The organism is Acinetobacter tandoii DSM 14970 = CIP 107469, from assembly GCF_000400735.1.
Taxonomy (GTDB): domain Bacteria; phylum Pseudomonadota; class Gammaproteobacteria; order Pseudomonadales; family Moraxellaceae; genus Acinetobacter; species Acinetobacter tandoii.
Genome location: NZ_KE007360.1, coordinates 1 through 57671, shown reverse-complemented (window position 1 = coordinate 57671; position 57671 = coordinate 1). Strand labels below are relative to the sequence as shown.

General features: G+C 37.9%; 45 protein-coding genes, 1 tRNA gene and 2 pseudogenes (1 of these 48 running past the window's edge). 23 read left to right on the top strand and 25 right to left on the bottom strand.

From position 1 onward, the window contains the following. The 5 genes from adeJ to I593_RS01180 all read left to right on the top strand — a co-directional run. Positions 1–198: the end of a multidrug efflux RND transporter permease subunit AdeJ gene (gene adeJ, locus I593_RS01200; protein WP_016165765.1), read on the top strand. The gene continues 2979 nt to the left of window position 1, outside the view; the window shows 198 of its 3177 coding nt (coding positions 2980–3177); its start codon lies off the left edge, out of view; it ends in the stop codon at positions 196–198. After that, positions 198–1655: a multidrug efflux RND transporter AdeIJK outer membrane channel subunit AdeK gene (gene adeK / locus I593_RS01195; RefSeq protein ID WP_016165764.1), complete on the top strand. Its 1458-nt coding sequence runs from the start codon at positions 198–200 to the stop codon at positions 1653–1655. Before adeJ ends, adeK begins: the two co-directional genes overlap by 1 nt. 103 nt (positions 1656–1758) lie before the next feature. Next, entirely contained in the window at positions 1759–2115 is a 357-nt protein-coding gene (locus tag I593_RS01190; RefSeq protein WP_016165763.1) for a YbjQ family protein, read from the top strand. Positions 2116–2118: 3 nt separating this feature from the next. Beyond that, positions 2119–2556: a YbjQ family protein gene (locus I593_RS01185; RefSeq protein WP_016165762.1), complete on the top strand. Its 438-nt coding sequence runs from the start codon at positions 2119–2121 to the stop codon at positions 2554–2556. Positions 2557–2730: 174 nt separating this feature from the next. Continuing rightward, a complete protein-coding gene (locus tag I593_RS01180) occupies positions 2731–3765 on the top strand; it encodes an agmatine deiminase family protein (protein ID WP_016165761.1) in 1035 nt (344 codons plus the stop codon). A gap of 69 nt (positions 3766–3834) precedes the next feature. Here I593_RS01180 and I593_RS01175 read toward each other — a convergent pair whose 3' ends face one another. Together I593_RS01175 and I593_RS01170 are read right to left on the bottom strand one after the other, a co-directional pair. Continuing rightward, on the bottom strand, positions 3835–4641 hold the full coding sequence (locus I593_RS01175; RefSeq protein WP_016165760.1) for an SDR family NAD(P)-dependent oxidoreductase: 807 nt from the start codon (positions 4639–4641) through the stop codon (positions 3835–3837). 33 nt (positions 4642–4674) lie between these two features. Next, positions 4675–5337, bottom strand: coding sequence for a hypothetical protein (locus I593_RS01170; RefSeq protein ID WP_016165759.1), 663 nt, complete (start codon positions 5335–5337; stop codon positions 4675–4677). A 182-nt stretch (positions 5338–5519) separates the two neighbouring features. On the opposite strand from I593_RS01170, the gene I593_RS01165 reads away from it, so the two are divergent. Further along, on the top strand, positions 5520–8414 hold the full coding sequence (locus I593_RS01165; RefSeq protein ID WP_016165758.1) for a valine--tRNA ligase: 2895 nt from the start codon (positions 5520–5522) through the stop codon (positions 8412–8414). 129 nt (positions 8415–8543) lie between these two features. Next, positions 8544–9350 (top strand): hypothetical protein, encoded by an 807-nt coding sequence (locus I593_RS01160; protein ID WP_026441316.1) that lies wholly within the window; start codon positions 8544–8546, stop codon positions 9348–9350. A 122-nt stretch (positions 9351–9472) separates the two neighbouring features. Here I593_RS01160 and I593_RS01155 read toward each other — a convergent pair whose 3' ends face one another. From I593_RS01155 to I593_RS01145, 3 genes are all read right to left on the bottom strand, one after another. Beyond that, on the bottom strand, positions 9473–9937 hold the full coding sequence (locus I593_RS01155; RefSeq protein WP_016165756.1) for a hypothetical protein: 465 nt from the start codon (positions 9935–9937) through the stop codon (positions 9473–9475). A gap of 26 nt (positions 9938–9963) precedes the next feature. Then, positions 9964–10332: an endonuclease domain-containing protein gene (locus I593_RS01150; protein ID WP_016165755.1), complete on the bottom strand. Its 369-nt coding sequence runs from the start codon at positions 10330–10332 to the stop codon at positions 9964–9966. Positions 10333–10458: 126 nt separating this feature from the next. Next, a complete protein-coding gene (locus tag I593_RS01145) occupies positions 10459–11481 on the bottom strand; it encodes a coiled-coil domain-containing protein (protein ID WP_016165754.1) in 1023 nt (340 codons plus the stop codon). 639 nt (positions 11482–12120) lie between these two features. Between I593_RS01145 and I593_RS01140 the strand changes: the two genes are divergently transcribed. The 5 genes from I593_RS01140 to I593_RS01120 all read left to right on the top strand — a co-directional run bounded on the left by I593_RS01140 (position 12121) and on the right by I593_RS01120 (position 16900). Continuing rightward, positions 12121–13062, top strand: a complete 942-nt coding sequence (locus tag I593_RS01140) for a transporter substrate-binding domain-containing protein (protein ID WP_016165753.1) — start codon at positions 12121–12123, stop codon at positions 13060–13062. A gap of 72 nt (positions 13063–13134) precedes the next feature. Next, on the top strand, positions 13135–13878 hold the full coding sequence (locus I593_RS01135; RefSeq protein ID WP_016165752.1) for an amino acid ABC transporter permease: 744 nt from the start codon (positions 13135–13137) through the stop codon (positions 13876–13878). Next, positions 13878–14561 carry an ABC transporter permease subunit gene (locus I593_RS01130; RefSeq protein ID WP_016165751.1) on the top strand — a complete coding sequence of 228 codons (684 nt, stop codon included), beginning with the start codon at positions 13878–13880 and terminating at the stop codon, positions 14559–14561. The genes I593_RS01135 and I593_RS01130 overlap by 1 nt, the downstream gene beginning before the upstream one ends. A 14-nt stretch (positions 14562–14575) precedes the next feature. After that, positions 14576–15301, top strand: a complete 726-nt coding sequence (locus I593_RS01125; RefSeq protein ID WP_171069566.1) for an amino acid ABC transporter ATP-binding protein — start codon at positions 14576–14578, stop codon at positions 15299–15301. A gap of 411 nt (positions 15302–15712) precedes the next feature. Then, positions 15713–16900 carry an ammonium transporter gene (locus I593_RS01120; protein WP_016165749.1) on the top strand — a complete coding sequence of 396 codons (1188 nt, stop codon included), beginning with the start codon at positions 15713–15715 and terminating at the stop codon, positions 16898–16900. 71 nt (positions 16901–16971) lie between these two features. On the opposite strand, the gene I593_RS01115 is transcribed toward I593_RS01120, so the two are convergent. After that, positions 16972–17661 (bottom strand): HAD family hydrolase, encoded by a 690-nt coding sequence (locus I593_RS01115; protein ID WP_016165748.1) that lies wholly within the window; start codon positions 17659–17661, stop codon positions 16972–16974. A 190-nt stretch (positions 17662–17851) separates the two neighbouring features. Here I593_RS01115 and I593_RS01110 point away from each other — a divergent pair, with 190 nt between their 5' ends. Continuing rightward, a complete protein-coding gene (locus I593_RS01110) occupies positions 17852–18595 on the top strand; it encodes a phosphatase PAP2 family protein (protein WP_016165747.1) in 744 nt (247 codons plus the stop codon). Positions 18596–18816: 221 nt separating this feature from the next. Here I593_RS01110 and I593_RS01105 read toward each other — a convergent pair whose 3' ends face one another. The 5 genes from I593_RS01105 to I593_RS01085 all read right to left on the bottom strand — a co-directional run bounded on the left by I593_RS01105 (position 18817) and on the right by I593_RS01085 (position 25166). Then, entirely contained in the window at positions 18817–20148 is a 1332-nt protein-coding gene (locus I593_RS01105) for a sensor histidine kinase (RefSeq protein ID WP_026441317.1), read from the bottom strand. 24 nt (positions 20149–20172) lie between these two features. Then, entirely contained in the window at positions 20173–20850 is a 678-nt protein-coding gene (locus I593_RS01100) for a response regulator transcription factor (protein WP_016165745.1), read from the bottom strand. Positions 20851–20865: 15 nt separating this feature from the next. Continuing rightward, positions 20866–22542, bottom strand: a complete 1677-nt coding sequence (locus I593_RS01095) for a phosphoethanolamine transferase (protein WP_016165744.1) — start codon at positions 22540–22542, stop codon at positions 20866–20868. Positions 22543–22661: 119 nt separating this feature from the next. Next, a complete protein-coding gene (locus tag I593_RS01090) occupies positions 22662–23783 on the bottom strand; it encodes a porin (RefSeq protein ID WP_016165743.1) in 1122 nt (373 codons plus the stop codon). 135 nt (positions 23784–23918) lie between these two features. Beyond that, on the bottom strand, positions 23919–25166 hold the full coding sequence (locus I593_RS01085; protein WP_016165742.1) for an MFS transporter: 1248 nt from the start codon (positions 25164–25166) through the stop codon (positions 23919–23921). A gap of 142 nt (positions 25167–25308) precedes the next feature. Between I593_RS01085 and I593_RS01080 the strand changes: the two genes are divergently transcribed. The 5 genes from I593_RS01080 (at position 25309) to putP (ending at position 30058) form a co-directional block, all read left to right on the top strand. Then, positions 25309–25935, top strand: coding sequence for a 1-acyl-sn-glycerol-3-phosphate acyltransferase (locus tag I593_RS01080; RefSeq protein WP_016165741.1), 627 nt, complete (start codon positions 25309–25311; stop codon positions 25933–25935). A gap of 60 nt (positions 25936–25995) precedes the next feature. Then, positions 25996–26922, top strand: coding sequence for a patatin-like phospholipase family protein (locus I593_RS01075; protein ID WP_016165740.1), 927 nt, complete (start codon positions 25996–25998; stop codon positions 26920–26922). 99 nt (positions 26923–27021) lie between these two features. Continuing rightward, positions 27022–27495: an NfeD family protein gene (locus tag I593_RS01070; RefSeq protein ID WP_016165739.1), complete on the top strand. Its 474-nt coding sequence runs from the start codon at positions 27022–27024 to the stop codon at positions 27493–27495. A 14-nt stretch (positions 27496–27509) separates the two neighbouring features. Beyond that, positions 27510–28364 (top strand): SPFH domain-containing protein, encoded by an 855-nt coding sequence (locus I593_RS01065; protein ID WP_016165738.1) that lies wholly within the window; start codon positions 27510–27512, stop codon positions 28362–28364. A 203-nt stretch (positions 28365–28567) separates the two neighbouring features. Then, entirely contained in the window at positions 28568–30058 is a 1491-nt protein-coding gene (gene putP / locus I593_RS01060) for a sodium/proline symporter PutP (RefSeq protein ID WP_016165737.1), read from the top strand. A gap of 109 nt (positions 30059–30167) precedes the next feature. Here the strand turns inward: putP and I593_RS01055 are convergent, their stop codons facing one another. From I593_RS01055 to prpF, 3 genes are all read right to left on the bottom strand, one after another. After that, entirely contained in the window at positions 30168–31076 is a 909-nt protein-coding gene (locus I593_RS01055; protein WP_016165736.1) for a polyprenyl synthetase family protein, read from the bottom strand. 252 nt (positions 31077–31328) lie between these two features. After that, positions 31329–32300: a GGDEF domain-containing protein gene (locus I593_RS19695; protein ID WP_016165735.1), complete on the bottom strand. Its 972-nt coding sequence runs from the start codon at positions 32298–32300 to the stop codon at positions 31329–31331. A gap of 198 nt (positions 32301–32498) precedes the next feature. Beyond that, positions 32499–33689, bottom strand: a complete 1191-nt coding sequence (prpF, locus tag I593_RS01045) for a 2-methylaconitate cis-trans isomerase PrpF (RefSeq protein ID WP_016165734.1) — start codon at positions 33687–33689, stop codon at positions 32499–32501. A gap of 317 nt (positions 33690–34006) precedes the next feature. On the opposite strand from prpF, the gene I593_RS01040 reads away from it, so the two are divergent. The 4 genes and pseudogenes from I593_RS01040 to I593_RS19860 form a co-directional block, all read left to right on the top strand. Next, entirely contained in the window at positions 34007–35362 is a 1356-nt protein-coding gene (locus I593_RS01040) for an amino acid permease (RefSeq protein WP_042069151.1), read from the top strand. 83 nt (positions 35363–35445) lie between these two features. Then, positions 35446–35521: transfer RNA gene (locus I593_RS01035), tRNA-Arg, on the top strand. 175 nt (positions 35522–35696) lie between these two features. After that, positions 35697–36914 carry a tyrosine-type recombinase/integrase gene (locus I593_RS01030; RefSeq protein WP_016165732.1) on the top strand — a complete coding sequence of 406 codons (1218 nt, stop codon included), beginning with the start codon at positions 35697–35699 and terminating at the stop codon, positions 36912–36914. A gap of 69 nt (positions 36915–36983) precedes the next feature. Continuing rightward, positions 36984–37091: pseudogene (locus tag I593_RS19860) on the top strand (transposase domain-containing protein); the annotation flags it as partial. 83 nt (positions 37092–37174) lie between these two features. Here I593_RS19860 and I593_RS01025 read toward each other — a convergent pair. The 3 genes and pseudogenes from I593_RS01025 to I593_RS01015 form a co-directional block, all read right to left on the bottom strand. Continuing rightward, positions 37175–39130 carry an AAA family ATPase gene (locus I593_RS01025; protein WP_016165731.1) on the bottom strand — a complete coding sequence of 652 codons (1956 nt, stop codon included), beginning with the start codon at positions 39128–39130 and terminating at the stop codon, positions 37175–37177. Between the two features lie 17 nt (positions 39131–39147). After that, positions 39148–43545, bottom strand: a pseudogene (locus tag I593_RS21020) (DEAD/DEAH box helicase); the annotation flags it as partial. Between the two features lie 228 nt (positions 43546–43773). Then, positions 43774–44007, bottom strand: a complete 234-nt coding sequence (locus I593_RS01015; protein ID WP_016165290.1) for a helix-turn-helix domain-containing protein — start codon at positions 44005–44007, stop codon at positions 43774–43776. 80 nt (positions 44008–44087) lie between these two features. Here I593_RS01015 and I593_RS01010 point away from each other — a divergent pair, with 80 nt between their 5' ends. Continuing rightward, a complete protein-coding gene (locus tag I593_RS01010) occupies positions 44088–44570 on the top strand; it encodes a hypothetical protein (protein ID WP_016165291.1) in 483 nt (160 codons plus the stop codon). 22 nt (positions 44571–44592) lie between these two features. On the opposite strand, the gene I593_RS01005 is transcribed toward I593_RS01010, so the two are convergent. The 8 genes from I593_RS01005 to I593_RS00970 all read right to left on the bottom strand — a co-directional run bounded on the left by I593_RS01005 (position 44593) and on the right by I593_RS00970 (position 57590). Continuing rightward, positions 44593–46182 (bottom strand): SIR2 family protein, encoded by a 1590-nt coding sequence (locus I593_RS01005; RefSeq protein ID WP_016165292.1) that lies wholly within the window; start codon positions 46180–46182, stop codon positions 44593–44595. Positions 46183–46207: 25 nt separating this feature from the next. Continuing rightward, a complete protein-coding gene (locus I593_RS01000; RefSeq protein ID WP_016165293.1) occupies positions 46208–49357 on the bottom strand; it encodes a type I restriction endonuclease subunit R in 3150 nt (1049 codons plus the stop codon). 8 nt (positions 49358–49365) lie between these two features. Beyond that, positions 49366–50526, bottom strand: coding sequence for a restriction endonuclease subunit S (locus tag I593_RS00995; protein ID WP_016165294.1), 1161 nt, complete (start codon positions 50524–50526; stop codon positions 49366–49368). Beyond that, positions 50510–52093, bottom strand: a complete 1584-nt coding sequence (locus I593_RS00990) for a type I restriction-modification system subunit M (RefSeq protein ID WP_016165295.1) — start codon at positions 52091–52093, stop codon at positions 50510–50512. Before I593_RS00990 ends, I593_RS00995 begins: the two co-directional genes overlap by 17 nt. A 284-nt stretch (positions 52094–52377) precedes the next feature. Continuing rightward, a complete protein-coding gene (locus I593_RS00985) occupies positions 52378–52770 on the bottom strand; it encodes a hypothetical protein (RefSeq protein ID WP_016165296.1) in 393 nt (130 codons plus the stop codon). Beyond that, on the bottom strand, positions 52748–54706 hold the full coding sequence (locus I593_RS00980; RefSeq protein ID WP_154661473.1) for a site-specific integrase: 1959 nt from the start codon (positions 54704–54706) through the stop codon (positions 52748–52750). Before I593_RS00980 ends, I593_RS00985 begins: the two co-directional genes overlap by 23 nt. Further along, a complete protein-coding gene (locus I593_RS00975) occupies positions 54667–56346 on the bottom strand; it encodes a hypothetical protein (RefSeq protein WP_016165298.1) in 1680 nt (559 codons plus the stop codon). Before I593_RS00975 ends, I593_RS00980 begins: the two co-directional genes overlap by 40 nt. A 2-nt stretch (positions 56347–56348) precedes the next feature. Then, the gene (locus I593_RS00970; protein ID WP_016165299.1) at positions 56349–57590 is read right to left on the bottom strand and encodes a tyrosine-type recombinase/integrase; all 1242 of its coding nucleotides are present in this window, start codon (positions 57588–57590) and stop codon (positions 56349–56351) included. Positions 57591–57671 lie beyond the last annotated feature (81 nt).

The window sequence follows — 57671 nt, the reverse complement described above, 5'->3', positions numbered from 1 at the left end:
GGTTTTGGTGTACTTCCGCTTGCACTTTCTACAGGTGCGGGTGCAGGAAGTCAGCATTCAGTAGGTTTTGGTGTACTTGGTGGTGTGATTAGTTCTACACTTTTGGGTATTTTCTTTATTCCAGTATTCTTCGTTTGGATTCGTAGTATCTTTAAATACAAACCTAAGAAACAAAATAATCAGGAGCAAACATCGTGATGCAAAAAGTATGGTCTATTTCAGGTCGTAGCATTGCGGTATCTGCACTTGCGCTTGCTTTGACTGCATGTCAGAGCATGCGTGGTCCAGAACCCGTCGCTCAAGCGGATATCCCAACAGGATATATTGGTTCAACAACAGGTCCTTCTGTTGCTGAACAAGGCTATAAAGACTTTTTTGCTGATCCACGATTGGTACAAGTCATTGAAATGGCTTTAGCGAATAACCGTGATTTACGTACTGCAACCTTGAATATTCAACGTGCGCAGCAAGCGTATCAAATTAGCGAAAATAACCAACTACCAACCATTGGTGCAAGTGGTAGTGTGCTTCGTCAAGATACCCTGAGCAGCAACAAACCAATGACAACTTATAATGTTGGTCTCGGTGTGACCGCTTATGAGTTAGATTTTTGGGGGCGTGTTCGTAGCCTAAAAGACAACGCTTTAGATAGCTATTTGGCGACTCAAAGTGCTCGTGATGCAACGCAAATTTCATTGATTGGTCAAGTTGCACAAGCATGGCTAAGCTATTCGTTTGCCAATGCCAACTTAAAACTGGCAGACCAAACGCTTAAAGCTCAGCTTGAGTCTTACAATCTGAACAAGAAGCGTTTTGATGTCGGTATCGATAGCGAAGTCCCTGTACGTCAAGCGCAAATTTCGGTAGAAACTGCACGTAACGATGTCGCAAACTACAAGACTCAAGTTGCACAAGCACAGAACCTGTTGAACCTTTTAGTGGGTCAACCTGTTCCAGCAAACTTATTGGCATCACAACCTGTTAAACGTATTACACAAACAACAGCTTTAAGTGCGGGCTTGCCAAGTGATTTGTTAAATAACCGTCCAGATGTCCGTGCTGCGGAATACCAATTGTCTGCTGCGGGCGCCAATATTGGCGCGGCAAAAGCAAAGTTGTATCCAACCATTAGCTTAACGGGCTCAGCAGGTTATGCATCAACAGATTTAAGCGACTTATTTAAATCTGGCGCTTTTGTCTGGTCACTCGGCCCAAGCTTGGATATTCCAATCTTTGACTGGGGTACACGTCGTGCCAATGTGAAGATTTCAGAAACTGACCAAAAAATTGCATTGTCAGACTATGAAAAGACGATCCAAACTGCATTCCGCGAAGTGAATGATGCTTTGGCAGTACGTGAAAATATTGGTGATCGTCTAGCTGCGCAGCGTCGCCTTGTAGAAGCCACCAATACCACATATAAACTGTCTACTGCCCGCTTCCGCGCTGGCATCGACAACTACTTAACAGTACTGGATGCACAACGTACATCATACTCTGCAGAACAAGGTTTGCTATTGCTTGAACAAGCAAATTTAAACAACCAAGTAGAAGTATATAAAACCCTCGGTGGCGGGGTAAAAGCCAATACTTCTGATCAAGTGGTGAAACAACCCTCTTCTTCAGATTTAAAATATAACAAAACTGCAAAATAAACCTTGCAACATGAAAAGCTCACTTCGGTGGGCTTTTTTATTGCTTTTTTACAGGCTTTTTCCTATCTTCAAAGAGAATCAAATCATTTAAAAATTGAATATTATGCTTTTAAGTAACCTTGAGTCCGTTCCAGGACATACGATTTCCCAGCAACTGGATGTGGTCTATGGCAGTACCGTTCGGAGTAAACATGTGGGGCGTGACTTTCTGGCGGGTTTAAAAAATATTGTTGGCGGTGAACTTACGGCATATACCGAGCTTTTAGAAGAATCACGTCAAGAAGCCATGAGTCGTATGATTGCAAAAGCTCAAGCTTTAGGGGCCAACGCCATCGTAGGAATTCGTTTTTCAACCTCAAATATTGCTCAAGGTGCTTCAGAATTATTTGTTTATGGTACCGCAGTCCGTGTTACCCCGTTAAATAATCATCTCCCTGATCCATTTCCTACACAGGTTTAAACAATGGAAAGTTTAATTTTCCAGTTACTCATCTTTGTGGTGCTATTCAGTGTTGGTTTTGGCTTTGGCCGTTATAACGAACGCAAACATCTGGCAGAGCTTGAACACAATGAAAGACGCCTCGCCTACATCACCGTAGGGAATTTGCGTAAAGTGAGTTTTGAGCAGTCTGGGCACATGATCAGCAGCAATGTTGTAATCTCACATGATTATTTCAAATATGTACTGGCCACCGTGCAAAACTTTTTTGGGGGTAGACTTACCAGCTATGAAAGTGTCGTGGATCGTGCGCGTCGTGAAGCGGTTGTCCGACTCAAACTTGAAGCAGAAAAATACGGTGCAACGCATATCGCCTGCATAAGACTAGCGACCACCGAAATGGGGATGCAAGGTGGCATGGTTGAGGTTTTTGCTTATGGCACAGCTATTTTAAAACCCTAATTTTTCAACTCCCCGCTAGAATGACTGACAAGTAACCCAGACCGTCTGAAAAGTCTTGTAAGCTTTTGCTGTTCTGAGACATGCTTTAGTGAAGATAGCTCACTAAAGCAGCGTCCCCTACACTGTTCACAATAAATACCCACATGGTTCACTGACTTAAAAGCATCGAGAGATATGAAATCTTTAGCATTTAAAATAAGCATAGCTGCGCTCACCATGATTTCATTTACAACTCAAGCCGAATTAATTGTCTTAGCATCTCCGCAAAGTCATGATGCCTACTATGCAAAAGTAATCGATGATATTTTTGATTTTCATATAGATTATGCGAAAAAAATTATTAAAAATGGAGACAATGTCGTTATTTTAACAGACCAATATCTTTACCCCGAGTACGTTAAAGCATTGGGCAAAAAGCATGTGGCGATCACCCCGATGCAGGATATTTGGATGCGTGACTTTACCAGCACCAATCCTGCGCAACCTGTGATGTTCCGCTATACCGCCGCGGGTCAAGGTGGAGGAAAGAAAGGGCAAGCCATTTCAGATGAAGTGCAAGACGAATTTAAATATTATAGCCAGAAGGCAGGTTTACAGTTTACTCAAAGTAAGCTGTTGAATGATGGTGGTAACTGGGTTGAAGATGGTTATGGCAATGTCGTGCTCAGCACCAAATTTTTAACTGATAATAAGCTAACTGAAAGCGAGGCTCGGAAAAAACTGATAGCCTTAACAAATGCCAAACAAATTGCATTTATTGAAGCCGATGAACAAGGCGGCTTAGAACATGCCGATGGTGTGGTCAGTTTTATCGATCAAAATACCTTGGTGATTAACTCCTACCCTGAAGATCCGGACTATGCCAAGCGACTCATGGTAGATTTAAAACGCGGTATTCCCAATGTGAAAATTCATGAAATCATTACACCATATGATGGCAGCGAAATTTACGATGAAAAATTTGGTTCAGCTTGCGGCTTGTACACCAATATGCTGGTCACCCCTGAACGGATTTATTTTCCACAGTTTGGAATTAAAGAAGATGCTATCGCCTTAAAACAAATTCGGAGTATAACTAAACGGACTGTCATTCCCGTACAGTCCTCAAAAGTCTGCCATATGGGCGGTGGCGTACGCTGTATGTCTTGGCAAGTTCGTAGCAAAAATGCAGAATTATTCTTAAATTATTTAAACAAAATCAGCCAATAGATCATTCATCAATTTATGTAGCTTTAATCAAAAAGGAAGAAAGCATGGCTTTCCCCCATACTTCCCAATTTACTTTACTTTCGCTTTACGAATCATTCGATACAGAGCACTTGGTGATAAACGTGAAACCAGTACGCCTAATTTTTCTTTACGCCCACCAATCACAATATATTCATCACCTTGCATTAATGATTTAACCGTATATTGTGCAAATTCATCTGCTTCTAGACCATTAGCTGTTGCTTCATTATCAAAGCCTTGTGCCTGACCCACTCCATTTAAAGCATTAATGGAAACGTTGGTTTTTACAAAACCTGGAAAAACTACCGAAACATCTACCCCATCTTCGGCCACTTCTGCCCTTAAACTGTTTGCCCACATATGAATGGCTGCTTTTGCCGCAGAATAGGAAGCACGATATTGCGTCCCTAATAATCCTGCAATACTCGAAACAAAAACCACTCGACCTGACTTTTGTTTTAAAAGTGTAGGTAAAACAGTTTTGGTTAAAAATACCTGCGAAAAGTAATCAACTTCCATAATGGTACGTTCAGTTTGCATGGTCGTTTCAGTAATCAGGGCACGCTGACTTAAACCTGCATTATTAATCAGCCAGTCAATACGTCCTTTGGCAGCCAAGACTTGTTCATACGCATGTAAGACTTGAGCTTCATTGGTAATATCTGCACAAATTGAAAGATGTAAATCTGGATTTAACAATCCAACACGCACCTTTTCCAATTCATCGATGCGACGGGCAGTCAGCACCACTTGTGCACCTTGTAATGCACACTCTTGTGCCAAGGCTTTACCTAAACCTGAAGATGCCCCAGTAATCCATACCACCTTATTTTCTAAACTGTCTAGCTTAGCCATTATTGTCTACCCTGATTCGATTACGGCAATTGCCTAATTGTTGGTTGAATTTTCTAAAAAAACAAGAAAATGATTGAAATAATGACTCAGGGTTTTAGCATCATATTGCATACCCAATTTATCAAAACGCTTATAGCCCATTTGAGTGGTGACATGAATGACCCCATTTAGAGTCTTATCCACCACTACATTAAATTTCAGCATTGTTTTCGGAACCCGAATTAAATGTGTCACGCCCTGATCCACAATTTGAGTAAATGCCTGTAAAGCAGGAATCACTGCAGCATTATTACCTTGTTGCATTTCTTCAGCAGAACTGAGCAACGCTTGAACACTGTCTTCATCGACTGGATAGGACAAATAAAATTCACCCTCTTTTTGATACATCAGTTCGTGCAGATAATTCACCATCGGCAGCAAACGCTCATTACCAAAAAATGACACCGACCATGGCATATATTTACGCGTGGTTTCCATAATGTGCTGGATTACTTTGGCAGATTCATTGTCTCCCGAATGCGAAACACGGGTCATCTCTCCAAAAACCTGATCAATCACCTCATAAGAAATGTCTGCCAGCACATCACCCAATGCCTTGGCTAAACTCTCGGTTTGACCTTGATTAAGTTGTTGATGAATATCCTGAAAACGTTGATGGGTTTCTGATTTCAACTTAAGTGAAATAACATAACTCATTCTATTTTTTCCTTTTTATCAAGTTCTACGATCTTATGCGCAGTCGTTATACAGACTTCATCATAAAACCTCTCACTTGCCGTGACAATTGCAGAAACAAAGCATTTGACGAACATCCCAAAGCCGTTATTTTTTTGCTACACTAGGTGCAATTTTTTATTCACTTTTTATCTGTTCTGACTATGACTGATTCTGCGCAAAATATTGCTACGACTTACGATCCGACTGAGATCGAGAAAAAATGGTACCAAACTTGGGAAGAGCGTGGCTATTTCAAACCATCTCAACAAGGTGAATCATTCTGTATCATGATTCCGCCACCAAACGTCACTGGCAGTTTGCATATGGGTCATGGTTTTAACAATGCCATTATGGATGCCTTAACGCGCTACAACCGTATGTCAGGCAAAAACACCTTGTGGCAACCAGGTACAGACCATGCGGGTATTGCCACACAAATGGTGGTTGAACGTCAGTTGGGCGCTCAAGGTGTAAGCCGTCATGACCTTGGCCGTGAAAAATTCATCGAAAAAATCTGGGAATGGAAAGAGCAATCAGGCAACACCATTACCCGTCAAATCCGTCGTTTAGGTTCATCTGTAGATTGGTCTCGTGAACGCTTCACCATGGATGAAGGTTTATCCAATGCAGTAAAAGAAGTGTTCGTGAAATTACACGAAGACGGCTTGATCTACCGTGGCAAACGTTTGGTGAACTGGGATCCTAAACTACAGACTGCGCTTTCTGACCTCGAAGTTGAGTCAGATAAAGAAGAAGCAGGTTCATTGTGGCACTTCAAATACTTCTTTGAAGATAAAAACCTACGTACCCACGATGGTAAAGACCACATCGTTGTTGCAACGACGCGTCCTGAAACATTGCTCGGTGATACAGCGGTTGCTGTTGCACTAGATGATGAACGCTATACACACCTTGTGGGTCAGAACATCATTCTGCCAATTACAGGCCGTGCAGTTCCAATCGTGAAAGATGAATATGTTGATAAAGAATTCGGTACAGGCTGTGTGAAAATCACCCCTGCGCACGACTTTAACGACTATGAAGTCGGTAAGCGTTGTGAACTCCCAATCATCAACATCTTTAATAAAAATGCAGAAGTGTTGGCTGAGTTTGAATATATCGCGAAAGCGGGCGAGCAAATTTCTAAAACCATCCCTGCTCCTGCGGACTATATTGGTTTAGAGCGTTTTGAAGCGCGTAAAAAACTGGTTGAACAAGCGGAAGCTGAAGGTTGGTTAGATCAGATCCAACCGTACACACTTAAACCACCTCGCGGTGACCGTTCAGGTGTGATCGTTGAGCCATTATTGACGGATCAATGGTATGTGAAAATTGCACCATTGGCGCAACCTGCCATTGAAGCGGTTCAAGACGGTCGCATCAAGTTTGTTCCTGAGCAGTACAGCAACATGTACATGGCGTGGATGAACAACATTCAAGACTGGTGTATCTCTCGTCAACTTTGGTGGGGTCACCGTATTCCAGCTTGGTACGATGCTGAAGGCAACATTTATGTAGGTCGTAACGAAGCTGAAGTACGTGCCAAAAACAACATCCCTGCTGATGTTGTGCTTAACCAAGATGAAGACGTACTGGATACGTGGTTCTCTTCTGCACTTTGGACGTTCTCAACCCTTGGTTGGACTGGTGATGCCAAGAAAGATGCAGAAAACTATTTCCTCAATACCTTCCACCCAACTGATGTGTTAGTGACTGGTTTTGACATCATCTTCTTCTGGGTTGCTCGTATGATTATGTTTACGATGCACTTCATGAAGAATGAAGATGGTACGCCACAAGTGCCGTTTAAAACGGTCTATGTTCACGGTTTAGTTCGTGATGGCGAAGGTCAAAAAATGTCGAAGTCGAAGGGCAACGTGCTTGATCCATTAGATTTGATTGACGGTGTAGACCTTGAGACTTTGGTACAAAAACGTACTACAGGTCTGATGAACCCGAAACAAGCAGCGAAGATTGAAAAATCAACCCGTAAAGAGTTCCCAGAAGGCATTCAAGCGTATGGTACAGACGCAGTGCGTTTCACCTTCTGTGCGCTTGCCAACACCGGTCGTGACATTAAGTTCGACATGAAACGTGTTGAAGGTTACCGTAACTTTGCTAACAAAATCTGGAACGCAACCCGTTTCGTGATGATGAACTGTGAAAATCAAGAAATTGGTAGCGAAGTTCGTCAAGACCTTTGGGAATTACCTGAACAGTGGATCGTGAGCCGTCTGCAAAAAGCAGAAGCTGCGGTACAACAAGCTTTCGCGACTTACCGTTTAGACTTGGCTGCACAAGCGATTTATGAGTTCATTTGGAATGAATACTGTGACTGGTATGTCGAACTGACAAAACCTGTTCTGAACGATGAAAACGTATCGGTTGAGCGTAAAGCTGAAGTTCGTCGTGTACTCCTTGCGGTAATGGAAGCATCTTTACGTCTTGCACATCCGCTTATGCCGTATTTGACTGAAGAAATCTGGCAGACGCTTGCACCGAAACTCGGTATTCCTGGCGAAACCATTATGTTGGCACAATACCCTGTTGCCAACCCTGAGCGTGTAAACGAACAGGCTGAAGCCGATATGCAATGGCTTCAAGGTTTGATTGGTGCGGTACGTAACATCCGTGGTGAAATGGGCTTAGGTAATGCGCGTTTATTACCTGTATTGCTTCAAAACACCACTGAAGCGGAAAAAGCACAGATCACGCGTATTGAAGCGTTGTTTAAAGCGTTGGCAAAAGTGGAAAGCATTACCTTCTTGGTGGATGCTGAGCAACCACCATTGTCTTCTTCTTCTGTGGTTGGACATGCATCTGTATTCGTTCCAATGAAGGGCTTGATTGACCCGAAAGCGGAATTAGGTCGTTTACAGAAAGACTTAGACAAAGTGCAAAAGCAGCATGACCAAATTGCGACTAAACTGGGTAATGAAGGTTTTGTGGCGAAAGCACCCGCGGCTGTGGTTGAAGGTGAAAAAGTTAAACTTGCTGAATTTGCTGATCAGTTAGCGAAGATTAAAGCGAATATGGATCAGATTGCAGCGCTTTGATGCTGTAATTTGATCTAATTCATAGTATAAAGGGCTGATTATTCAGCCCTTTATTTTTGTTAATTATTGCATTAAAAACATAATTCTTTAAAATAAATGCTTAAAATTCAATCTAAGATAAATGAGTATATGCATTCAGAATTTTTAAAAAATGTTCAAAAATTCCTTGGACTTATTAGTGCTATTAGTGCATTTATTTTAGTTGGATTATATTTTTTATTTTCATACCTCCTAAATAAAAAAGATTTCACTTGGTCAACCACTTTTTTTTCTTTAGGTAAAGATATTTCCAATGCATTAATACCCACTTTAATTATTCTAACTGTATCACTATTACTTTTAAAATCTTTAACTGATTTCTTTACAAACCAACGTGATGAAAAGTTAATTGATGATATTGCAAGAAGAACACTTGACGATATCAAACCGTACTTTAGTAATGATTGGAAAACCCAAGATTTTTTTAAAAATAAAAATTGGAGGTTATTATTTCAAAACCATAAAAAGGTCACTATCGTAACTCACTATTTCGACTCATGGCTTTCAAGCCACTCAAAAATTTTAGAGGCTTTTCTTAAAAAAGGTGGTGAATTGGAGTTCATTCTTCCCGATGAAAATAATGTTGAACACCTAAAAATTATTGCAAGTCGATTTAATCAACCTGAAAGTCATATAAAAACTAAAATCAATAACTGTAAAACAAAATTAAATGGCATTTATACTAAGGCAAATCGTAAAGGTACAATTACGATCACCAATAGCACAAAGTTTCATTGGAATTTTTTTATGTTATTTGATGAAAAGATTTTTATCATTTCTCCATATGAGGGTAGTGTTGAAGTATCAAGTGATTCCCCTGCTTTAGAATTTAATTTAGCTAAAAATGAACAAGTTAAGAATTGGATTATCAAAGAGATTCAAAGTTTACGCTCTTAAATAACCCTCACTCTCAGCCCTTTCCCATAGGGAGAGGGAGCATCATTTGATTTATGCCTTCATTAATTTCAGAATGAAATTCCCTCTCCTTTCAGGAGAGGAATCATCAAACTTCCATCTACTTATTTTATTTTTATAGGCCATTTTTCTTTAAATTCAGCAACTTGTGTTACTGATATTTGACATCCTTGCCAAGTAATAAATCCTTCTTCATCTTCCCAATATAGAGTATTAGTTTTACGATCTATTAAACTGCCTTGTTTTTTTCTATTAAGCTTTTTAATTAAATTTTTCCAATCATTGGTATTTAAAATATAAAAATCTGGTCTTTCATCAATTGATTTATTCTTAAAATCGACAAAAACTATTAAATCACATTCTTTCCAAATACCTTTTACTCGTGGCCAAGTTGCCCCTCTTTTTGTTTTGACTGAGACGCAACCAACAGCATTTTCACTTTCAATTAGTAAATCTGTTTTTTTATGATTACCCAAAGTAAGTTGGGCATAAAATCCTCTCTTACACAATTCTGCGGCAACTAGATATTCCCCAACTAATCCAACATTCTCTGTAGAAATTTCTTTCATTCTTACTCCTTTCTATTAGCTTAGATTTATAAAAAATTATTAGTTTGGTAACCGCAAATTTTGCATAAATCCTCCAACACCACATCCGTCTGATTCAAGACATCATGATTCCAATACCGCACAACGGTTAACCCCAAAGCCTCTAAAAACTTGGTTCGTTCAGCATCATATTCAATCGCCTCATCTGTACCATGCTGACTACCATCTAGCTCAATCACTAAACCCAACTCATGACAGTAAAAATCTACAATATACGGTGCAATCACATGCTGCCTACGAAATTTAAGATTCATAAATCGTTTTGCTCTAAGTAGTTGCCACATCAGGTTTTCTGCGTCTGTGACATTGCTTCTCATAGTTTTGGCAAATTCTAATAATTGTGGGTCTAGTTTCATTTTTTATTTTTACCTCTCCCTAACCCTCTCCTTAAAGGAGAGGGAACATTCATTATAAATTTTATGTAGATATAAAATCAGATGCCGCTCCCTCTCCCTTTGGGAGAGGGCTGGGGTGAGGGAAAATCAAAGCACCCCATGCCCCAACAACATCTCTACCCCACTCATCTTTTTCATATGCTTTAAACGTTCTTTTTCCCACTTCACCTGCTGCTTTAACTCGGCAATATCTTTATCTATCACCTTATACACATCACTTATTTTGAGCTGTTTAGTGTTGATATGACTGCTTAAGTGAAAAGATGCAAAGATCTCCTCTAACTGACTTTGCAAGTTCTGACTCTGCGCTTCCAAAGACAACTGATAAAACTTCACTTGCTCAGAACTTAAAGCTTTTGAGCTTAGCCCTTTATTGGTCTCTAGCTGTAACTGGAGTTTGAGTAAATAAAATAAATCCTGCTCTGCATAAGCTTCATTGACCTGCTGCAAAAGTTCAGTCTTCTCTAACTTCTTCGTTTCGTCAGGTTCACGGTCAGGGTGAATTATCGCGGTTATTTTTAAATACACGGTTTTTAGTGACTGGGCTGCCATTTTGGTTGCTTGCTCACGTTTTTCTTGTTGTTTTAACTGCTTGGCACGTTCTCGCTCTGCTTCATATTGGGCAGAATCATATTCATAATTTTCCCAGTCTACATCCACGTTTTGTTCTACCGTTTCAGCGAGATCATGATTTTGTATTGAGTTTGCTTTGGCTTTCTTCGCACGTACATGTTCTGCATGCTGCATATAGAAAGTATCAATTTTCTCTACTTGTTCTTTTTGCTCGGAAGTTAGCCTCTGTGATTTTTTTAGCATCTTGGCTAAAGCGGCTATTTTGGTGTCGATTTGTACCAAATCTGCTTTGCTAAAGGCATCGCTGACTAAGTGATTCCATAAAGTATCGAGCTGTGCAAATAAAACCGTGTGTAACTCGCTATACACAGGTAAAAGCTTGCTGCGCGTATAATTTTGAATGTCGGCTTGCGCATTTTTCCATGTCGCCAGTTCTTGTTTTTGTTGTTCAATCTGGTCAATTAAGCGATTTAATTTTTTCTGCTGTGGAGACTGCTCAGCCCTGTGCTCTAAGCTGATTTTGAGATCAAAAGACATACTCATCCATACATTGCAAAATAAAAGTACTATAACAAGATTACCCCGATGATAGAACGTCCATGCCCGATATAGCCCAATCTGAATCGTTGATTCACTTCAACAGAAATAAATGCACAATCACAGTGCCTTACAAGGTAAAACATACAAATAACGCTCTTGAAACATCACGGCGAGGTCAGTGTTTGCATATCTTCCAATCTATTTTTAACTGAACCATGAGCAATCCATATATACGCGTATAAGCAATCCTGAAATTTAAAAAATGATTTAAAATCAATTATTTATATTAAAACTAAAAGTTTACTCTCGATTTATCAATTTGGAATATTCTGACAACGAATTGTTTATTTTTATTAAACACAGTATTTTATTAAATTATGTAATGCTGTTCAGGCATAGATTCTGCTTTGTTCACTCTAAATTTTATTTATTGGCTTTAAATCTGTTTAAAACTTAAAGATTTATCGTTAACAAAGCATCAACAATCTGACCTGCGCAACTGATTAAAACTCGCGCTAAGATGAAGTTAAATCTGTTTATTAAACAAACAGACAATAATGCAAAAACAAATAAACTGATGGAAATTCAGTCAATAAATAAAGTGAAAGATGAAAACAAAACACAAGGAGTTTACCCATGTTATTAAAACGGCCCCTGACTTCCCTACTCTGTGCCAGCACGTTGGTATTCGGTTTAAGTGCCTGTAGTGGCGACAAAACACCAAGTAGTAATGATTCTGCGGGCAAAGAAAGTTCCGCATCGGGAACGCTAGAAAAAATTAAACAGTCAGGAACCATCGTGTTGGGCTATCGTGACTCTTCCATTCCATTTTCTTATATTGCCGATAATCCGAATCAACCTGTGGGCTATGCACATGATTTACAACTAAAAGTTGTAGATGCCGTGAAACAAAAACTGAATATGCCCGATTTAAAAATTCGCTATAACTTGGTCACTAGTCAAAACCGTATTCCATTGGTTTCTAATGGTACCGTCGACTTAGAATGCGGCTCAACCACCAACAACAAAGAACGCCAGCAACAAGTCGCTTTTTCCGTGGGGTATTTTGAAGTGGGTTCGCGTTTACTCACCGCGAAAGACTCTGGCGTGAAAGACTTTGCTGACTTAAAGGGCAAAAAACTGGTAACCACCGCGGGAACTACCTCGGAACGTTATATTCGCCAACATGAAAAAGAACTGGGGATTGGTGAAATTATTTCTGCCAAAGACCATGCTGAATCGTTCCTGATGCTACAAAACGGACGTGCTGCCGCATTTATGATGGATGATATTTTACTTGCAGGGGAAAAATCGAAAGCAAAAGATCCAAATCAATGGGTGATTGTAGGTACTGCACCTATCCATGAAATTTATGGCTGTATGCTCAGAAAAGGTGACCCTGAATTTAAACAAGTGGTAGATGACGCAATTAAAGCAGTCTATAGCTCAGGTGAAATCAACAATATGTATAAGAAATGGTTCGAACAACCTATTCCGCCTAAAAATATTAACCTGAACTTCCCAATGTCGGAACAATTAAAAGCCCTTATTGCGTCACCACATGACCGTGATCAGTAATCTATGCTGACCATTCTCTCAATGATTATCAGGTAGTGCTTTTGCCTACCTGATTAAGAATCTGGAGCTCCTATGAACTATAGCTGGAACTGGGGCGTACTATTTCAATCTACCGGTGTCGGTGACAGTAGTTATCTCAACTGGATTTTAATCGGCTTAGGTTGGTTACTGTTTATTGCCATCGTGGCATGGTCTATCGCATTTGTCTTGGGCAGTATGCTCGGTATTATGCGTACGCTTCCAAATAAAACTGCACGTGCGATTGGCACAGCCTATGTGACCATATTTCGCAATATCCCTTTATTAATACAACTGTTTATTTGGTTTTATGTGGTGCCCAATTTTTTACCCGCAGGGCTGAAAGATTGGTGGGTGAATGATTTAAGTGCCAATACCAGTGCCCTTATTTCTGCCAGTATTGGTTTGGGTTTATTTACTGCTGCACGGGTTTGCGAACAAGTCCGTACAGGAATTGAAGCCTTACCCAAAGGACAAATCAATGCAGGCTATGCCATGGGGTTCAGTACAGCACAATTGTACCGCTACATTATTTTGCCGCAGTCCTTCCGTACCATTTTACCTCCGCTCAGTTCAGAACTGACCAACTGCGTAAAAAACACGTCTGTTGCTTCGCTGGTTGGTGTGGCTGAAATTATTTCGCAGATGAAAACGATCAGTGAGTACACACAAAATACCATCGAGATTTATACCTACGTCACCATTATTTTTATTGTGATTAACATCTGCTTAATTCAATTTATGAGTTTTCTGGAAAAACGCTTGCGTATTCCGGGCACAATTGCAGGAGATAAATAATGGACTGGCTCACTGCATTTATTCAAGATTTACAACTCTCTGCGCCAGCCCTATGGCATGGCCTCAGCATTACCTTAAAAGTTGTTTGCATAGCGACCGTAGGCGGTATTTTTATTGGCACATTGTTGGCTTTAATGCGTCTATCTTCTATTCGGATACTGAATCTAATCGCACAAGCCTATGTCAATTTATTCCGCTCTATTCCGCTACTGTTGGTACTAATGTGGTTTTACTTTGCGGTACCATTTTTCTATACCGCAATTACAGGCAATTATTTAACTATCGATACGGCTTTGGTTTCGAGTATTGTTGCCTTCATGCTATTTGAAGCGGCCTATTTTTCTGAAATTGTCCGCGCTGGGATTCAGTCTATTCCTAAAGGGCAAAACGCCGCAGCCTATGCACTAGGCATGAGCTATGGTCAATCCATGCGTCTAATTATTCTGCCGCAAGCCTTTCGAAAAATGACGCCATTGCTACTCCAACAAACCATTATTCTGTTCCAAGATTCAACCATGGTCTATGCAATTGGCTTACTGGATTTTTTCCGTACCAACTACGTCCGTGGCGACCTGATGTCATTATTGACCCAGTACATTCTATTTGCAGGTCTGGTCTACTTTAGCATCAGTGCATTAGCAACATTTATTGTGAAAAGAATACAAAGGAGATTAAAAGTATGAGTGACCAAAAAATAATGATTGATCTCCAAAACGTCAGTAAATGGTATCAACAATTTCAAGTCCTGACCAATTGCACCACACAAATTTGCCAAGGTGAAGTGGTGGTGGTTTGTGGACCCTCAGGTTCAGGTAAATCGACGCTCATTAAAACCGTCAATGGTTTAGAACCCTTTCAAAAGGGGCAAATTTATGTGGATGGCGTCCCAATTGCAGACCCAAAAACCGATTTAAATAAATTGCGTAGCCGCGTAGGCATGGTGTTTCAACACTTTGAATTATTTCCACATTTAAGTGTGACTGAAAATTTAACTATCGCCCAAATCAAAGTTTTAGGGCGTAGTGCTGATGAGGCGAAGAAAAAAGGACTGGCTTATCTAGACCGCGTCGGATTAAGTTCGCAAGCCGATAAATTCCCTGCCCAGCTTTCTGGCGGGCAACAGCAACGTGTCGCGATTGCACGTGCATTGAGTATGGACCCGATTGCGATGTTATTTGATGAGCCTACTTCTGCACTTGACCCCGAAATGATTAATGAAGTACTCGAAGTGATGGTCGGTCTGGCGAAAGAAGGCATGACCATGATGTGTGTTACTCATGAAATGGGCTTTGCACGCCAAGTGGCAAATCGAATTATCTTTATGGATCAAGGCAAAATTGTCGAAGACTGTTCCAAAGAGGAATTTTTTACCACACCTCGTAGCGCACGGGCTCAACAATTCTTAGAGAATATTTTGCATTAATTTCGTGCATATTCATCAAGTCGGGCTTAGCCCACTTGATGAAGTTACGTTCAGATATTCGATCAATAAAAATACGTTTTCATCTGCTGATCTGGAACATTTGAGTGATATTAAAAATTCTGAACAATCATTCAATTTATATCCATGATTTTTAATTTAATTAAATAGAAACCAAAATTTTTTATGATTTTAAATTACAACCTAGAGCACTCTTTTAAGCCGATATGCACTATTTTTCATCAAATAATTCTTATTTTTATCTGAATTGGTGCATTTTTTGCTTAATTATTTGCATGAACGGAGTGTTCGGTTGCTGAACTCCAATTTTTAGATTTACTAAACTATTTTGGTGCAAATCCTCTTCCAAAATTTGTACCTAAAGTCGTATTTAGCACTTTTTTCGAGCAAACTATGCAAGATATCGATTTACTTTTTCTACTACTAGGAGCAGTGCTGGTACTGGCCATGCATGCTGGTTTCGCATTTTTAGAACTAGGCACAGTTCGACATAAAAATCAGGTGAATGCCTTAAGTAAAATTCTGACAGACTTTGCGCTTTCAGCAATCGCTTACTTTTTCGTAGGTTACTACATTGCCTATGGACATCATTTCTTCCATATGGGAGCAACTTTGGCGGCAGATCATGGCTATAACCTAATGCGCTGCTTCTTTTTGCTGACTTTCGCTGCTGCTATTCCTGCAATTATCTCGGGTGGCATTGCGGAACGTGCCAAAATGCGTTCCCAAGCATTAGCAACGCTACTCTTAGTTGCATTGGTATATCCATTTTTTGAAGGCATTGTATGGAATGGTAATTTTGGCATTCAAACATGGTTAGAGCACACATTTGGTGCACCCTTTCATGACTTTGCAGGCTCGGTGGTTGTGCATGCCATGGGAGGCTGGATTGCTTTGGCCGCTGTCATTTTACTGGGTGCACGCCATGGTCGTTATAAGAAAGATGGCCGTGTCAGTGCACACCCACCTTCATCCATTCCCTTCCTTGCCTTAGGATCTTGGATTCTCATAGTTGGTTGGTTTGGCTTTAACGTTATGAGTGCACAACGTTTAGATGCGATTTCAGGCATGGTTGCCATTAATTCATTAATGGCGATGGTAGGTGGAACCATTACGGCCAACATGATCGGTAAAAATGACCCCGGTTTCTTACATAATGGTCCGCTTGCTGGCTTGGTTGCTATCTGTGCAGGCTCTGATATTGTGCATCCTTTTGGTGCGCTTGTGATTGGTGCCATTGCTGGGATTATTTTTGTGAAGTTCTTTACCTACACCCAAAACAAACTCAAAGTGGATGATGTGCTGGGTGTATGGCCATTACACGGAATTTGCGGTGCTTTTGGTGGACTTGCAGTCGGTATTTTCGGTCAACAATGGTTAGGCGGTATTGGTGGCGTATCCATGATGTCACAAATCATTGGCACACTATTCGCGATTGTGGTTGCACTTGCGGGTGGATTCGCAGTATATGGTGGTTTAAAAGCCTGCATCGGCATTCGTTTGTCGCAAGAAGATGAGTTCCGTGGTGCTGATTTATCCATCCACAAAATTTCAGCCAATTCGGACGACAGTATGTTTTAAATTTTCTCAATTTCCGCATATTGCGAGGCGATTCTCAGGAATCGCTTTTTTTTATGTCAGCAATTTTATGCTTACTCTAAATAGGTATATAGCTCATGTAAGGTCTGAATATGCGGAACTTGTAAACGTTCATCTTCAGGGTGAAAACCTTGTAACCAGATAGCTTGCATCCCTGCTTGTTGTGCGCCCCAAACATCATTCACAGGATGATCACCAATGAACAAACATTCTGACGGGTGTACCCCTAAGTTTTCCGCAGTATGCAGAAAAATCTGCGGATGAGGCTTACTCATCCCTGCTTGTTCGGAACTCACGATCACATCAAAATAATTCTTGAAGCCAAGCCCAGTTAAAATATTCAAACGAGTCGCATGTCCACCGTTCGACACCACTGCCAATACATAATCTTGTTGTTTCAAGCTTTGTAACAACTCTAATGCTCCAGACATGGCAACAGCACACTGTCCAAAATACTGAAACCAGAAATCGGTTAAGTCTTGAAAATCTACCTTAGTTTTCCACGCCAACTCTTGTAATAAAGCAAATGCAACCGATGCCCCAATGGTCGGGTGAGTCAGTTGTTCTTGCTTAGGATATCCGCCATTATCAATTCGGCGGATAATTTGCTGTATTTTTTCCAGATCAGGTGCAAGTAAGTATGACTGAAACTGTTCTATCAAAAACTCACTATAGCGCCGAATACTTTGGTCACGATGGGTTAAAGTGTTGTCCAAATCAAATAATACTGCACGAATAGGCATAACATTCTCAGGCGACTTTTGCCTTTTAATCTAGCATTTTAAACCATGTTTGCATTACAGATTATCTGCTAAGTTCTACATCAAATCTGTTAAATACATCAGTTCCTCTATCTGCTTTTAAGATTCAATTAAGTCCGATTTAAGTTTGCTTTGCTCTAATCAAAGTCCTCCAAATCTCGTTTGTACGACCATGTCTGAATTACAACGTTTTAGCCTCAAACAAGGACTGATTTTGCTGTTCAGTTTTGTTCTACTGCAACTGCTTTTTCCTGTTGCGGGTCAACTTGACCTGATGTTGATCCAGCCTTGGACAGGCACTCATGGACAATTCCCATGGCGTTATGACTGGTTTTTAGAAACTCTCAATCATAAATATGTTAAAAACCTACTCATCCTTTGTGATATCAGTTTTGTGAGCCTTTGGCTTGTGAGTTTTAAAATCGAACGTTTGGCAGCAAAGCGCTGGCAATATGCTTATCTGTTCTGGATTTTAATTTTGAGTACCAGTGTGGTGGGGATTCTTAAATCACAATCGGGACATGCCTGCCCTTGGAATATGACCCAAGCGACAACGACTGGTTTTTTCTGGAACTTTAACCTTAGTCATGGGCATTGCTTCCCTGGCGGACATGCAGCAACCGGTTTTGCCTTAATGACAGGCTTCTTTGCTTTTAGGAAGACTGCGCCTAAACGTGCTTATTTCTATCTTGTTGCAGGCTTGATATTGGGCCTTGCTATGGGATGGGCGCAAATGATGCGTGGGGCACACTTCCTCAGCCATAACCTCTGGACTGCTTGGGTCATTTGGTGCTGTAACGTTGCACTTTATCCATTTTTCTATAAACGACTTGTTCCAGTTCAAACCTTAGACATGGAACAGCCCCCTACTTTTATTCAACAACCTACTACGGAAAACACTCAAGAAGCCGCTTAATACCTTAGATAAGCCACAGTTATAAGTAAGATAATGATGGTTGAATCTACACTGTATCTCGGTTATTCAACTCTAGCCGATATGCATTTCTTTTAGCACTTACCATACTTTGGTGAGTGCCTAATTCTAAAACAACAGCATAACATTGGACATTTGCTAAAAGACAGAATCTAGCAAAAGTGATCTAAGTTAACCTTTACTTTAATTCAGCTCATTCCAGCTTAAAGAGATGGCTGTACTGATTTCATTTGTCGAGGAAACTGTACTTGAACAAATAAGCCACCTAAAGTCTGGCTTTTTCCAAACTGGATTTTTCCACCTAAATGTTCTGTTGCTTTTTGCACAATCGAAAGACCTAGCCCACTTCCCATCTCTAAGTGATGATGAATGCGATAAAAGCGTTTCATGATCTGTTCATACAAAGCAGGATCAATTCCTGGACCACTATCCTCAACCTGAATCACCGCATCATTGCCTTGTGAAAAAATTGAGACATTGATTACGCCATTTTTAGGTGTGTATTTAATTGCATTATCAATCAAATTATAAATAATAGATCGTGCAGCAGATTCTAAACCATTCACCACGACTTCCTCTTGGCGCTCCATGCCTAAATCAATCTCTTTCTGCAAAGCCACGTGAATCAGTTGTTCCACACAATTTACTGCCACTTGATTTAAGTAAAATGGCTGTTGTTGCATGATATGCAAGCCACTTGCATCTTGCTTGGCTAAATCGAGTAACTGGCTAATTAAATGCTGAATACGAATTAAACCTTGGCTCAAATTTTCTAATGCGATGTTTTCTGGAAACTCACGCAATAGAATCTGCATCTGTAAATTCAGTGCAGTAATCGGTGTTCTGAGCTCATGCGCTGCATCTGCAATAAACTGGCGCTGTTCTTGTTGTGCCGACTCAATCCGTTCAAATAAATAATTCATTTCCTGAATTGTGGGTATTAACTCAACAGGATAACGACTCAGCTTAATGGGTGTTAATTCATCTAGACCACGGCGGGCAATTTCTTGTCTAAATTCATCCATAGGTCTTAGACTGCGTAAAATTACCCAGCCCAAACCCCATAAAATAAACGGAATCATCACCAGATAGGGCACAAACATACTGGTGGCGAGTTCCAAGGCTAAATGACTTCGCGCTGCAAACGGTTGGCTGACCTGAATTTGATACTTTTCTGTCGGTAGCACATACATTCGCCACACCCCTTGCGAGGTGGAGCGATCATAAAATCCAGCCTGATTTACACCATGTAATAACAAATCAAACTGATGCTGCGGATGTTCTTGCTTTTCCCATACATCGATAAATAAGTCTTCTTCATGATAGCGCTTATGAATATCAAAATGACTTTTGATGGGTGCAGGGTCATGAGCAGCCACACGTTCCGCAAGATTCTGCATTTGGGCGTCAAGAATTTCATCCAGTTCCCCCAATGAAATCCAGTATGCGGTTGCAATCAGCACGCCACCCAACAGTAAACTAAAACCTGAAACAAAAATCAGCAATCGTTTCTTTAACGATGTTTGTGTTGGCATTGCGTGCAGTTGCTGCATAAAAGCTTAATCCAATTTACCTAAGCGATAGCCCATACCACGAATGGTGCGGATAAAATCTTTACCCAACTTTGCACGCAAATGATGGACATAAACCTCAATAGTGTTGCTATTCACTTCACTGTCGAAATCATACAGCTTATCTTCTAAATTGGCTTTGGAAAAAATTTTATTAGGATAACTGACCAATGGCACAAGAATTGCCCATTCACGATTGGAAAGTTCCACCTCTTGTCCATGCAATAACGCGATATGTTGTTCAACATCTAATTCCAAATCGCCGTAACGCAATACTGTAGTTTCCTTCGATGGCATTTCTTGCATGCTTCGACGCAATAAAGCTTGAATACGCGCCAATAGTTCTACAAATTCATAAGGTTTGACCAGATAATCATCTGCGCCCTGATTCAAACCGTCTACCCGATTCTGCACCTGATCTCGTGCAGAAATAATCAAAACCGGTAAATTTGGAAAACTTTGACGAATTTTTGCCAACACCTGCATGCCATCCATCATCGGCAAGCCTAAATCCAACAACACGACATCAAAACTTTGCTGTTGTAGGAGCTTTAAAGCATCAAGCCCATTGTTTACCCATTCCACCTGAAAATCGTGCAATTCCAACAGGGTCTTGCTAGATTCAGCAATCATGAAATCATCTTCGATCATTAAGATTTTGGTCATTCTGCTCATCCTAACTTAAGCCTTTCCCGTTGGATTGGGTGAACATTGTTTTAACATATCATTTTTATCATCAATCACTTGGGTTTTCACATCCAATAAGGACAACAACGTTGGAAATAAATTGTCCTGACTGCGTACAGCTTGTTTTTGCTGCTGTAAACAACTGACTTGGCTTGTATTGTGCTGTTGCCATGTTGGTGAGAACCACATAATCATTGGCACATGAGTTTGCTGAGTTGGTGCAATTGCATAAGGCGCACCATGTAAATACATCCCACTTTCACCTGTCGACTCACCATGATCCGATAAATACCAAAAGCCCGTTTGATAATTTGACACATCTTTAATGGTTTGAATCACCTGATTTAAAATATGGTCTGTATAAACGATCGAGTTGTCATAACTGTTCAGCAATTCATCTCGGCTACAACCTTGAATGGCATTGGTCGCACACATTGGTTTGAAAGGTTGGAACTGCTCTGTCGAACGTTTGTAATAAGCTGGTCCGTGGCTTCCCATCTGGTGTAGCACGATCAGTTGAGGTGTTTTATCTTCAGTTGGAATGCTCGCCAAATAAGACTTCAAGCTATCCACCAAAACTTCATCCATACATTCGCCTTCAGCATCACACCATTTTTGTTTTAATGCAGCTGGAATTTCAAACTTATGCACGCGATCACAAGCACCTTTACAGCCTGAGTTATTATCAATCCATGTCACTTTATAGCCTGCGCGTTGTGCAATATCGAGTAAACCTTCTCGATGACCTGCCAACTGTTCATCATAATCTTCACGCGGCATTCCAGAGAACATACATGGCACTGATACTGCGGTCGCTGTCCCACAAGAACTCACTTGGCTAAAGTTAATGACATTCTGTTTAGATAATTCGGGATTGGTATTCTTTGCATAACCATTCAAAGAAAAACTTTCTGCGCGAGCTGTTTCACCTACCACCAAAACCATGAGTTTAGGCATTCCTTCTGCGCCGGTATTCACCACTCGGTGAGCGTCTGTACCATAGGTCACCAAAGGTAAATTTTCTTTAGGCTTCTGTTTACGGTAATAGGATAAAGTCGAAGCAATAGTATTTTGTGGTGAAATCATGCCTTTTAAATCACGATGTTCACGGAAAATCGCAGCAAAATCGACATAGAATACAAATAGCAACCCACCAATAACGGCCAATGAACCCACAACGTGCAAGCTCTTACTCAAGAGTTGTTTCGATAGAGATTTGCTTTCAATTCGAATCAGTGCAATCAACACCATTGGCAGCACTACCATAAACATGCTCCACACCACGAACTGCATGGAAAATAAATCCAATGCCTCTTTGGTGTCAGTTTGCATCATGTTTTGGACTTGCCCAGGTGAAATAACAACACCCAAACTATTCACAAAATAAGCTGTTAATCCGCCTACCAAAACTAAAAACAATGCCAAAATTTTAGCATTCCATTTCCACTGGAATAACTGCAATATCAGGTTATAGAGCGCAACCACAACCAAGACCGTTGCAGATAAAAATGCATAGGCTTTAAAACCTTGATAAGGTGTGAGTAATTGAATTTGCTTATAAAATGCAAAATTCAGAGCAACACCTAACCAAAGTGCAAGTAACAAATTAAATTGATGTAAAGCCAGCGGTGGAAAAAACTGTTTCAGACGTTCGAGGCGAGACAAATTCATTTTGAGCGATTCGATGATTAATATCCTTATTATTAATATATAAATTAAAACTTAAAGCTGACTTAAAATAAAAAAAGGACGCTACTTTTGCACCGTCCTTTTGTATGTTTTTTTTTAAATTAGAATTTGAATTCTAAACCTGTACCAACAACTGGCTGTTTAGTTTCATTATTGCCTTGCTCAAGTGTTAAGTAACCACCATAACCGTACAACTTCACTTGCTTGCTGAATGCATAGTCTACGCCAGCAATAATTTGGTCAGCATCATAATCATCTGAGTTGTCTTTAAAGCTGGTCGTGTTCGCACTGTATTGTGCTTTGATCGTCCATGCTTTTGCAGATGGAATGTTATATTCCGCACCTACTAACCAACCTTGCGAATCATCAATATTAGCAGCAGCCGCTTCATTGCCATTTGCAGCTTCTACTTCAGACGTTTGATACAATGCTTTTAAAGCCAAGCTATTGTCGAGTACATTTAAACGCCCAATCGCACGTAGAGTATTCGCAGCAGCAAATGCTGTACCAGCAACACCACTCGTCACTTCTGGTGCAGATGCATTAGCAATACCACGACCAGCAAACGTTGTTGGAACAGCTTTATCATATGCTACACCCGCCACAAAAACTGGGCTGTCATACACCAAAGATGCAGACCAAGTATCGCCTAAACCACGACCAGCCGATTTAGAAGCACCATTGCCTTTTGCAATACCACTGTCTTCGCCAGTCGCAAGCAATGCATTTAATTTGATTGCACCTGTAGGCAACGTAAGCGCTGGAGACTCATATACCACAACGTTTGCAAGACGAGTTTCACCCGTCATAATGCCTGTGATGTCCGCTTTATTGTTTACATAGTTATTGAAAGTATCTACAACACTTGAGAGTTGCTTCAGCGGTGTATCATGCGCACCCACTTTCACAGTACCTAATTTTGCATCTTTTAAACCGACATAACGGTTACGTGCAGACCAATCTGATCCTTCGCCATCAGCGTTAAATGCCCATTCAGCTAAATAAACAGCACTTAAACGGTCATTTAATTTTTCGTCACCTTTGACACCAAGGTAAGAACTATTTGAACTGACTTCTACAACATCTTTATCTGGAGTGCCTGACTTATTGTCTTCTGGTAAATAGTCCACACTCGCATCAATTTCACCATAAAACGTTGGTGCCGCAAAAGTTGAACCCGCTAACAAACTTAAAGCAATCGCTGCTGCAATTTTGGTTTTCATTAAATCATTTTCCCTGGTGTTAATTTTGTTACAAATATTACATTGCAGTCACATATTACAAAAGGATTAAATTTTTATTTATATATATGTTTTAATACTTTAGGCTAACAACAAGCAAGTAGCTGAATTGTAAAGTTATTTTTCAAATTTCATCCATCGGAAAATTGTAACAAGACAGAAAATTGCGATAAAAACGATCAAAAATAGATAATTTGTATAGCCTAAAACATCACCAATCAAACCACTCAAGCTATATAACACACCACTGACCGTTGCCATAACAGCGACCTGAAAGGTGAAATCGGTTGCTGCATATTCTAAACGGCTGTATTGCATGACTAAGGTTAACATGACCACCAACAGCATGGCGGAAACTGCATCTTCCGCAGCATTAATCACATAAATCACAACTGGAGCTATCGCCTGTTGCTGTTCATATTGATAAGCCAACCAAGTGTAAGTTGCTAAACAGATAATTTTTAAACCTGAAAATAAGCACAGGGCCTGAGAGCGGCGCATGATTTTAAGTAATGCACCAGCAAAACCCGCCCCCAATAAAGCGGCAAATGCGCCTAACATGGTGACATATACGCCTATTTGAGTAAAACTCAAACCTAAATCGACCATCAAAGGTTTAAGCAGAGGTCCTGTTAGTCCATCTGCCACTTTAAAGGTCAATAACACCCACAACCATCGCCATAGAGTTGAACTGCTACGGTAATACTTTAGATATTGAGTAATCGCTTTGCTTTTCTGTCGCCATGACGTTGAAGGCTGATGCACCACCTGTACTGGTGTAGACTCCCGATATAACAACACGGGTAATGTATTCAGCAAGACCAATCCCGCCAACAGCAAAAAAGTCGTCTGCCATTCAAACCCATCTAACATCCAGAGTATGGCACCGCCCCCGACAATAAACCCCAAGCGAGAACCTATCACTTGAAAGGTGTTGCCCCAGTGCTGCTGTTCAGATTTTAAAATGCGAACCGCCAGTCCATCTGTTGCAATGTCCTGCGTCGCACCTACAAAGTTCAAACTGAGCAAGGTCATAAAAAACAGGAGTAAATAGTGCGGTTGGTCGAGTGCATGAATAGGTAAAAAGGACAGCACGACTAATACCACAACGCTGAACAACTGCATTGGAATAATCCAGCTCCGATAATGTCCGCGCTGCGAATTACCGACTCGATCTACCCAAGGTGCCCATAAAATTTTGATTGACCATGGCAACATTAATAAGCCAAAACCACCAATATGCGCCAATGACACCCCTTCTGCTCGGAGAATGACAGGCAGCGCATGTGTCATAAACCCCACAGGTAAACCTTGCGCCCAGTACAATGAAAACAGCAATAAATAAACGTTCTGTGCGATTGGCATATCTGGCAATCCTATGATGTTGGACATGGTGCTCATTGGTGAGCATTTCTGCACATCCAAGCGCACATTTTGCCAATGAAGCACGATTTCTGAAAGCGTAATATCAAGAAAAACCAAGAATATTTGTCAGGATGACAAGGCTATGTCTATGCAGCATTTTCCTATTTTGCCGCCGCACGTGCCCGCGCGAGGTAACGCCTTTTCTAAACAGCTTTTCCGTCGATTGTTTCTGGCGCAAGGCTGGTCTTTTTCTGGTGAATTTCCCGATTTACCCAAAGCAGTTGCGATTATCTCCCCCCACACCTCTAATATTGATGCTTGGCATGGCTTTACTGCACTATTGGGTTTAGGCATTCAAATTACCGTATTCGGCAAACATACGCTGTTTAAAACACCGCTAAAGCCCTTATTGGACTGGATCGGTGTTATTCCTGTGAATCGTGCTAGCCCGCATGGACTCACACAGCAAATCATTCAGATTATTCAGGATAAAGATAAAATTTGGGTGGGTATGGCACCTGAAGGCACCCGAAAAAGTGCCAGCAGTATTAAAAGTGGATTTTACCGAATTGCAGTTGGAGCACATATTCCAATTGTCATGTTTGCCTTTGATTATGATCACAAAACCATTCGCTGTTTAGGCGTATTCCATCCCAGTGGGGATTTTGATCAGGATTTACCCAAGATCTTAGCCTGCTATGCAGGACAATTCTCCGCAAGAAATCCAGAGTGGTTGGCAAAGCCGTTACAAACTCTCGTCAAAAAGTGACTAGAAATATGTGTCAAAATTTGATCTGATATGCGCAATTTTTCTCCTATTTAGAGTGCAATGTCTCACCTACGCTTTTTTCAATATAGCCTGATTGGCTTACTCGGCTTTACCCTTGCTGGTTGTGATAAAACAGCAAGCAAACCACCTGTAACCACCCCAATCAAGGCACGTGAACCCGTTATTGCGATTGCTCTCGGTGGTGGTGGTGCCAAGGGTTTTGCACATATTGGCGTACTTAAAGTGCTCGAATCACATGGGATTAAACCTAAAATTGTCACTGGTACCAGTGCTGGAAGTTTTGTCGGCAGCATCTATGCCAGTGGCAAAAGCCCTTACCAACTGCAACAGCTCGCGCTGCAATTACAAGAGTCCGATCTACGTGACTTGACTTTAAACAGCCAAGGCATTGTGTTGGGGCAAAAACTACAGAACTATGTCAATAAAAATGTCGGCAATCAGCCCATCGAAAAATTTCCGATCCGCTTTGCTGCGGTTGCAACTCGCTTAGACAATGGCAAAAAAGCTGATTTTATTTCAGGTAATGCAGGTCAAGCTGTTCGTGCATCCTGTAGCATTCCAAATGTCTTTGTCCCTACAACTATTCGGGGGAGTAAATATGTCGATGGTGGTTTAGTCAGCCCGATTCCTGTGACTACTGCGAAAGCGATGGGTGCAGATATTGTCATTGCGGTCGACATTTCTGCCCGTCCCGTTGGCAATAAACCGCTGAATATGTGGGGTTTACTCGACCAAACCATTAATATTATGGGGCAACAAAGTATTAATACCGAGTTGAATCAAGCCAGTATAGTCATTCAACCTAAAGTTGGGCATGTCGGAACTTTAGACTTAAAAGCCAGCAATCAATCCATCCTTGAAGGTGAAAAAGCAGCACAACTCAAAATTAAAGCGATTGAAACGGCTATTAGTAACTTTAAGAAGTCTCCCGCAGCATTTAAACCTGCACTGAAGGCAAAATTCTAAATAAACACTTTTTTAATATTCATCATCTTAGACATCTGTTACAGTGAATAATGATACCTTTATAAGCACTATTCACTAACACAATACACGAGTAGATGTATGGAATTTGTTTTTGAACCGTGGCACTGGTTTGTCCTCGGTGTTTTATTAATGCTGTCCGAATTAATCATTCCCGCTTTCGCAGCGTTGTGGTTTGGGATTAGCGCCATTTTGGTGGGTATTTTATTGTGGATTTTTCCTGCCCTCGACTCAACAGTACAATTAGTACTGTGGATGATTTTGTCCATCCTTTGCACCATCGCATGGTTTAGATTCATCAAACCACTCTCCATCGATAAAACCAAAGCTGGTCTTTCACGCGAAGCAACCATTGGTCAGATCGGAATGGTCATTCAAGTCAATATGGAACATGAACAAATCCGCGTTAGGTTTCCAATGCCAGTTTTAGGCTCTGATGAATGGAACTGCCGCACTCTCTCGAGTGTGAATGTTGGTGATCGGGTACGTGTAGTCGATATTCTGGGGAATGATCTTGTGGTACAGCCACATCGTCCAAATCATGACAATCAATAAAAGCGAGTAAAACTATGTCAGCGGGATCTATTATTGTTATTGCGTTGTTGGCTTTTGTCGGCATCACGATTTTTAAGGGGGTTCGCATTGTTCCCCAAGGCTACAAATGGATTGTACAGCGTCTAGGTAAATACCATACGACATTAAGTCCTGGTCTAAACTTTGTCATTCCATATGTAGATGAAGTGGCTTATAAAGTCACCACCAAAGATATTGTTTTAGATATTCCCTCTCAAGAAGTCATTACCCGTGATAATGCTGTATTGGTCATGAACGCAGTAGCATACATTAACTTAACTACCCCTGAAAAAGCAGTCTACGGGATTGAAAACTACACATGGGCGATTCAAAACTTGGTGCAAACCTCGCTTCGCTCTATCGTAGGCGAAATGGATTTAGATGATGCACTCTCTTCACGTGACCATATTAAAGCTAAACTCAAAGCAGCCATTTCTGATGATATTTCAGATTGGGGGATTACTTTAAAAACCGTTGAAATTCAAGATATTCAACCTTCTCAGACCATGCAGTCAGCGATGGAAGCACAAGCTGCTGCTGAGCGTCAACGTCGTGCAACAGTAACCAAGGCAGATGGTGAAAAACAAGCGGCAATTTTAGAAGCCGATGGTCGCCTTGAAGCCTCACGTCGTGATGCAGAAGCACAGGTGGTACTCGCAGAAGCATCACAACGTGCAATTGAAATGGTTTCATCTGCGGTAGGTGATAAAGAAATTCCAGTTGCTTACCTATTGGGTGAACAATATATCAAAGCCATGCAAGACATGGCGAAATCCAATAATGCCAAGACCGTAGTCTTGCCTGCGGATGTTTTAAATACCATTCGTGGTGTGATGGGTCGTAACAATTAATCCGACAAATGATATCCCTTTGCATTTCAGTAGAATAGGCAGTTTGTGACTGCCTATTCTTTTTTTTAGAACAAAAAAAACAGAAAACTTTGTGAATTTATGTTTAAATCCCGCGCTTATTTTTAGGATATTGTTTGCTTTTTGTAACAATTTGAACAAAAAGCGGAATTTCAGTTTGTGATTTAACTCCCAAGGATAAGCGTATGAGTTCACTGAATCCGACCTTAATCACTTTTTTCTTTTATATCATTGCCATGGTACTTATTGGCTTGATGGCTTACCGCGCAACCAATAACTTTGACGATTACATCTTAGGTGGTCGTAGTTTAGGAAGTTTCGTGACTGCACTTTCGGCTGGTGCATCAGACATGAGTGGTTGGTTACTCATGGGCTTACCTGGCGCAATCTTCTTGTCTGGCCTTTCAGAAATGTGGATTGGTATTGGTTTAATTATTGGTGCTTGGCTCAACTGGCTATTGGTGGCTGGACGTTTACGCGTTCACACTGAAGTACAGCATAATGCCTTAACCTTACCTGACTATTTTTCCAATCGTTTTAACGATCACAAGAAAGTCCTGCGTATTGTATCGGCCTGTGTAATTTTAATTTTCTTCACCATCTACTGTGCTTCAGGCATGGTGGCAGGTGCCCGTTTGTTCGAAAGCATGTTTGGCATGTCTTATACAACTGCGCTTTGGGTAAGTGCTATTGCAACCATCAGCTATGTGTTTATTGGTGGTTTCCTTGCTGTGAGTTGGACCGACACCATTCAAGCCACTTTAATGATTTTTGCCTTGATTTTGACCCCAATTGTTGCCCTGCTCAGCTTTAGCGACACGCAAGAATTAACCATGGCACTTGAAGCAGCTCGCCCTCAAGCCATGAACTTGTTTGGTGATTTAAGTGTAGTTGCGATTATTTCATTGATGGCTTGGGGCTTAGGTTACTTTGGTCAGCCACATATTCTCGTTCGCTTTATGGCAGCCGATTCTGTCAAATCTATTCCCAATGCACGTCGTATTGGTATGGCGTGGATGATCTTCTGTCTTGCAGGTGCGGTTGCTGCTGGTTTCTTTGGTATTGCCTATTTCCACCAACACCCTGAATATGCTGCTGCGGTGAATGCGAACCCAGAAACAGTATTCATGGAACTGACCAAAGTTCTGTTTAACCCTTGGGTTGCAGGTATTGTACTGGCTGCCATTTTAGCTGCAGTCATGAGTACTTTAAGCTGTCAGCTTTTAGTGTGTTCAAGTACCTTAACAGAAGACTTTTACAAATCATTCTTACGTAAAAATGCCTCACAAAAAGAATTGGTTTGGGTGGGTCGTCTCATGGTATTGCTCATTGCCTTATTAGCAATCTGGATGGCAGGTAATCCTAATGCCAAAGTGCTTGGTCTGGTGGCATATGCTTGGGCTGGTTTCGGTGCAGCGTTCGGTCCTTTGATCATCTTATCTTTATTCTGGAAGCGCATGACTTTAACAGGGGCACTTGCAGGTATGATTACAGGTGCAGTCATGGTGATTGTCTGGAAAAATGCTTTCGGTGCAACTGGTATTTATGAAATTATTCCTGGTTTCATTTCTGCAACCATCGCAATCATTGTGTTCAGTCTACTCAGTAAAGCACCTGAAAAAGACATTACTGATCGATTTGAACAAGCTGATGAGCTTTACAAAGCATCAAAATAAGTGTCAAAAAAACTCTATATAACCTAGGGGTGATATAGAGTTTTCCTTAAAGTGCATTCAGATTCAATCGATTCCGAATGCATTTCCAGTTTTGTTCGAACTTTGACTTTTAAAACTGTCTTGCCAATAAGAACTGAGAAATTTGTTCTAATTCTTGCGCTTGCCCTTCAAAAAACTGCAAAGCGGCAAAAGCTTGGTCATGTAAATTTTGCGCATAAGCTTTGGCTTGTTCTAGGCCCATTAATGCAGGATAGGTCGACTTTTCGACTTGCTCATCTTTACCCGCAGTCTTACCGAGTTGTTCGGTATTGGCAATAATATCCAAGATATCATCTTGCACTTGAAAAGCCAGACCAATATTTTGCCCATACTGACGTAATTGCGGAATTGCAGGGTCCGTACCCTGAAAAATTGTCACTGCCGCCATCATAATTGCCGCAGTAATTAAGGCACCTGTTTTATTCCGATGAATGGTTTCTAAAGCTTGCTGATCAATTTGCTTGCCTTCCGCCTGCAAGTCTAACACTTGCCCACAGACCATTTTGGACGAAGCTGTTGCTAGAATTTGCATTTGCTTAAGAATCACCGACTGATCAACCGCTTCACCTTGGTCAAACAAACGACTGCCCAAAATTTCGAATGCCATGGATTGTAAAATATCACCTGCTAAAAGTGCAGTATCTTCCCCATAAGCGACATGACAAGTTGGTTGACCACGGCGTAACTGATCATTGTCCATGCAAGGTAAATCATCATGTGCCAAGGAATAGCAATGAATCAATTCTACCGCTACGGCTGCACGACGTACTGCTGCTCTGTTTTGATTCGGACGAATCGCCGCTGTTGCGTAGCATAAAGCTGGTCGTACTCGTTTCCCACCCAACATCACGGCATGATGCACTGCACTTTTTAAAGGCTCTGGCAAAGAAAAGGCCTGTAATGCAGTAAGAAGATCTTGCTGAATCTGCTGTTGCGCTTGCTGCAACGTATTATTTTGTACGTCAGTTAAAGATGACACATTTGCCTCGAGTATTTTTGCTATACAGCGCTACGAAGATGCTGCATGACCATCAAAGTTCGGATTGCTCGTGATTGTACGCTAAAATGCGAAGCCTGCCATACACCTTGATCTAGATTTGATACAAGTTAATCTTATAAATAACGATGCTATAGGTCATATTTTTCATCCAAGCCAATCAACTTAAAAACATTTTGCATTTAAATTTATCTAAGTCGACATATTTCTCTACATGAAATTCTTCTTTATCACTTATATACAACACTCACCTTTCTGACATCGCTGATGTTTAGGATAGGAATAACACCCATTATGGTTGACATAATAAACACAATTTTTAAGTCCTTTTTTAGCGCAAGATAAGGCTTTATTCGCCAGTTCATAAAATGACTGAGCAAACATAAATTCCCGAGTACTTACCACCCCCACTGAAATCGATAATTCATGCAAAATTTGACCTCGGAAATGCTGTCCTAAAATCTCAACTGCACTTCGATAAATTTCTGCCTGCTCACAACCTTGCTGTAAAGAAAAGTTCGGCAACAAAATCGCAAACTCCTCCCCACCCACCCGATAAATATGCTGTGAAACTTCAATCGGGCTCACATTCGATAAAGTTCGGGCTAAAGCTTTAAGCACATTGTCTCCCAAACTCTGCCCATAAAGATCATTCATTTTTTTAAAGTTATCTACATCAACCAACAATAGGCTCAGTTCGGATGCTTCATGTTGTGTCATAGCATGCAAATAATGTTTTAATTTCAAATCAAAGGCACGACGGTTGGCTAATCCAGTTAGATGATCCTTTTCATTACCACGCCGAAATTCTAAATTGCTCGCCTCAAACTGAATTTTTTTATGCATTAAATTAGAAATATCTGAGCTACATAATAGAACAGATTGCAGCTCGCCATTAATACTATAATTCGGTTTTAAGATAACCCAGTAATAGCGACCAAAGACTTGATACTCAAAAGGTTCAACTGAAAGCCCTTGTCTAAATCGCAACACATTTTGGCTAAACACCTGAAAACATTCTTCAGAAAATTGTGCAAGATTTTGCAAATGCATCTGCTCAACAGAAAGATCAAAGCTGCTGGCAAAAAACTGATTGGTAAATAAAATGTCCCCAGTTGGAGAAAACAATGCGGTTGCCAAAGGCAAAGAATCTAACACTTCATGGGTGTTAATATTCAAACTATTTTGAAGAGAATGTGCATCCATAATACATACATTTTTTTAGGTTAAAGCTACGCAAAATGCTACCAAAAAATAGCTATTCCTCATTCGAACATAAAATGAATAGCTTATAAAAATATAAGATATATAAATTTAAGATTTACTTATTCATTTTTAAGAAATAAAGAATAAAAAAAGCCCTTATCCGAAGATAAGGGCTTTTAAATCAGAGTGAGATATAACTTATTTTAGACAATCTTCAGGCACACGCACCCAGCCTTCCATGAGCACACGAGCACTACGGCTCATAATGGCTTTTTTCACTTGCCACTGTCCGTTTTCCAGCACCGCTTGTGCACCCACTCGCAATGTCCCTGAAGGATGACCAAAACGAACTGCTTCGCGTTCCCCGCCACCTGCTGCCAAGTTCACCAATGTCCCTGGAATGGCAGCCGCTGTACCAATCGCAACCGCAGCCGTCCCCATCATTGCATGATGCAGTTTACCCATCGATAATGCACGAACCAGTAAATCGCTATCAGCTTCGGTAATGGCTTTACCACTCGAAGATACGTAGGCTTTCGGTTTGGAAACAAAAGCTATTTTCGGGGTATGTTGACGTGTAGCAGCTTCTGAGATGTCTTGAATCAACCCCATTTGTTTTGCACCATATGCACGAATAGTTTCAAAACGCTTCAAAGCTTCAGCATCACCGTTGATCGCTTCTTGGAGTTCTGTCCCCGTATAGCCAATATCTTCAGCATTTAAGAAAATGGTTGGAATCCCTGCATTAATAAATGTTGCTGGGAATGAACCAATATCTGGAACGTCCAACGTGTCGACCAGATTGCCTGTTGGGAACATGGCACCACCGTCTTCTCCATCATCGGCAGGGTCTAAAAATTCGATTTGCACTTCCGCCGCAGGAAAAGTCACGCCATCAAGTTCGAAATCACCTGTTTCTTGGACTTGTCCATTGGTGATAGGAACATGGGCAATAATGGTTTTTTGAATATTCACCTGCCAGATTCGTACTGTACAAATACCGTTTTCAGGAATTCGCGCCGCATCGACCAATCCATTTGAAATAGCAAATGAACCGACAGCAGCAGTTAAGTTACCGCAGTTTCCACTCCAATCTACAAAAGGCTGGTCGATAGATACTTGTCCAAACAAATAATCAACATCATGCTCGGCTTGTGTACTTTTCGCTAAAATCACAGTTTTACTGGTACTAGATGTTGCTCCGCCCATTCCATCAATTTGTTTTGCATAAGGATCTGGACTACCAATGACGCGAAGCAAGATTTGATCGCGAATTTTACCTGCGATCTGTGCAGCTTCTGGTAAATCATCTTGTTTAAAAAATACGCCTTTACTGGTGCCACCGCGCATATAAGTCGCTGGAATTTTAATTTGAGGAGCGAAACTCATTGTTTTTTAATCCTTGCTGAACCGTTGTTTTGACACATGCGAAAAATTTTAACCTCATCCATCATACTGCTTTTTAAGAAAAAAATTTGCCGTGCATGACTTAAGTATAAAAAAGCAACGCTTGATCATTATTTTTTAAACCAAGCAGAACGATAGAGTCATTTTTTAAATAAATCTAAATAATTGATTCATCATTCAATTTTATATACAAAAGGTAAAATACTTCTAGTTAAATCATTTGACCAATCGTTCATCTACTAGGCTAAGTGTAATCAATCCTTTACAATCCCTATACATTCATCGTCGGGCTGAGAACTTTGAACAATAACTCTTCACAACTTCAGCGTGGCTTAAAGAACCGTCACATCCAACTTATCGCCATGGGTGGCGCAATTGGTACAGGCTTATTCTTAGGTTCCGCACAGGTTATCCAATCTGCAGGTCCATCCATCATTTTAGGTTATGCCATTGGTGGTTTAATTGCTTTTTTAATTATGCGTCAGTTGGGAGAAATGATTGTCCATGAACCTGTTGCTGGTTCATTTAGTCATTTTGCTTATCGATACTGGGGTAAGTTCCCTGGCTTCCTAGCTGGTTGGAATTACTGGATTCTGTATATTTTAGTGGCTATGACCGAGCTAACTGCAGTCGCTAAATATATCAATTACTGGTGGCCTTTTATTCCTGCATGGGCGTCAGTGCTGTTCTTCTTCGTTGTCATTACCCTTATTAACTTGGGTAATGTAAAGTTCTATGGAGAGTCGGAATTCTGGTTAGCAATTATTAAAGTTGCTGCCGTAATTTCCATGATCGTTTTCGGTTTGTATCTATTACTTACTGCAGATGCGAACTCGACTGCTTCATTTAGCAACCTTTGGACACATGGTGGATTCTTCCCGAATGGCTTTGAAGGTCTATTCTATATGTTGGCTTTCTTAATGTTCGCCTTCGGTGGGATTGAACTGATTGGGATGGCAGCGGCAGAAGCTAAAGATCCTGAAAAAACTATTCCTAAAGCCATCAATCAAGTGGTCTTCCGTATCCTCATTTTCTATGTGGGCTCGTTAACCATTCTGTTGTCTTTAGTACCTTGGAATCAATTAGATTTAGGTGGTTTAGACAAAAGTCCATTCGTGATGATTTTCAGCCAAATGGGTATTCAATGGGCTGCGCATTTACTGAATTTCATTATTTTGACTGCTGCATTGTCTGTATATAACAGTGGTATGTATGCAAATAGCCGTATGTTGTTTGGTTTAGCAGAACAAGGAAATGCGCCAAAAGTTTTCTTGAAAGTGAACAAACAAGGGGTACCAATTCCAGCAGTATTGTTCTCTGCATTACTCATTTTCGGTTGTGTATTGTTAAATTACTTTGTACCTGAAGATGCACTCGGCCACTTAATGTATGTAGTTGTGGGTGCATTGGTATTGAACTGGGCAATGATTAGTTTGACGCATTTAAAATTCCGTCAAGCCATGAAAGCTTCTTCAACTCAAACCAAATTCCCTTCACTTTGGTCTCCAGTAAGCAACTATTTAGTCCTGATCTTTATTGCGACTGTGCTATACATTATGTGGACACAAGGCTTTAAAGAATCTGTACTGATGATTCCTGTCTGGATTGTACTGATGGCGATCTTCTTTAAAATGATCAAACCGACCAAGAGCTAAATAGCTTTTGACTGGATTAAAAAGTTATTGTTTCGACAATAACTTTTTTTATGCTTAAAAATCAGTTACATTGTTTTCGTTTTGCGCCCTTAGCTTAACTGGATAGAGCAGTTGCCTCCTAAGCGACCGACGTGGGTTCGAGTCCCGCAGGGCGCACCATTTTATGGTTTATTTTGATCTACAGCACTCCAAACCTACAATAAAAATACATATAATTCAACAAAATAAGAAAGATAAAGTCTAAATTAATCTTATAAATTCTCTTGTGAGCTAATATTTTTTACAGTATAAATTACAGTACAAACTTTTATACGCAAAACTGTGTACTGTAAAAATGCCAAAAATAGTCAAAAGCCTTACTGATAGTAAGATCAAAAGCCTTAAAGCTGATCCAAACAAGCACCAACGAATTTCAGATGGTTTAGGTCTTTATTTGTTCATTCACAAAAATGGCTATAAATATTGGAAATTTGACTATAGTCGTCCATACACTAAAAAGCGCAATACCATTAGTTTTGGTATATACCCAACAACTAGCCTCGCTGAAGCACGACTTAAAAGAGATGAAGCCCGTACCCTTCTCTCTCAAAATATCGACCCACATGTTGAAAAGCTTAGAATTGAGAATGAGATATTAAATACGAATAATAATACTTTTCAAAATATTGCACATGAATGGATGGCAAAGCAAGACTTTGCGGAATCAACAGTTAAAGGGCAACAACGCTTATTAGAAGTAATCAATCAGCATATTGGTAAAATTCCAGTACATGAAATTAAAGCCATGGACATACTGAAAGTTTGTCGAATTTATGAAAAAGAAGAAAAATTAGAAACAGCTAAAAAAGTCAAAGTGAAATGCGGTCAAATCCTTAGATATTCGGTTTCTATTGGCCTTTGCGAGCGTGATGTTACTCAAGATTTAAAAGGAGCGATCTCACCTCCCAAAGTTACACATATGGCAGCTTTGGTAGAACCAAAAGATTTTGCCTTGCTCTTGCAAGACATTGATCATTATGAGGGTTCTGTCATCACACGATATGCTCTACGCATTGCACCATTAGTTTTTGTTCGCCCAGGCGAATTAAGACAAGCTAAGTGGCAAGATGTCGACCTTCAAAAAGGTTTGTGGAGTTATACGCCCCCAAAAACTAAATCAAAGACAGGAGTTCAGCATATTGTCCCGTTATCTACACAAGTGATCCATTTACTTTCTGAACTTGCTCAAATAACAAAAGCTAAAAGTGAATATGTATTCCCAGCAACGACGTCCAACTTAAAACCGATGTCAGAAAATACTATCAATCAAGCTTTGCGTCGCTTAGGCTATACCAGTGAGCAAGCCTGTGGACATGGCTTCCGCGCTTCTGCACGTACAATATTAGAAGAAGTTTTAGAATTTCCGATTGAATTGATTGAGCAACAGCTTGCCCATCAGGTAAAAGATATGCATGGTCGTGCTTATAACCGTACTAAGCATTTAGAGAAGAGAAAAGAGATGATGCAGCGATGGGCTGATTATTGTGATGGGCTAAAAGCTCAATTAATCTAGCAAAAATTATTTTAAAGGAGTTGAGCCGAAATGACTCAACTCTTCTGTCTCCTATAGAACCAGTAATGTTCAGGTCTAGATTTGTATGCCTATTTAACTGATGTACTTACAAGATTACTGACTAATAAAATGAAAGATATCGAAAAATTACTACCACATAAATGGAACCCCACTTGAATTCAAGTGGTGGGGCAGCGGATGCTTACAAATAAATTAATAGATTCACCATCATTATTGATGGTGAATCTATTAAACCAGAACTATTTAAGATTTTTATTGATCTCTTTAAAAATAGTTTCAAATCTTGATAAAGTTGATTCTGAAAGGCTATCAACAAAATCCTTATTACTAGCAAACTCTTTTGCAGGTAAGTAGTGATTAAATCTATTTTTTTTAATAACTTTATTGATTTTTGACAATATATCTTCAATTTCCGTACTTAATTCATCCACCTTAATTTCAGCATGGGTAGAAGATAGGGAAATATTAAATAGTTGAAGATATTCATCAATAGTAAACATATCCTCAATATCAGCTTTTTTTCTATTATCTAAATAATCATGGAAAAATTTTATATTTTTATCAGATATAATTTTTTGAATAGTTAGACTATCAAATTTTGCCTGAGACTTTTGATCTGTAAATGAATCTAAAAGACAGAAAATTGATAATTTAGAACCTCGAAGTAATGAAATAAAACTAGCAACTTTATCTAAGCCGCCTGTTGGCACAATTGTAATATCCTCATTTAAGCCAGTTCTATTATTCGCATTCAAATATTCTGAAATTGTCGTTAAATATAGTAAATCTGAGACCCCTTCAACCAATAGATTCTTTTTAGAAATGAATAAATTCTGTGCAACATCATATCCTAAAGCAGCTTGTAAAGGGAAAAGAGTATTAGGATCTTTTTGTTGAATACTATCACTAACGATAGAGCTCTCGGAGTCACTAAATACCGTTCTGACCCGATTTAATTTCGTTGTTTCCACCATGAAAGGTGAGTGAGTTGTATAAATAACTTGATATTTATCAACTAAACTCTCTAAAAAACGCAGTAAATCTGCTTGGGCAGTTGCATGTAAGTTAAGACCTGGCTCATCTAAGAGTAGGATATATTTTGAATTCGAATCAGCCTGAATTTTGTTAAACCAAACTAAGAATGAAAAAAACCAATTAAATCCTTTGCTTCTATTCTGGAGAGGTAAAGAAACTCTAGTTTTTGAGTTTTTTACACGAATGTCTAAGACATGTTGAACAATATTTGTATCGACTGTTGTTGCATTACCATAATTTGTATTTACGTGTCTTTGAGCAGTAGCTGTTTTTTTATCAATTTTAAATTCGATATTTAAGTCCTGATTTGCAGACCAATATTGGAACAATGTATCAGAAATCAAAGCCTCAGTTGCTTCTAATTCTGCAATAAAATCCTCAAAATCATCTGTATTAATAATATCATTGATATTTATATCTGCTAAATCTAAAAGTGCTTTTGCTGTTTTTAGATCATCCGATAGTTCCACACCCTCATCTAAAAAACTTTCTAACACAATTCTGGATGGAAGTTGGTAATATTCATCATAATAAATGAACTTTGGCAAATGCCTTTTTATTAAAATAGTATATACATATCTTTCAATAAAGCTGTTCCATGTAGAACTTTTAAAAAAATATTTTTTCAAGGGTTCTAACTTTTCTGATTCTTCGGGAAATCTTGTCAGTAACTCATCAAATTCCGATATAGTTAAGGTTGATTTAAGCTCATTTTTTAGATTTTCACTAATACCAGATAGATTAAAGTGTTTTAAAAAAGCCTCAAAATTTATCGAAACGCCACTGATTAGAGTAGCACCATCTTTGTAAGAGCTTGTCACAGTAATTTCATCTTTTCCCTGCCAAGTATCTTTTCCTAATAAGTGTTCTATAAAATCAATAAGTTGTTTTGAAAGTTTATATTTACAAATAATAGCATTAGGATTTTCATCTGATTTATTGATGCTTTTTAATTCTTTACGTGGATAATCTAGTGTTTGATTAAATTTGAATTTCTCATCAGTTTCAAAATAATTAGTTTTTGCTAAACATTCTAAAATAGAGGTTTTTCCTGATTCATTCATTCCAACTAGTACAGTTATATCATCTTCAATCTGTACGGATTGAGGTGTCGTGAATGATTTATATTTTAGAATTTCAATATTTGTAAGTTTAATCATTAGTAATCCCCTTGAATTTAAATATCCAACTTAGGCAAAGCTTTAACAATCTTCATTGTTTCCAAACTTACTGTTATGATCCGTAAAAACAACTCTAATGGATATTTAGCATCACCCATAGTTTCAATCGCCCAGTCGTTTGCATCATTCACAATGCAACTATCTTTGTGCGTAGAAACACCTTGACGCTCTATGACCCATTCAAGTGCAGACTTACCATTCACCACGTAGTCATAAGCCTCTAACGGTATTTCACGGATAGTAATGGCATTGTTATAAATCACCGTATCCTTTTGGTCTTTTTTAGGGAATTTCATTTTGGTCACATAAAAGTCTTTATCTTCTAATTGCTTCAATGATTTACCACCCAAGTCCAATTTAGCTTTGTACGGCTCTACCGTTTCATAGTTCAAATGCCAATGAGCCAAGTCACGACCCGATTTTGAGAACGCCCAGAAATCTTCGGCTTTTTTCACGCATGGGATACGTGGTAACTCTTTAGTCAAGTTGTCTGCATAACGGGTACGATAATCTTCACTGTGCAACAAGCCATACACATAGTAGAAAATATCTTCCTTGCGAATCGTTTCAGTCGAGTAAGCATCTTGGAAATGCTTTAAACCTGCATCACTAATTGCATCTTTACGAGTATATTGACTATCTGCCGTGTTAGTTTCAGCATGGCTAAATAGGTCATCAGCCTTATTTTCTGTTGATGTTTCTTCATAAAGGTAAAGTGGGAAACATTGAGCATCACCAATTAAATGTAAATCAGGAACTAGATCGCTGATTAATAGAGAAAAACCTTTTGTACCTGATAGTGTTAAGCAAATTGTTAAATTTTCTGCTTCTGCTGTAGGGAAGATTTGGGGTATTTGATACACACAGTTATTGAAGTGTCTATTAAAGTACAAATTTTGCTTAGTAAATGGTCTATATAAAGACAATCTAAACTCATTAGCTAAAATTTTATGAACATATCCTTTTCTAACATCATTAAATACTTCTCTAGTCCAACTCATTTTGCTTGAATCAAAATTTACAAAATCTTTTGGCTCTAACTTTTGATCAGAGTTTTTATATCTTTTAACTTCTTCATGATAAAAATCAATCATTGTAGAAACATTGTGTTTTAAATGTTTCATAGAAGATTGATATACCCAAGCATCACGATTAGTTTTGACACCATTTGAGAAATTATAAAACAATCCAACTATGTTTTTATTTTTCTTGTTCCCCATCTCAATAAATTCACTAAAACTATCGTCACGCTGATTGAGCCAATCGTTATGAACATCAGGTGTAAGTGCTGTCCAACCATCAATAGCGGTAATACCATTAATGCTGACTAGATCAGAAATTTTCTCTAATTTTTCCTCACGACTTAGATAATCACCGATGTCATGAAAATAGATTTGACCATGTTGTTTTGTATTTGGATTCTTCACCAATACCGCAATCAAAATTGGAGTTCGAGTGCCTTGACCAAAAACATTATCCTTTTCTTTACGTCTTTGTTCGCCTGATGTTCTTGCATTGCCTCTTAAATGGAAGAAATATAAAGAGCTAAATTCATCTGCTAAACATTTGCGTAACCCATCGGCTGAATTTGAATCGATATAACCACCATTGGTCACAAAACCAATCACACCACAGTCTTTAATACGATCACTCGCCCAACGAATTGCACGAATATATGAATCATAAAGAGAATTTTTTAGTGTAGCAGTTGTATGTTTTGCATAAGTTTCTTCAATGCGACTATCTAAAAAAGGATATTTGACATTGGCGTTATTATCATTGCCTGATTCTTGACCCGCAGAATAAGGAGGATTACCAACAATAACCGTTATATCGAGGTTCTTCTGGCGTTTACGTCTTGCACTGTTATCTACCAAAACCTTACTGACTAAATCCTCTTTTTCGTACATTTCAAAGGTGTCAGTTAAACAAATACCTTCGAATGGTGCATATTCAAGATCGGGATTAACTGTTTTCATCTGATCGTGATATACGGTTTCAATGTTGATTGAGGCAATGTAATACGCCAATAAAACGATCTCGTTGGCGTGGATTTCGTTTTTATATTTATAGGTCAAACGATCCGCAGGGATTAATCCAGACTGAAGCAAGCGGTTAATAAATGTACCTGTACCTGTAAATGGATCCAGAACATGAACATTATCATCAGCAAAGGTTTTACCAAATTCACTTTTAAGCACATCATTTACACTGTGAATAATGAAGTCAACAACTTCAACAGGCGTATAAACAATACCTAGCTTTTCAGTCATACGAGGAAAAGCATTTTTAAAGAATGAATCGTATAGCGTTAAGATAATGCTTTGCTTGCCTTCGGCAGTATTAATGCCTTCTGCTCGCATACGAACTGATTCATAGAATGAGTTAAGCGTATCAGCTTCTTTATCCAAATGATGCTCATTCAGCGCATCTAGCACCTTTTGCATTGCTAAACTCATTGGGTTGTGTTCAGCAAAGCTATGATCTTTAAATAGGGCATCAAATACTGGTTTGGTGATTAAGTGCTGTGCCAACATTTCAATGATTTCAGCATCAGATACACTGTTATTCAAATCATCACGTAATTCATAAGCAAATTCATTGAATGCCGTAATTTCTTTAGTATTTGCAGGGTTTTCAAGAATAGCTTGAATACGGTCGATATGAGTTTTAGCGATTTTGGCGACATCACTTGCCCAGTCTTCCCAATGATGGCGATTACCGCATTTTTTTACGATCTTGGCATATAAAGCACGTTCAATCTCGCCGACTTCAAATACCATTTCCTCTTGAACTGGTATTGGAGTTGCGGCTGTTCCAATAGACGAACCGCCTCTGGCTTGTGCTGTACCCCTTCGTTTTTTACCTTCACTTAAACCTGTTGTGTTTGTTTCACCTTCATCACCTTTGGGTTTGGCTTTTTTAGCCTTTTTAACAACCTTATCAGCAACCGCAATAACTTCCATGCGAGATACGTCTTTGCCATTAAACTCTAACTTGTTGATCATCGCATCAAAGCGGTCATCATGCGCACGTAGAGCGTTGAGCACTTGCCATACTACACGGTAGGCTTCATTAGAATTTAACGCCTGTTCAGGCTCTACACCCGCAGGAATTACGACTGGTAAAATGACATAACCAAGTTGCTTACCTTCCGCTTTACGCATTACACGTCCAACAGATTGCACTACATCGACTTGTGAGTTACGTGGGGTAAGGAAAAGAACGGCATCAAGTGATGGAACATCCACACCTTCTGATAAACAGCGTACATTAGACAAGATACGACAGGTATTTTCAGGTGCTTGTTCTTTTAGCCAAGTAATTTTTTCTTTCTTTTCTGTTGCATTCATACCACCATCAACATGTTTCACATGGCAATTTAGTTTTAGTGAAGGATCAATATAAGGGTCTTCTTCTGTTCTATATAAATGATCCATTTCTGCTTGTTGATATGCTTCAACAACAGCACTAAACATTTCAGTAATTTGCTTAGAACTAACTTTATGTTTTTTGCCTTTATATTCTTTTTCAATTACCTGACAGAAAGCAACTGCACGTTCCATTGGCTTAGCAATTGTACCGTCAGGATTATATAAACCTTGTTTAGCGAGAGCTTTCCAACAACCAACAATTTTTGCAGCATCATCAACTTTTAGAGAGTTATTTTCGTCTTTTAATAAGCCTTGTAATTGACGATTAATATGGCTTTCTTCAACAGCAAGTACAATTACCTTATAGTCACATAAAATGTCCATTTTTACAGCTTGTGAGAATGTAATGACATATAAATCTTCACCATACAGTGATTTATCATCCATTGAGCAAAGTGTCACACCCTCTGTTTCTTTAGCCGTATCACCATAAATACGTGGTGTAGCAGTCATATATAGACGTTTCTTGCCTTGTACATAATCATTATTATGAATACGCACAAACTTGGATTCATCATCCCCCTCAAAAGTTGCTCCTGTGGTACGGTGTGCTTCGTCACAAATGATTAAATCAAATTCAGGGAATCCTACTTTTTGTGCTTCTGCAATTACATCAATAGAATGATAAGTTGAGAACACGACATTCATATCCTCATTCGCTTCATTCGGTTTAAATAAATCTCTTGCCTTAAATGCTTTAACTAAACTTTGGGGATTGGTTGTAGCAGGGAATTTTAAGTCACTAATCCCGACTACAATGTTGTCATCATCTTTTTTCTTACCAACATCACTATCGGAACAGACTGCAAAACTCCGGATACCTAATGATGTTTGTTGAGTCCACTCGTCAAGCGTTTGACTAAGTAATGCAAGACTAGGGACTAGAAACAATACATTTTTGCCACGACCTGCCAGTTCCTCAGCAATACGCAAAGAGGTAAAGGTCTTACCCGTACCACATTAAGGATTACATAGAATGTATGGACATTTTTTAATAGTTTGTTTTTTCAAAAAATTTATTAAATAAGCAATGTCCATATCACGTTAAATAATTCATGGACATCTTTGCCGATAATGTCCATGAATTATTCTGAAATTTTCTTCAGAATAGATTAGGTTGATATATACCAGTTACCTTTATCAGCTACCTAATAATTATGGGTAGTCCACTAATTACACTTAAAAATTTCAAATCTCAAAATAAGATGCTAAAAATTCACTAATCGGTTTATCTAACGCCGATAACCAATCATGTAGTTCTAATACATCAATTCGTCTGTCCAAGTTTTCAACTTTAGCTATGTATGACTGTGGCTTTTTTAAAGATGTAGCAAGTTCTACCTGAGTTATATTTTTCAACTCACGTATTTTGATTAATTCTTTGATCAAATTTTTGTATCGAGGGTCATGTATTGAGCTCATAGCTCAAGATGTTGTACTATTAATGAAAATATCCCAAAATAGGATATTTCCTTGTTCAATTGTTTAATCGGTATATCTATATGTCTACAAATCATCAGCTAAAAAACTGTTTGTTTGATTTTTTGTCAGATAGAACATTTTCAGGTTATGAGTTCAAAGACTTAAGAGGACTCTTTATCTTTTTTTACCCTGAATTTAGCTCAAAAAGATATTATGCAAAAATTTATCAATTTATTAGGGAGCTTGTTTCCGTAGATTTAATATTAGCTGATACATCTACTTGTACATATAAATATTCCTCTAACTACACCCGCTCCGAATTACTAAATTTTAGAGAATCAAATGACTCAGATCACGTTAAAAGCAAGTTGCTAGTCGAATATGATAAAGTTTTGAAAAGTATTGATCACCTTCGTAACGAATTACATATTTACGAGTTGTATCTTGATAAGTTCCCAATACTCTCAGAGATTATTATGAAATTTATCATTAAAAAACAAAAACAAATGTCACTTTTGGAATGTGAAATTAAAGCAATTAAAACTCTATTAGAAGCCTGTTAAAGGTTCTAATAGAGTATCAAAATCATAAAATTTTGTTCTCAATTTGATCTAAAATACATATCAATCGTCTAAAAGTAGAAGCATCTCCTTTAGACTTTAAATTATCGAATTCAGTAGAAAGGTAGCTTTGTTTTAATAAATAACAATTCTGTTGAGTTGGATTATTGATTAGCCATAGTGCCAAAAAGTCGATTCTCTTATTTAAGGAGCATTCAGATTCACCGACTTTTTCCAAGGCTATTATTTCTTCAAATGTCCATGCTTTATCAAACTGTCTTGTTACAGATGTTGGTATTTTCTTTTTATAGTGCTCAATGTCAAAGCCTAAAAGTTCTTTCAGCGTTGATTGAATATTCGTCTGTGTTTTGTATATTGGATTTGCCTTGCTGTATTTTTGGACAGGCAAATAAGTTCTATTCTGCTTAGAAAGTTCTGGAAGCACTTGAGTTAAAATATCAGAATCGCTAAAAGGTAAATGATCTAAGATAATATCTTTTAGTATATCCCAACTATTCACACCATTTAATCCAATGCGTTCACCTGATTCATTTTGAGCAACCCCAACACCGACTACGAATTCTAGTTCTGAATTTTCAGCAGTTGCTTCATCGAAATCTTTTACGGCAATACGTCTGTCCGCATCTTCAGTAGTCTTTACAATATTGTAAATTTGCTCTTTTAAAGCACGTAATAAGTGAACTGGAATTTTCCTTTCTGAATGTTGTAGAGCTTTATAAATTTTAGAATAGTCATGAGTCCGAATATGGGTGAAATATAATTTTTTTGAACCAACCGTCATTAGTACAGATTCTAATTGGTCTTTTTCATCATCAGGTCTAGTAACAAAAATCAGATTCTTTGCCAATCTTTCTAATTGCTCCTGAGATTCCATCATGTCTGCAATTAAACCTAACAAGTCAGTAATATTGGTATCAGTAATAGAATAACCTATAAATATGACAGGATTTTCTAAGAATATAGATAGTAGCTTTGCTGCTAAATATGCATTTTTACTATTAAAATTTTCATAATCATTTTTTGTCAGTACTAAGCTTGAAAAATTACTACAACACCCATGTATTTTAAAAATTTCACCAATAGATTGAGGATTTCTGAAAAATAAGTCTGATTGACCCACATATACATTTAATTTTGGAAAAATAGTTTCAAGCAACCTATCCCAATTTGTTGTGATAATTCCATCAATGACTACTTCTGAGCTTAACAATTCTTTTAACTCAGGATTATCGCTAATTTTTGATTCAATTTCGACATTGTTCAAATATTGACTAATTTCATATTTGAGAGGTGTTTCGATAGCATGAATCCAATTTTTAGATTGGTAGATTTCAGGTTTATCTTTATTTGATTTCCACCATTCAGCAGCAAAATCTCCTGCTAATGCTAAAGCTGCACTTGGATAGTCATTACCTGATGTCCCCAAATAGCTATCAAATGGCATTGAAGTGGAAAATTTAGTTAATAAGCCCTTCCAATCTGGAAGATCTAGATATCGCCTAGAAAAGCCTGAACCAATAAACAAAAATGGGGCAGAAATTGATTCACTCAGTATTTCAGCCAGTTCTTTTTCTATATCTAATTCTTGTGTCATATCCTTACCCTATATTGTTTATTAATTAAAGACTGGCATACTTTTTAAAATTTTCCGCTTGTTCGAAGATTTCTTTATACACTTCATCATGATCAATCGGTGGATAGCCATATTCAGCAAGCAATACAATCAGATCGACTTTTAGTTCAGCTCGAATATCTTCTCGATCACTCCAGTCAGGGTAGCTAGATTTATCATCTACTACTGCTTTAACCGCTTTAGCTAAATCTAATAGCTGATTTTCAGGGTAAGTGAAGTCATATTTCACCGCCAAAGATTGAAGAATGTCATAGAATGCTTTCTCTTCAATGCCAATCCCAAGATCGGCAAATGAACCCATTTCTTGCTTTAAATCTTGAAGTAGATTCATGATTTCATTTGAAAAGTCTTCAAGAACGCCACTGACCAAAATACTGTCTTCTTTACGTTCGTTATAGCTATCAACCAAAGCTTTGAAGCGTTTAGAGAAATCAATAGATTTAGTTCTGTTTACCTGTTTGAATTTACCAATAGCTTTAGCTAATAATTTTTGCAGCAGTTTAATCTTGGTGTTTGGGAGCTTAATTTTTTCTAGCTTAGCTAAGTAATCATCTCCAAAAATATCGACCTCAGTAGATTCATCTTCACCAATCTTGAGAATATCGTCCACTCCGTTAGCCTCTAATGCATCAGCAATCATTTTCTGTACTTGAAGATTCATTTGAGCAGTATCAGGAGCATCACCCCTCGTTAACTTAAAGACGATAGAACGTACAGCTAAATAGAAGTGAATGAGATCTCGTTCATCCTGACTAATCTTTTCTGAGCCATTGCAAACGTCATACGCTGCCTTTAAACGCTTCACAAGCTGCATAAAACGATGTTCTAGCTCTTTGGTAAGCTGAACATGCTCTGATGCCTTATTTAAGCACTGAAGCTGTTTTAAAGGCTCTCCTGAGAAATAAGGGGAGGTATCAAATTTATTAAATAGATCCTTCAATAATTCTAGATGATCTTTGACAACAATGATGGATTGCTCAACATCTTCAAAGTTTTTTGCATCAGATTTATTGTAATGAGCTAAAGCCAATTTCATTTGGTTTTTAATACCAATGTAATCGACTACCAAGCCTTTCTCTTTACTTTCAAATTTTCGATTCACACGAGAAATCGTTTGAATTAAGTTATGTTGTTGAATCGGTTTATCAATATAAATGGTGTCTAGGAAAGGAACGTCAAAGCCTGTCAGCCACATATCGACAACAATCGCAATTTTGAAGTTTGACTTCGGATTTTTAAATTGTCGGTCATGTTCTTTGCGATCATCTTTAGTACCACACAGATCATAAAGTGCTTTCTCATCATCTTTATGTCTTGTAGCAATTAGCTTGATTTTCGCATTTGGCTTGATTTCTTTTCTTTCTTGTTCAGTTAAAGCGATACCATCGGCAGCTTCTTTGACTTCAGCCCATTCAGGTCGAAGCGCAATGATTTCTTGATACAGATTAAAAGCAATTTGTCGTGATGCACAAACAAACATTGCTTTACCCATGATTGTAGAGCCTTCACTCACGCGGGTTTCATAATGGTTTACAAAGTCTTCAGCAATAGCTTTAATTCGATCTGGATTACCCAAAATTAACCGCATATTTGCCATAGCTTTCTTACTTTCTTCAACGGCATAAGTTGAAGCACCATCATTTTCTTGACACTTTTTATAATAGCCTTCAATTTCTTGAAGTTTTTTATTGTCTAGCAATACTTTCGCAGCCCGACCTTCATATACAAGTCTTACTGTAATCTCATCTTGTACTGATTCACTCATCGTATAAGAATCAATTACATCACCAAATACGTCTAAAGTCGCATCAATAGGCGTACCTGTAAAACCAACATAGGTTGCGTTAGGCAAAGAATCATGCAAGTACTTGGCAAATCCGTATGTCTTCTTAACACCATCTTCAGTTACACGGATTTTTTGATCTAGATTGACTTGACTGCGGTGAGCTTCATCTGAGATACAGATGACATTTGTGCGTTCAGTCAATAGCTCAATATCTTCGGTAAATTTATGAATAGTTGTTAAGAACACACCACCACTTTTGCGACCTTGAAGTAACTCTCTGAGATGCTGTCTGCTTTCAACGCTTAGAATTGTTTCATCACCAATAAAGCCTTTTGCATTGGTGAATTGAGCTGAAAGCTGATCATCTAAATCTGTACGATCTGTAATAACCACAATAGTTGGGCTTTCAAACTCTACACTTTTCATAATCAAGCGTGATAGAAAAAGCATTGTGAAGCTTTTACCGCATCCAGTTGCGCCAAAATAAGTACCACCTTTACCATCACCTAACGGCTTTCGATGTGTCTTAATATTTTCAAATAACTTATTCGCAGCATAATACTGAGGATAACGACAAACGATCTTATCGTCTCGCTTAGTTGTATCAGGGAAATAAATAAAGTTACGAATGACATCTATTAATCGTTTAGGTTCAAATAAGCCTTCGATCATGGTATGCAAGGAGTCAATACCATTCTTTTCAAGGGTTTCATCACCTATAACTTTGCGCCATGTATAGAAAAACTCATAAGACGCAAATAAAGATCCCATCTTTGTATTTACCCCATCACTGATTACACATAAGGCGTTGTATTTCATGAGCTCTGGGATATCACGTGCATAACGTACAGTTAACTGTTGATAAGCATCATAAATTGTTGCATCTTCACGAATAGCACTTTTAAACTCAAAGACAATTAAAGGTATACCATTGATATAAAGAATACCGTCAGGAATTCTTAGTTCGTTACCTTGAACTTCCATTTGAGTAATAAACTTAAAACTATTATTTTCGATGTTTTCATAGTCTATCAATCGAATATATAAATCTTTTTTAGAACGATCTTCTCTTTTTAATAAAAAACCATTACTTACTAAATCTAATATTATTTTATTTGTTTCATAAATATCAGAAGCAGGCAGTTTAGTTAATCTTATAGTTATATTTTTTACTTCTTGAGGGGTTAAAGAATCATTTTTATAAACATTTCTAATAAACTGTTCGAAATCATCATAAAAAAACACATCTTCACGAGATTTAGAAGAGTTAACAAAATTTAAATGATCTATATTTCTTAACTTTAAAAGATTCGTAATAACTAGCTCTAGTTTATTTTCTGTAAAACTCATGTCCCCCCCTATATTTTACTAAGATTTAGTAAAATTAAATCTTTAATCTTATTCAAAGAATTAATTTGATTATTTAAAATATTTATGTGCCTATAGATACGGTCAAAATAAAAAGATGCCTTGCTTTCAATATTTTTAGGAGGTAAAACTGTTTTTATCTCATAAAGCATGTCATAGCTTAAAAAAGGCTGAGTACTACCTCGAGTCTGCGATTTAAGATCTTTACTCTTCAGTGTCAGATATCCAAAAATTTTTCCATAATTTTCATTTATATTACACATGACACCATTATACGTCACATAATGTTTTCCAAAAGCATATACAAGAGAACCACAAGAGCCAATGTGACCGATCACTGGGGCATCCTGATTATTAAATTGATCATAGTAGCCAATAATTCCATTACTACCATAAACTGGATAAATTCCTCCATTACTTGGATTATTATTACCTTTACCATATTGAAAACTATAAATATCTTCTAAAGTACCACTACTCCAATCAAAAGGAATTTCACTTTCTAAATCATCATCCCAAATAAATTGTCCTTTTGAATGCTTATAACCTTTAGAATCTAGATTAGAGTCAATGAAATTCATTGGAAAATTAAAATTAACAAACCATTCTCTGTATAAATGATAAGAAGTTTGTTCAACTGTGCTTAAAATTCTTTCTAATAATGAAATCCTATTGCTCACAACAAAATATTCATGATAAATTTCTTTTTGTTTTTCAAGAGGAATATATGGGAAATTTAAATCACAAAAACTATCCCAACTGAATCCACCTCGAACACTACTATCTGTAGTGAACCAACAGTTTCTATCAAATTCCTCTCTGCTACACCACATCATCAAATAGTTAAGATCTAAATGATTATGATCTATTATTTCAAAAACTATGTAAGCAGGAGAAACTATAATAGGTTCTTCTTCTTTCCATAATCCAATTGGAAGCATTTTATCACGCCCCACATGCATTGGATTAAATGCAAATTGTCCTTTTTTGACAACTTTATATTTCGATAAATCAGTGCCGTTAATATTAGCTACCGAAGGCATAAATTCTTTCTCAATATTAATGCCTTTTAGATTCATAACTTTTAAGTCTGTATTGCGATTACTAACCTGACGAACATAATCACCAATTTTTTTATAATTTGATTTCATAGCCCAGCTCTTTAAATACGTTCAACAAATCTTGTTTTGACTTTTCTTCAGCTTTTAAAAGCTCAGCAAAATCTGATCTAAGAGCTAACATTTTTTCATCAAAATCAATATTTTCATCACGGTTAACGAATTCGATATATTTACTTGGTACAAGTGAATAATCTTTAGATGCAATCTCTTGAAGTGATGCTGAATAGCAATATTCGGGAATATCTTGGTATTCAACCTCAAATAATTTTTGTTGCCACGTATGGAAAGTTTCTGAAATTTGTTCAATATGCTCATCTGAGAATTGAATAAATTTCTTCTCGAACGATTCACCAATTTTTCGTAAATCCATAAAGAGTACTTCATCTTCACGATCACGGTATTCACGAGTTAGGTCACCATGAGGCACAGAGCGTTCTTTTTTATTACGATTCAATATCCATAAAGAAACACTAATATCTGTTGTGTAGAACATTCGCATTGGTAATACAGCAATCGCTTCTACCAATTTATTTTCAATCAGCTTTTTACGAATCTCTTTCTCTGTGCCATCACCAGATAATGCACCATTGGCAAGAATGAAGCCTGCAACACCATTTTGAGAAAGTTTAGATACCATGTGGAGAATCCAACCATAGTTGGCATTCCCTGTAGGAGGAACTTCATAGCCATCCCAACGAGGGTCTTTAGTTAACTCATCTGCTCCACGCCAATCCTTTTGGTTAAAAGGAGGGTTTGCCATAATGAAGTCAAATTTTTGATCAGGATGTTGATCCTTTGCAAATGTATCGCGAGCCGCTGCACCAAGATCAGCACTAATGCCACGAATCGCCAAGTTCATCTTAGCAAGCTTATAAGTAGCAGTAGTTTGTTCTTGACCAAAGATAGAAATATCTTTTCTATTACCTTTATGGTTTTCTACGAATTTAAGAGATTGAACAAACATACCACCTGAACCACAAGCAGGGTCATAAACACGACCTTTGTATGGTTCAATCATAGATGCAATCAGCTTAACGATACTTTTAGGTGTATAGAACTCTCCTTTACCTTTACCTTCTGCTAAAGCAAAGTTTCCTAAGAAATATTCATATACACGACCAACGACATCTTCATGTTGGTTGGAGATTGTTTGAATGTTATTGATCTCATCAAGTAATGCAGCAAGCTTACTCACCTCTAGATCAATACGAGAGAAGTAGTTATCAGGCAGTGCGCCTTGAAGTGCTTTATTTTTCTTCTCAATGTTATGCAGGGCTGTATCAATCTTCAGAGCAATATCTTCTTGCTTAGCATTTGCAATGAGATAGCTCCAACGAGACTCTTCCGTTAGATAAAAGACATTATCTTGATGATAAAAAGCTTCAATCTCTAGGAATTTCTCAGCATTTGCACCATGCTTTTCGGCAATCTTTGTACGTTGAGCTTCAAAAGTATCACTCACAAATTTCAAGAAAATTAGAGATAAAACAATATGCTTATACTCAGAGGGCTCAACACTACCACGTAGTTTATTGGCACTATCCCATAACGATTCTTCAAAACTTTTTACTTTGGATTTGGTAGGTTTCTTAGCCACAGAATATATTCCTGAAATTTGTGTTTCAATTAAAGCAAATTACTAATAAAAATAAAATTAACCACAGTGTATTTGTTGCCAATTCAACAGTTTCTAATCAATCTTTCCATTTGGATTCAAAATGATCTTTAAGCTTTAAAGCCTCACTTTCATCCTATATTACTTCTCATAAAGGATTAGCTTGATATGACTTCAAAATAGCAAGAGGATGTTTCTCTAGATTCAGCATTTTTTCAAGTCACTCATTAATACTAAGCACATGAAATTACTAGATATATTAGAAATCAATTATCTACAATTTTCTCTAATTGTAGTGATAACTCAATAATCGTTAATTGTGCTTCTAGTAGCTTAGATACAGCCTCATCTCTTTCTTGAGTTAAAATTTCAATTCGGTTTTTTAATACAGGAACTTGATCATTAGTAGCTGAATTTTCCTTTTTTTTAGCAGAAAAATTAGTGTTTTGTGGATTTTGATCTATCCATTCTTGAATTTCATTAACAAGACTAGGATATCTCGATTTTCTAAGAGCTGAAGGGTCAACACCTGCTTCCTTAGCAACATTGTTTTGTGAAACTTTTGATCCTTTTGGCAATATATTAGGTTTATTAGTTTTAAGCCTAATAAATGCTTCATAAAACTGAAGTTCTGCTTTACTCATTTGATTGAATGACATAAATTGCTTTCCGAATTGATGCTAATTGTTCAGTCTGAAAGACTGTCGAGATTGATTCTTTTTCCAGTTTCTTAATCTTCTCAAGATACGACTGTTCAAGTTTAAGCATAGTATTAACTTTTTTCTTATCAAGAAGAACGGCATCACAAGCCAAGGAATTAGAACCACCCATACATTGCACAATATTCGATATCCCACCATAAGGGCATGGTGCACCTGTTTTTGTACATCCACCTAAAAAAGTTTCTCGATAATTTAGATTGCCTTGTTCAGACATTCTTAGAAGTTGAGTGTGATCTTTTTCGCTAATAGCAGAAATTATCTGAGCCTTTCTCTTATGTCCATGTGGAGAGATGAATTTTGGACTATCCAATTCCATATTTTTTCGGACATTATTTTGATGCCATTCTTCCAAGTATATCTGACCAACTGCATCGTCCAACTTGAACTTTAATTTATAGTAGTTGTTGGCATAATATAAGCTCATAATCGTATTAGCATGCTTAAGTTGATACTGCAAACTCTGCTCAGTGATAAGACCTGATGCTAGCATATTTACAGCACCTGTTCTTCTTAACTGATGCCATGCAAAGTGCCATACTTTACCAACTTGATATATTTCTATATCTAAGTTAGGGGTCATTTTACATGCTATATTGAAATCAGCCTGCGTTATTTGGAATTCCTCTTGCTCAAAAATTTTATCAAATGTACCGATTTGATTAGCATAACCAATGGTTGATCTAATTTGCTCTAATCGCTCATTTTTCCCTCTACCGCTACCCCAAGGTTCAAATACTGGACTATGTAGATAAGGTTTATAGTCATTGATATCTTGCAGGATTCCAAATAACTCTTTAGCACAAGAAAATCTTAGCTCACAAATAATTTCTAAGGCTCTTACAGCTTTTTCAACTGATGGTGATACCACCCAACTAGCCTCACCTTTTTCAGTTTTGGATGTAATTCCGTGAATGAGACAAATTTCTTGTCCATCTATGATTGTTTTGGAAAAGCAACCATACCTCAATAAGTAAGCTTCCGAAATTCTCATTAGTGAAAAATTAACGATATATGCGATACTTACAAAACTTACCATACTAAGATATTTTGAAAGATTGGGGGCTTTAGCCGTATTAGAATCGAAGTCAGTCCATTTTTGAAGCATTCCTGTGACATTATATTTATTAAATTTCTCATTAATAAAATTTCTAGTTTTATTATGGTTATCTACAAAGCAATTAAATACAGAAACCACACCATCACTAATAGAGAGAAAATCATCAATACAATTTTCCAATCTTTCTAATTGATACGCCCATATACGAGGTGGAATATAAGGAGTCTGATTTGAATCATTCACAACAAGATATTTTGAAAACTTTCTAAGTGAGTCTTCATCTAGTATGGTAAAACCAATATCCTTACTAAGAGAAACGAGTTCCTGTAGCCCTATAGCTCGTCTTTTTCCTTTGTATTGTGCAGCAATTTCCTCATAAATTTCCTCATGGTTTCTCAATTCAGAAATTAGAATATTATGTTTTGAACAGACATAGAACAGAGGTTTTAAGATGGTGCAACGGTTTACTATTGTAATAGCACTGACCTTTGGGCTTGCACCCCACAGCCAATATGCAACTATGATTTTAAACAACTGAATATTATCTTTATCAATAATATATCCCTTAGTCTGGTTGCTACCAAAGTTAAATTTCATTGGTTTTATACAGTAAGGTGTAAAATCCCAAATATCATCAGAAAAAACAGAAATTACATTACCTTCTTTATCGCAAGTTATAGGAGTATTATCAAGAGGTAACCAATTATCCAAAGTATAATTTGGCATAGCAGGTGTAATAATGTCAGAAATAATATTTATTGATTTTAAAAACATCTCTACACCATCTCTTGTAAAAGTAAGATGTAATCCATCCAATCAGGATGATATTCTCCCGATTGAACTTCCATTTGAGCTTTTACTATCCATTTTTCTTGTGTTTTACTTAAAGATTTCAATCTATCAATTTTTTCGTTGATACGTTCAATAAGAAGTTTTGCTGGATGGTTTTCAAGAGATGGATTTAATGTCATTTCAAGACGTTTTAAATGAATATGAGATATTAATTTAAAACAATAATCATAACTAATGACATCTTTGTGATAGACACAGAATAAACAACCTTCAGGATTCACACAGTCAGGTTGAGCAATGTTACTTTCAGTCTCAATACTTTGTGGATTTTCACAATTATTTGAGCACAATCCGATAGCTAATTGTTTGAGATTTTGGCTATTGAAACTACTTAATTCTTTTAGAGCATTTACTTTTTTTACTTTCTGATAATTTTTCCTAAAAGTACCTTCTTGATGAGACATCAATTGAATAACATTTGAAGCGTCATCTCCATTTTCAAATAGCCAATTTGCTTTAAACTTACGCAATTGTGTGGAAGATACATATTTAAAATCTATATCTTTGCAAAAATTTCTAACTACATGTAATTTACGCTTAGTTTCTTTTGCTATAAGTTTTTCCCTAGCCATAAAAGGAAAGAGGCTGCTATCATCACAAAAGCCAACGTCTTTCACCCACTGTAAATATCTTAGAAAAATATCTCTATAGGCTTTGTGACACCTGAATGTTGCCTCGCCTTGTTTGCGATTTTTATAGACTGTAAAAACATGATATTCGTCATCCTTAATCATCCATCTAAAATTAGTTATCTTTAAATCAAGAGCTTGTGATAAATTCATATTGGTTTGACTGATAAAAATTATCAACTCTGCTTCAATACGAATATTTATTAGATTGCTTCTTCTATATTTATCTAGTAACGATTCATTTTCAGATAACGCACGTCTACGCTCTAAAGCTAATCTTTTATCTTTAATTTTTTCATAATTAATATTAACCTCCATTAAATTACCTTTTAAATAAGCATTTTTATCATTTGGTAGTTTTATTAATAATGGTAATTCACCTCTGACCGCTTCGATAGTTAATTGATCAACTAAAGCCTTTAACAATTTACCAAAGGCAAAAGCATCATGCTCACTAACTAGTTCAACTTCTTTTTTTTGAGGTCTTTCGGTTAAATTTGTTCTCAAAAGTAAAGTTTTTGTTTTAGGATATTTCTCTAAATTCTGTGAGCTTACAAGAATATTTGCAACTACTGTATATTTCTTATAAGCACTGTACTCATCTTGATTATTTTGTTGAACTGCTAATATCCCATGATTAACCCAATCAATAAAACATTCAGCAATATGCTCTTTTGAAATATACTTGTTTTTATACTCGCACCACCTTACGAATAATGACAGTTTCTCTAATTCAGAAATAATCGTTCTTTGAGATATACCAATTGTTATTCTATAGTCAAAATATTCAAATAAGTTGGATACAAACTCAATCCTTTCACTTAATATTTCACCGTACTTATTGGCTTTTATAGAATTCAAGACAGTTCTTCTATTTTCTAATGCTGCACCTTTATAAAGAAATACAGATAAGTTCCACTCATTTGAGTGTGAGCCATAAGAAAGCTTGTTCAGACAAAATGAAAGAGATTCCATTTTCACAACCCCAAAAATGCCTTTGTATATTCATTAGATATTTTTGCAAGTTGTTTGTTTTGCTCTATGAACTTTACATATTTCAAAGTCGTTTTTTCATCTTTGTGTAGACAGCAATCCCTTACTAACTGAACTGCACTAGTCACATCCATTTTCTCTAAGCAATATTGCATTAAGACTGTTGCAAAAGTTGCTCGAGTTCGATGAAAATAAAAATCCTTAAATTCATAAACTCCATTTTCTAAAGCAGATTTTCTTAGTCTATGAATTGCGACATTGATTGACTTTCCTTCGTTACCTAAATACTTATTCCCCCTTGAGGTTAAAAATAAATTCACAGAATTTTCCACTTTTTTTATTCTTTTTAAACGTCTTACATCATAAGCATATTCAAGAAGCTCATTAACCAACTCAGTTGGAATAATTATGTTGCCACTTTTTGAAAACTTGGTTTGTACTGGTGGAATAGCATCTAAACCAATTCTTATAGTTGCCATGGACATATCATCAAGATAAGAATAATTCTCAATAGTAGCCAACTTGAGGTCTGTAATACTTCCAATACGCATACCCGTGAAAAAACCAAGTTTAAGCATTAAGTAAATTTCGATTGGTGCATGTGTTTTAGCGTATTCTAAAATTTTTGGAACATGTTTGGGATTAATTGGTGATACACCATCCTCTAAATCTATATTTGAACTATTTGCTCTTAGTGGAATAGCTAAATCTGTTGTAAGAACATCGAATGAGTGCTCAAATCCAAACTTGTTAATTACAGTGATTTTCTTAAACTTATTTTTCCAAAGTTCAATATCTTTATTTATTAAGTTATTACGCTGAATCCAACGGTAGAATTTAATTACGGCACGCATTCTATGGGTGGCTGTGGATGGTGCTAGCTGTTGGTTATTTCTTTGTTTAATTAAATATCCTTTAAACACAAATACACATCTTTCACTTTTTTTGTTTGGGAAATGCCACCATGTCAAATTGTCTTCGGTCTCCAACCAAGAAGCATAAGCATTGAGATGTTGCATATCTGTTTGGATTGTTTTTAGCTGGACTCGTTCATTAACCATTAAGTCATAGGCATATAAATTGGCAACATCCCAAGCTTTATTATTAGACCAATAGATTTGTGGAAGATTTTGGGATTCAAGATTAGTAGATTCTTTGAAGATAACTTGATTATCTTTGACAATTATATTTTGAGGTTTGATTTTAACATTTTCGATCCTAGACATAATAATTTATCTATTCAATCATCATGTCCATACTTTATTAAAGTAATACTTAAATGTCAATGAAGAAATGTAACCCTTACC

Coding starts and splice junctions, on each gene's coding strand:
- adeK (WP_016165764.1), top strand. CDS start 198: ATGCAAAAAGTATGGTCTATTTCAGGTCGTAGCATTGCGGTATCTGCA.
- I593_RS01190 (WP_016165763.1), top strand. CDS start 1,759: ATGCTTTTAAGTAACCTTGAGTCCGTTCCAGGACATACGATTTCCCAG.
- I593_RS01185 (WP_016165762.1), top strand. CDS start 2,119: ATGGAAAGTTTAATTTTCCAGTTACTCATCTTTGTGGTGCTATTCAGT.
- I593_RS01180 (WP_016165761.1), top strand. CDS start 2,731: ATGAAATCTTTAGCATTTAAAATAAGCATAGCTGCGCTCACCATGATT.
- I593_RS01175 (WP_016165760.1), bottom strand. CDS start 4,641: ATGGCTAAGCTAGACAGTTTAGAAAATAAGGTGGTATGGATTACTGGG.
- I593_RS01170 (WP_016165759.1), bottom strand. CDS start 5,337: ATGAGTTATGTTATTTCACTTAAGTTGAAATCAGAAACCCATCAACGT.
- I593_RS01165 (WP_016165758.1), top strand. CDS start 5,520: ATGACTGATTCTGCGCAAAATATTGCTACGACTTACGATCCGACTGAG.
- I593_RS01160 (WP_026441316.1), top strand. CDS start 8,544: ATGCATTCAGAATTTTTAAAAAATGTTCAAAAATTCCTTGGACTTATT.
- I593_RS01155 (WP_016165756.1), bottom strand. CDS start 9,937: ATGAAAGAAATTTCTACAGAGAATGTTGGATTAGTTGGGGAATATCTA.
- I593_RS01150 (WP_016165755.1), bottom strand. CDS start 10,332: ATGAAACTAGACCCACAATTATTAGAATTTGCCAAAACTATGAGAAGC.
- I593_RS01145 (WP_016165754.1), bottom strand. CDS start 11,481: ATGTCTTTTGATCTCAAAATCAGCTTAGAGCACAGGGCTGAGCAGTCT.
- I593_RS01140 (WP_016165753.1), top strand. CDS start 12,121: ATGTTATTAAAACGGCCCCTGACTTCCCTACTCTGTGCCAGCACGTTG.
- I593_RS01135 (WP_016165752.1), top strand. CDS start 13,135: ATGAACTATAGCTGGAACTGGGGCGTACTATTTCAATCTACCGGTGTC.
- I593_RS01130 (WP_016165751.1), top strand. CDS start 13,878: ATGGACTGGCTCACTGCATTTATTCAAGATTTACAACTCTCTGCGCCA.
- I593_RS01125 (WP_171069566.1), top strand. CDS start 14,576: ATGATTGATCTCCAAAACGTCAGTAAATGGTATCAACAATTTCAAGTC.
- I593_RS01120 (WP_016165749.1), top strand. CDS start 15,713: ATGCAAGATATCGATTTACTTTTTCTACTACTAGGAGCAGTGCTGGTA.
- I593_RS01115 (WP_016165748.1), bottom strand. CDS start 17,661: ATGCCTATTCGTGCAGTATTATTTGATTTGGACAACACTTTAACCCAT.
- I593_RS01110 (WP_016165747.1), top strand. CDS start 17,852: ATGTCTGAATTACAACGTTTTAGCCTCAAACAAGGACTGATTTTGCTG.
- I593_RS01105 (WP_026441317.1), bottom strand. CDS start 20,148: ATGCCAACACAAACATCGTTAAAGAAACGATTGCTGATTTTTGTTTCA.
- I593_RS01100 (WP_016165745.1), bottom strand. CDS start 20,850: ATGACCAAAATCTTAATGATCGAAGATGATTTCATGATTGCTGAATCT.
- I593_RS01095 (WP_016165744.1), bottom strand. CDS start 22,542: ATGAATTTGTCTCGCCTCGAACGTCTGAAACAGTTTTTTCCACCGCTG.
- I593_RS01090 (WP_016165743.1), bottom strand. CDS start 23,783: ATGAAAACCAAAATTGCAGCAGCGATTGCTTTAAGTTTGTTAGCGGGT.
- I593_RS01085 (WP_016165742.1), bottom strand. CDS start 25,166: ATGCCAATCGCACAGAACGTTTATTTATTGCTGTTTTCATTGTACTGG.
- I593_RS01080 (WP_016165741.1), top strand. CDS start 25,309: ATGTCTATGCAGCATTTTCCTATTTTGCCGCCGCACGTGCCCGCGCGA.
- I593_RS01075 (WP_016165740.1), top strand. CDS start 25,996: ATGTCTCACCTACGCTTTTTTCAATATAGCCTGATTGGCTTACTCGGC.
- I593_RS01070 (WP_016165739.1), top strand. CDS start 27,022: ATGGAATTTGTTTTTGAACCGTGGCACTGGTTTGTCCTCGGTGTTTTA.
- I593_RS01065 (WP_016165738.1), top strand. CDS start 27,510: ATGTCAGCGGGATCTATTATTGTTATTGCGTTGTTGGCTTTTGTCGGC.
- putP (WP_016165737.1), top strand. CDS start 28,568: ATGAGTTCACTGAATCCGACCTTAATCACTTTTTTCTTTTATATCATT.
- I593_RS19695 (WP_016165735.1), bottom strand. CDS start 32,300: ATGGATGCACATTCTCTTCAAAATAGTTTGAATATTAACACCCATGAA.
- prpF (WP_016165734.1), bottom strand. CDS start 33,689: ATGAGTTTCGCTCCTCAAATTAAAATTCCAGCGACTTATATGCGCGGT.
- I593_RS01030 (WP_016165732.1), top strand. CDS start 35,697: ATGCCAAAAATAGTCAAAAGCCTTACTGATAGTAAGATCAAAAGCCTT.
- I593_RS01025 (WP_016165731.1), bottom strand. CDS start 39,130: ATGATTAAACTTACAAATATTGAAATTCTAAAATATAAATCATTCACG.
- I593_RS01015 (WP_016165290.1), bottom strand. CDS start 44,007: ATGAGCTCAATACATGACCCTCGATACAAAAATTTGATCAAAGAATTA.
- I593_RS01010 (WP_016165291.1), top strand. CDS start 44,088: ATGTCTACAAATCATCAGCTAAAAAACTGTTTGTTTGATTTTTTGTCA.
- I593_RS01005 (WP_016165292.1), bottom strand. CDS start 46,182: ATGACACAAGAATTAGATATAGAAAAAGAACTGGCTGAAATACTGAGT.
- I593_RS01000 (WP_016165293.1), bottom strand. CDS start 49,357: ATGAGTTTTACAGAAAATAAACTAGAGCTAGTTATTACGAATCTTTTA.
- I593_RS00995 (WP_016165294.1), bottom strand. CDS start 50,526: ATGAAATCAAATTATAAAAAAATTGGTGATTATGTTCGTCAGGTTAGT.
- I593_RS00985 (WP_016165296.1), bottom strand. CDS start 52,770: ATGTCATTCAATCAAATGAGTAAAGCAGAACTTCAGTTTTATGAAGCA.
- I593_RS00975 (WP_016165298.1), bottom strand. CDS start 56,346: ATGGAATCTCTTTCATTTTGTCTGAACAAGCTTTCTTATGGCTCACAC.
- I593_RS00970 (WP_016165299.1), bottom strand. CDS start 57,590: ATGTCTAGGATCGAAAATGTTAAAATCAAACCTCAAAATATAATTGTC.